Source organism: Kribbella sp. CA-294648, assembly GCF_050943845.1.
Taxonomy (GTDB): Bacteria; Actinomycetota; Actinomycetes; order Propionibacteriales; family Kribbellaceae; genus Kribbella.
In genome coordinates this window covers 1,747,412-1,803,527 of sequence record NZ_CP191981.1, presented here as the reverse complement: position 1 = coordinate 1,803,527, position 56,116 = coordinate 1,747,412, and the positions used below count along the sequence as shown (strand labels likewise).

The 56,116-nt window shown below is 68.0% G+C and carries 53 protein-coding genes and 1 pseudogene (2 of these 54 cut by a window edge); 24 read left to right on the top strand and 30 right to left on the bottom strand.

The window, feature by feature from the left end:
- Positions 1-755 carry the 5' portion of a transglutaminase-like domain-containing protein gene (locus ACQPYM_RS08765; RefSeq protein ID WP_433017635.1) on the bottom strand. The gene continues 46 nt to the left of window position 1, outside the view, so only the first 755 of its 801 coding nucleotides appear in the window; its start codon is at positions 753-755; the stop codon falls past the left edge of the window.
- 31 nt (positions 756-786) lie between these two features.
- Positions 787-1,389 (bottom strand): TetR/AcrR family transcriptional regulator, encoded by a 603-nt coding sequence (locus ACQPYM_RS08760; RefSeq protein WP_433017632.1) that lies wholly within the window; start codon positions 1,387-1,389, stop codon positions 787-789.
- 68 nt (positions 1,390-1,457) lie between these two features.
- Between ACQPYM_RS08760 and ACQPYM_RS08755 the strand changes: the two genes are divergently transcribed.
- Positions 1,458-2,450, top strand: a complete 993-nt coding sequence (locus tag ACQPYM_RS08755; RefSeq protein ID WP_433017629.1) for a saccharopine dehydrogenase — start codon at positions 1,458-1,460, stop codon at positions 2,448-2,450.
- Positions 2,451-2,465: 15 nt separating this feature from the next.
- Here the strand turns inward: ACQPYM_RS08755 and ACQPYM_RS08750 are convergent, their stop codons facing one another.
- Positions 2,466-3,209: an SDR family oxidoreductase gene (locus ACQPYM_RS08750; protein WP_433017626.1), complete on the bottom strand. Its 744-nt coding sequence runs from the start codon at positions 3,207-3,209 to the stop codon at positions 2,466-2,468.
- On the bottom strand, positions 3,206-3,685 hold the full coding sequence (locus tag ACQPYM_RS08745) for a carboxymuconolactone decarboxylase family protein (RefSeq protein ID WP_433017621.1): 480 nt from the start codon (positions 3,683-3,685) through the stop codon (positions 3,206-3,208). The genes ACQPYM_RS08750 and ACQPYM_RS08745 overlap by 4 nt, the downstream gene beginning before the upstream one ends.
- Before the next feature lie 162 nt (positions 3,686-3,847).
- Here ACQPYM_RS08745 and ACQPYM_RS08740 point away from each other — a divergent pair, with 162 nt between their 5' ends.
- Genes ACQPYM_RS08740 through ACQPYM_RS08730 form a run of 3 tightly spaced genes read left to right on the top strand, consistent with a single transcriptional unit; the run spans position 3,848 to position 7,888 of the window.
- Positions 3,848-4,723, top strand: a complete 876-nt coding sequence (locus ACQPYM_RS08740) for an RNA polymerase sigma-70 factor (RefSeq protein WP_433017618.1) — start codon at positions 3,848-3,850, stop codon at positions 4,721-4,723.
- A gap of 37 nt (positions 4,724-4,760) precedes the next feature.
- On the top strand, positions 4,761-6,863 hold the full coding sequence (locus ACQPYM_RS08735) for a hypothetical protein (RefSeq protein WP_433017615.1): 2,103 nt from the start codon (positions 4,761-4,763) through the stop codon (positions 6,861-6,863).
- Positions 6,864-6,916: 53 nt separating this feature from the next.
- Entirely contained in the window at positions 6,917-7,888 is a 972-nt protein-coding gene (locus tag ACQPYM_RS08730) for an alpha/beta fold hydrolase (protein ID WP_433017612.1), read from the top strand.
- On the opposite strand, the gene ACQPYM_RS08725 is transcribed toward ACQPYM_RS08730, so the two are convergent.
- From ACQPYM_RS08725 to ACQPYM_RS08715, 3 genes are all read right to left on the bottom strand, one after another.
- A complete protein-coding gene (locus ACQPYM_RS08725) occupies positions 7,885-9,204 on the bottom strand; it encodes a HAMP domain-containing sensor histidine kinase (RefSeq protein ID WP_433017608.1) in 1,320 nt (439 codons plus the stop codon). The genes ACQPYM_RS08730 and ACQPYM_RS08725 overlap by 4 nt on opposite strands.
- Positions 9,205-9,206: 2 nt before the next feature.
- Positions 9,207-9,896: a response regulator transcription factor gene (locus tag ACQPYM_RS08720; protein ID WP_433017605.1), complete on the bottom strand. Its 690-nt coding sequence runs from the start codon at positions 9,894-9,896 to the stop codon at positions 9,207-9,209.
- A 126-nt stretch (positions 9,897-10,022) separates the two neighbouring features.
- Entirely contained in the window at positions 10,023-10,643 is a 621-nt protein-coding gene (locus ACQPYM_RS08715; protein ID WP_433017602.1) for a hypothetical protein, read from the bottom strand.
- Positions 10,644-10,738: 95 nt separating this feature from the next.
- Here ACQPYM_RS08715 and ACQPYM_RS08710 point away from each other — a divergent pair, with 95 nt between their 5' ends.
- The 3 genes from ACQPYM_RS08710 (at position 10,739) to ACQPYM_RS08700 (ending at position 17,631) form a co-directional block, all read left to right on the top strand.
- Positions 10,739-11,128 (top strand): hypothetical protein, encoded by a 390-nt coding sequence (locus ACQPYM_RS08710; RefSeq protein ID WP_433017599.1) that lies wholly within the window; start codon positions 10,739-10,741, stop codon positions 11,126-11,128.
- A 145-nt stretch (positions 11,129-11,273) separates the two neighbouring features.
- Positions 11,274-12,395 (top strand): M48 family metalloprotease, encoded by a 1,122-nt coding sequence (locus tag ACQPYM_RS08705; RefSeq protein WP_433017596.1) that lies wholly within the window; start codon positions 11,274-11,276, stop codon positions 12,393-12,395.
- A gap of 61 nt (positions 12,396-12,456) precedes the next feature.
- Positions 12,457-17,631 carry an AAA domain-containing protein gene (locus ACQPYM_RS08700; RefSeq protein WP_433017593.1) on the top strand — a complete coding sequence of 1,725 codons (5,175 nt, stop codon included), beginning with the start codon at positions 12,457-12,459 and terminating at the stop codon, positions 17,629-17,631.
- A 36-nt stretch (positions 17,632-17,667) separates the two neighbouring features.
- Here ACQPYM_RS08700 and ACQPYM_RS08695 read toward each other — a convergent pair whose 3' ends face one another.
- Positions 17,668-18,510, bottom strand: a complete 843-nt coding sequence (locus ACQPYM_RS08695; RefSeq protein WP_433017590.1) for a tryptophan 2,3-dioxygenase — start codon at positions 18,508-18,510, stop codon at positions 17,668-17,670.
- A 245-nt stretch (positions 18,511-18,755) separates the two neighbouring features.
- Here ACQPYM_RS08695 and ACQPYM_RS08690 point away from each other — a divergent pair, with 245 nt between their 5' ends.
- The 3 genes from ACQPYM_RS08690 (at position 18,756) to ACQPYM_RS08680 (ending at position 21,042) form a co-directional block, all read left to right on the top strand.
- Complete coding sequence (locus tag ACQPYM_RS08690; protein ID WP_433017587.1) at positions 18,756-19,124, top strand: hypothetical protein; 369 nt, start codon at positions 18,756-18,758, stop codon at positions 19,122-19,124.
- A 59-nt stretch (positions 19,125-19,183) separates the two neighbouring features.
- Entirely contained in the window at positions 19,184-19,438 is a 255-nt protein-coding gene (locus tag ACQPYM_RS08685; RefSeq protein ID WP_433017584.1) for a hypothetical protein, read from the top strand.
- Positions 19,439-19,575: 137 nt separating this feature from the next.
- Complete coding sequence (locus tag ACQPYM_RS08680; RefSeq protein ID WP_433017581.1) at positions 19,576-21,042, top strand: glycoside hydrolase family 76 protein; 1,467 nt, start codon at positions 19,576-19,578, stop codon at positions 21,040-21,042.
- Here the strand turns inward: ACQPYM_RS08680 and ACQPYM_RS08675 are convergent.
- The 3 genes and pseudogenes from ACQPYM_RS08675 to ACQPYM_RS08665 all read right to left on the bottom strand — a co-directional run.
- Positions 21,039-21,800: an acyltransferase domain-containing protein gene (locus ACQPYM_RS08675; protein WP_433017578.1), complete on the bottom strand. Its 762-nt coding sequence runs from the start codon at positions 21,798-21,800 to the stop codon at positions 21,039-21,041. The genes ACQPYM_RS08680 and ACQPYM_RS08675 overlap by 4 nt on opposite strands.
- Positions 21,800-22,810: a Gfo/Idh/MocA family protein gene (locus tag ACQPYM_RS08670; protein ID WP_433017575.1), complete on the bottom strand. Its 1,011-nt coding sequence runs from the start codon at positions 22,808-22,810 to the stop codon at positions 21,800-21,802. Before ACQPYM_RS08670 ends, ACQPYM_RS08675 begins: the two co-directional genes overlap by 1 nt.
- Positions 22,811-22,937: 127 nt before the next feature.
- Positions 22,938-23,837 (bottom strand): annotated as a pseudogene (locus ACQPYM_RS08665) (substrate-binding domain-containing protein); the annotation flags it as partial.
- A gap of 228 nt (positions 23,838-24,065) precedes the next feature.
- Between ACQPYM_RS08665 and ACQPYM_RS08660 the strand changes: the two are divergent.
- Entirely contained in the window at positions 24,066-24,962 is an 897-nt protein-coding gene (locus ACQPYM_RS08660) for a polysaccharide lyase (protein ID WP_433017572.1), read from the top strand.
- 62 nt (positions 24,963-25,024) lie between these two features.
- Here the strand turns inward: ACQPYM_RS08660 and ACQPYM_RS08655 are convergent, their stop codons facing one another.
- Entirely contained in the window at positions 25,025-25,153 is a 129-nt protein-coding gene (locus ACQPYM_RS08655; RefSeq protein WP_433017570.1) for a hypothetical protein, read from the bottom strand.
- A gap of 325 nt (positions 25,154-25,478) precedes the next feature.
- Here ACQPYM_RS08655 and ACQPYM_RS08650 point away from each other — a divergent pair, with 325 nt between their 5' ends.
- Both ACQPYM_RS08650 and ACQPYM_RS08645 read left to right on the top strand, forming a co-directional pair.
- A complete protein-coding gene (locus tag ACQPYM_RS08650) occupies positions 25,479-25,976 on the top strand; it encodes a DUF2505 domain-containing protein (RefSeq protein WP_433017567.1) in 498 nt (165 codons plus the stop codon).
- Between the two features lie 100 nt (positions 25,977-26,076).
- Positions 26,077-26,268, top strand: a complete 192-nt coding sequence (locus ACQPYM_RS08645; protein WP_433017564.1) for a hypothetical protein — start codon at positions 26,077-26,079, stop codon at positions 26,266-26,268.
- Between the two features lie 62 nt (positions 26,269-26,330).
- On the opposite strand, the gene ACQPYM_RS08640 is transcribed toward ACQPYM_RS08645, so the two are convergent.
- Positions 26,331-27,194, bottom strand: coding sequence for an esterase/lipase family protein (locus tag ACQPYM_RS08640; protein WP_433017561.1), 864 nt, complete (start codon positions 27,192-27,194; stop codon positions 26,331-26,333).
- A 138-nt stretch (positions 27,195-27,332) separates the two neighbouring features.
- Here ACQPYM_RS08640 and ACQPYM_RS08635 point away from each other — a divergent pair, with 138 nt between their 5' ends.
- Positions 27,333-28,022: a TetR/AcrR family transcriptional regulator gene (locus tag ACQPYM_RS08635; protein ID WP_433017558.1), complete on the top strand. Its 690-nt coding sequence runs from the start codon at positions 27,333-27,335 to the stop codon at positions 28,020-28,022.
- On the opposite strand, the gene pruA is transcribed toward ACQPYM_RS08635, so the two are convergent.
- From pruA to ACQPYM_RS08615, 4 genes are all read right to left on the bottom strand, one after another.
- Positions 28,023-29,651: an L-glutamate gamma-semialdehyde dehydrogenase gene (gene pruA, locus ACQPYM_RS08630; protein WP_433017555.1), complete on the bottom strand. Its 1,629-nt coding sequence runs from the start codon at positions 29,649-29,651 to the stop codon at positions 28,023-28,025.
- 230 nt (positions 29,652-29,881) lie between these two features.
- A complete protein-coding gene (locus tag ACQPYM_RS08625) occupies positions 29,882-30,814 on the bottom strand; it encodes a Ku protein (protein ID WP_433017553.1) in 933 nt (310 codons plus the stop codon).
- A 37-nt stretch (positions 30,815-30,851) separates the two neighbouring features.
- The gene (locus ACQPYM_RS08620) at positions 30,852-31,400 is read right to left on the bottom strand and encodes a DUF6912 family protein (RefSeq protein WP_433017550.1); all 549 of its coding nucleotides are present in this window, start codon (positions 31,398-31,400) and stop codon (positions 30,852-30,854) included.
- Complete coding sequence (locus tag ACQPYM_RS08615; RefSeq protein ID WP_433017547.1) at positions 31,397-32,923, bottom strand: WS/DGAT/MGAT family O-acyltransferase; 1,527 nt, start codon at positions 32,921-32,923, stop codon at positions 31,397-31,399. The genes ACQPYM_RS08620 and ACQPYM_RS08615 overlap by 4 nt, the downstream gene beginning before the upstream one ends.
- Positions 32,924-33,143: 220 nt before the next feature.
- Here ACQPYM_RS08615 and ACQPYM_RS08610 point away from each other — a divergent pair, with 220 nt between their 5' ends.
- Together ACQPYM_RS08610 and ACQPYM_RS08605 are read left to right on the top strand one after the other, a co-directional pair.
- Entirely contained in the window at positions 33,144-33,656 is a 513-nt protein-coding gene (locus ACQPYM_RS08610; protein ID WP_433017544.1) for a cupredoxin domain-containing protein, read from the top strand.
- Positions 33,657-33,666: 10 nt separating this feature from the next.
- Positions 33,667-34,995 (top strand): hypothetical protein, encoded by a 1,329-nt coding sequence (locus ACQPYM_RS08605; protein WP_433017541.1) that lies wholly within the window; start codon positions 33,667-33,669, stop codon positions 34,993-34,995.
- Here the strand turns inward: ACQPYM_RS08605 and ACQPYM_RS08600 are convergent.
- The 5 genes from ACQPYM_RS08600 to ACQPYM_RS08580 form a co-directional block, all read right to left on the bottom strand.
- Entirely contained in the window at positions 34,956-36,170 is a 1,215-nt protein-coding gene (locus ACQPYM_RS08600) for a glycosyltransferase 87 family protein (protein ID WP_433023207.1), read from the bottom strand. The two genes, ACQPYM_RS08605 and ACQPYM_RS08600, sit on opposite strands and share 40 nt — an antisense overlap.
- Before the next feature lie 2 nt (positions 36,171-36,172).
- Entirely contained in the window at positions 36,173-36,829 is a 657-nt protein-coding gene (locus ACQPYM_RS08595) for an HAD family hydrolase (protein WP_433017538.1), read from the bottom strand.
- A gap of 93 nt (positions 36,830-36,922) precedes the next feature.
- The gene (locus ACQPYM_RS08590; RefSeq protein WP_433017535.1) at positions 36,923-37,711 is read right to left on the bottom strand and encodes a DUF4097 family beta strand repeat-containing protein; all 789 of its coding nucleotides are present in this window, start codon (positions 37,709-37,711) and stop codon (positions 36,923-36,925) included.
- A gap of 97 nt (positions 37,712-37,808) precedes the next feature.
- A complete protein-coding gene (locus tag ACQPYM_RS08585; RefSeq protein ID WP_433017533.1) occupies positions 37,809-39,080 on the bottom strand; it encodes an AAA family ATPase in 1,272 nt (423 codons plus the stop codon).
- Entirely contained in the window at positions 39,080-39,736 is a 657-nt protein-coding gene (locus ACQPYM_RS08580) for an SAF domain-containing protein (protein WP_433017530.1), read from the bottom strand. Before ACQPYM_RS08580 ends, ACQPYM_RS08585 begins: the two co-directional genes overlap by 1 nt.
- Positions 39,737-39,934: 198 nt before the next feature.
- Between ACQPYM_RS08580 and ACQPYM_RS08575 the strand changes: the two genes are divergently transcribed.
- Positions 39,935-40,183, top strand: coding sequence for a helix-turn-helix domain-containing protein (locus ACQPYM_RS08575; RefSeq protein WP_433017527.1), 249 nt, complete (start codon positions 39,935-39,937; stop codon positions 40,181-40,183).
- 175 nt (positions 40,184-40,358) lie between these two features.
- On the opposite strand, the gene ACQPYM_RS08570 is transcribed toward ACQPYM_RS08575, so the two are convergent.
- Positions 40,359-40,904, bottom strand: coding sequence for a hypothetical protein (locus ACQPYM_RS08570; protein ID WP_433017524.1), 546 nt, complete (start codon positions 40,902-40,904; stop codon positions 40,359-40,361).
- 167 nt (positions 40,905-41,071) lie between these two features.
- On the opposite strand from ACQPYM_RS08570, the gene ACQPYM_RS08565 reads away from it, so the two are divergent.
- The 3 genes from ACQPYM_RS08565 (at position 41,072) to ACQPYM_RS08555 (ending at position 44,501) form a co-directional block, all read left to right on the top strand.
- On the top strand, positions 41,072-42,697 hold the full coding sequence (locus ACQPYM_RS08565; protein ID WP_433017521.1) for a hypothetical protein: 1,626 nt from the start codon (positions 41,072-41,074) through the stop codon (positions 42,695-42,697).
- 1 nt (position 42,698) lies between these two features.
- Entirely contained in the window at positions 42,699-43,220 is a 522-nt protein-coding gene (locus ACQPYM_RS08560) for an Rv3235 family protein (RefSeq protein WP_433017518.1), read from the top strand.
- Between the two features lie 579 nt (positions 43,221-43,799).
- Positions 43,800-44,501 carry a VanW family protein gene (locus ACQPYM_RS08555; protein WP_433017515.1) on the top strand — a complete coding sequence of 234 codons (702 nt, stop codon included), beginning with the start codon at positions 43,800-43,802 and terminating at the stop codon, positions 44,499-44,501.
- Between the two features lie 256 nt (positions 44,502-44,757).
- On the opposite strand, the gene ACQPYM_RS08550 is transcribed toward ACQPYM_RS08555, so the two are convergent.
- The gene (locus ACQPYM_RS08550) at positions 44,758-45,444 is read right to left on the bottom strand and encodes a winged helix-turn-helix transcriptional regulator (RefSeq protein ID WP_433017512.1); all 687 of its coding nucleotides are present in this window, start codon (positions 45,442-45,444) and stop codon (positions 44,758-44,760) included.
- 132 nt (positions 45,445-45,576) lie between these two features.
- Between ACQPYM_RS08550 and ACQPYM_RS08545 the strand changes: the two genes are divergently transcribed.
- Positions 45,577-45,984: a hypothetical protein gene (locus ACQPYM_RS08545; protein WP_433017509.1), complete on the top strand. Its 408-nt coding sequence runs from the start codon at positions 45,577-45,579 to the stop codon at positions 45,982-45,984.
- Between the two features lie 15 nt (positions 45,985-45,999).
- On the opposite strand, the gene ACQPYM_RS08540 is transcribed toward ACQPYM_RS08545, so the two are convergent.
- Complete coding sequence (locus tag ACQPYM_RS08540) at positions 46,000-46,872, bottom strand: helix-turn-helix transcriptional regulator (protein ID WP_433017506.1); 873 nt, start codon at positions 46,870-46,872, stop codon at positions 46,000-46,002.
- Positions 46,873-47,067: 195 nt separating this feature from the next.
- Between ACQPYM_RS08540 and ACQPYM_RS08535 the strand changes: the two genes are divergently transcribed.
- From ACQPYM_RS08535 to ACQPYM_RS08525, 3 genes are read left to right on the top strand one after another with little or no spacing between them, the layout of a single operon-like run.
- Positions 47,068-48,321 carry a multidrug effflux MFS transporter gene (locus tag ACQPYM_RS08535; RefSeq protein ID WP_433017503.1) on the top strand — a complete coding sequence of 418 codons (1,254 nt, stop codon included), beginning with the start codon at positions 47,068-47,070 and terminating at the stop codon, positions 48,319-48,321.
- A 38-nt stretch (positions 48,322-48,359) separates the two neighbouring features.
- Positions 48,360-49,049: a helix-turn-helix domain-containing protein gene (locus ACQPYM_RS08530; protein WP_433017500.1), complete on the top strand. Its 690-nt coding sequence runs from the start codon at positions 48,360-48,362 to the stop codon at positions 49,047-49,049.
- Between the two features lie 10 nt (positions 49,050-49,059).
- Positions 49,060-50,172 carry an aminoglycoside phosphotransferase gene (locus tag ACQPYM_RS08525; RefSeq protein ID WP_433017497.1) on the top strand — a complete coding sequence of 371 codons (1,113 nt, stop codon included), beginning with the start codon at positions 49,060-49,062 and terminating at the stop codon, positions 50,170-50,172.
- Here the strand turns inward: ACQPYM_RS08525 and ACQPYM_RS08520 are convergent.
- The 5 genes in view from ACQPYM_RS08520 to ACQPYM_RS08500 are tightly spaced (at most 22 nt apart) and all read right to left on the bottom strand, a layout consistent with a single transcriptional unit that may run on beyond the window.
- On the bottom strand, positions 50,162-52,267 hold the full coding sequence (locus ACQPYM_RS08520; RefSeq protein ID WP_433017494.1) for a hypothetical protein: 2,106 nt from the start codon (positions 52,265-52,267) through the stop codon (positions 50,162-50,164). The two genes, ACQPYM_RS08525 and ACQPYM_RS08520, sit on opposite strands and share 11 nt — an antisense overlap.
- Positions 52,264-53,322: a glycoside hydrolase family 130 protein gene (locus ACQPYM_RS08515; protein WP_433017492.1), complete on the bottom strand. Its 1,059-nt coding sequence runs from the start codon at positions 53,320-53,322 to the stop codon at positions 52,264-52,266. Before ACQPYM_RS08515 ends, ACQPYM_RS08520 begins: the two co-directional genes overlap by 4 nt.
- Positions 53,323-53,344: 22 nt before the next feature.
- A complete protein-coding gene (locus ACQPYM_RS08510; RefSeq protein WP_433017490.1) occupies positions 53,345-54,169 on the bottom strand; it encodes a carbohydrate ABC transporter permease in 825 nt (274 codons plus the stop codon).
- Positions 54,169-55,062: a carbohydrate ABC transporter permease gene (locus ACQPYM_RS08505; RefSeq protein WP_433017487.1), complete on the bottom strand. Its 894-nt coding sequence runs from the start codon at positions 55,060-55,062 to the stop codon at positions 54,169-54,171. The genes ACQPYM_RS08510 and ACQPYM_RS08505 overlap by 1 nt, the downstream gene beginning before the upstream one ends.
- A protein-coding gene (locus tag ACQPYM_RS08500; protein ID WP_433017484.1) for an ABC transporter substrate-binding protein crosses the window boundary here: on the bottom strand, positions 55,059-56,116 show its 3' portion. The gene runs 238 nt beyond the window's last position; 1,058 of the gene's 1,296 nt are visible here — the last part of the coding sequence; its start codon lies off the right edge, out of view — the gene reads right to left on this strand; the stop codon is at positions 55,059-55,061. Before ACQPYM_RS08500 ends, ACQPYM_RS08505 begins: the two co-directional genes overlap by 4 nt.

The window sequence follows — 56,116 nt, the reverse complement described above, 5'->3', positions numbered from 1 at the left end:
AGGGCTTCGGGGTTGTCGGTGGTGGCGATCTCGTCGATCAGGCTGTCGAACTCGGGCACGGCCTTGTTCTCGAAGGACTCTTCCATCCGGCTCCATTCGTCCCAGGGCAGGAACTCGAGTTTGTTGAGTGCGGCCAGGTCGCGGATCGCGTTGGCCCGGATCTCTCCCGCTCCCCAGGCATGGTCGAACCCGAGGACGCCGAAGAGGTCACCGGAGACGGCACCCGTCCGGTACCACTGCCAGGCCTCGCCGCCGGTCAGGAACTCCCCCGGCTGCAGGTCGTCGAGGGTGGCCGGCCAGTCCCGATCCAGGTGCTCCACGTCGACCCGCACCCACCGGTCCGACTCGGCTGATCGGTACTCGACGATCCAGTGGTCGACGTTCTTCCCTGGGACGAAGTAGGTGCCGAAGCCGCAGCGCGCTCGGGCCGGAATTCCCCGCAGGCGCAGTAATGCCGTCGCCAGCGTCGCGAAGTGACGGCAACTCCCGACGACGCGGCGCTCCGCAGTACGGGGGTGTTCGAGTGAGCTGGGGTCCACCGCGATCAGCGCGTCGACGAGCGCGGCGGCCGAGCGGAGGTTGCGCTCGGCGAGCCGCTCCTCGGGGATGCCCGCGGCGGGGGCGTCGTACGGCTGGATCACCAAGCTCTGCACGGCTTTGCAGATGCCCAGCGCATCGAGCGGCAGCCGCTCGGTGAGGCGCACTTGATCCGCGCGGAGGCTCGTCAACGGCCCGGGAGCGCTGTAGTCGATCATGCCCGCGACCCTAGAAGCCGCCACCGACAAGTCAGCGACGGCGCGTTACGTTCCCGACGATGAGGTCGGTCAGGGCGCTGATGGCGTCGGTGGGGGTTGCTCGGTCGAGGTTGAGTTCGGCGGCTATTGCTTCGGCGGCACCGAGGATGCCGATGCAGCGCAGTTGGAGGGCGTCCGGTGGGAGACCGGCGTACGGCGCTAGTGCGGTGACCATCAGCTTTGTGTAGCTGTCGAGCAGTTCGTGCTGGATGGCCTCCGCTTCCGGATTTCCCTTCAGGGCAGCGGAAACGGCGGCGAACTCCGGCATGTCGGTGGCGCAGGCGAAGTACGCCGTGCTCATGACGTGGGCGATCGCGTCGACGGTTGGTTCGGCGGCTTCCAGGGCCTCGGCCAGCGCCGTGCGGTGTCGTTCGTCGAGTCGCCGGTAGACCTCGACCAAGAGGCCGGCGCGGGTGCCGAAGTGGTCGTACACGATCGGCCTGCTGACCTTCGCGGCTTCCGCGAGCGTCACCAGCGTCAGCCCGTCCGTACCCCGAGCACGCACGAGCGCGACAGCGGTGTCGAGTAGTTGCTCCCGCCGGACCTGCTTCGGCAGTCGTTTCGGCGAGGTCGCCGTGGGCCTGTCTTGCGTCACCCCCAGATCATAAGCTACAAAATGTAGACTACAAAATGTAGCTAACGGCGAAACGTGAGGAGTCACAGGTGAAACCTGTACTGATCTTGGGTGGTTCGGGCCAGGCGGGATCCGGGGCCGCGGCACTTCTGCGCCGCTGGCATCCGGCGCTGCCGCTGACGATCGCGGGCCGCAACCTCGACCGCGCACAACGGGTGGCCGACGAGCTCGGCACCGCAACGGCCGTGACCATCGACCTGCAACGCAGCGACCTCGGGCTCCCATCCGGCGACGGGTACGCCGCGGTTGTCGCGACCGTGTGGGACTCCCATCTGCACGGCCTGCGATTCGCGCAGGACCGCGGGCTGCCGTATCTCAGCATCTCCAGCGGCCTGCACGAGATCGCGCCAGAGGTGGTCGCGAGTGCTCAGCGCGCGAGTGCCGCGCCGGTCGTGGTGGCCAGCCACTTCTGTGCCGGGGTACTTGTACCCGCGACGGTGAGCCTCGCGAAGGAGTTCGAACGCATCGACATCGTCCGGATCGGGGCGCTCCTGGACGAGTCGGACGTCGGCGGACCTGCCGGACTGGCCGATCTGGAGAGGTGGGCCGCCGCCTCCCCGGCAGGACTGGTACGCCGCGACGGTGTCTTCGGGTGGGTCAGCGGTCCCGACGCGGACGTCACCGTGACCAGTGCCGACGGCACCGTCGTACCGGGTCAGCGGATCGGCATCCTCGACGTACCGAGTCTCGCCCTGGCGACCGGCGCGCCGAACGTCACCTTCGATTTCGCCGTCGGTGAGTCCGCGGGCCGGCGCCGGGGCGAAGGCCCCTCCCTGGAGGTCCGAATCGACCTCGAAGGAGTGGGCGCGGGTGGTGCGCAGCTCAGCCGGACTCACTACCTCGTGCATCCGGAGGGGCAGCGTCCCTTGACCGCCCTCGGCCTGGCTCTCAGCGTCGAGCGGCTGCTCGGCCTCCGCGGGGAGCCGGTCTCGCCAGGGATCCACACTCCCGAGGCGTTGCTCGACCCCGCCTATGTGGCCGACCGATTGACGGAGGTTGGCGCTGAGCTCGTCAGCAGCTAAGGCCGGGCCGTAGTTCTAGGGCTGGGTGGCGAGCCACTCCTCGAAGGTGGGGCCGGCGAGTTTGGCGTGCGGGCTGGGAAGGAACGCGCCGTCGGCGGCGAGCTCGGCGTCGGGCATGCCCGCGCCGTCGACGGCGACGACCTTGACGCCTCGGCGGGCGCCCAGGAGTGTGGCCGCCTCCGCCAGGGTCTCCCGCCGAGGCCCGGCGATCTCGGGAATCGGTGTCCCCCGCGACGGCTCGCCGAGGGCATGGTCGACCAGCTCCTCGGCCACGGTGCGGCATGCCACCAGCTGGGTGGGCAGGGCTGGGACATACGCGACCTCACCCTCCTGCCAGTCCAGCAGCTGCCCGACGAACTCGTGGAACTGTGCAGCTCGCAGAATGCGGACGGCGAGCGGCCCGGACCAGAGGAATTCCTCGTGCAGCTTCTTGGCGGCGAGGAAACCGGTGGTCGCCTTGTCGACGCCGATGATGGACGCCACGGCGATCTGGCTGACCCCGGCCTGCCTGCCCGCCTCCTGCAGGTTGCGGCCCGAAGTACGGAAGAACTCCGTCGCCGCCTCCTGCTCGGACGCGTGCCAGGAGGCGACGTCGATGATGATGTCCGCACCGGTGAGCGCCTCGGCCAAACCATCACCGGTGATGACGTCCACGCCGGTGGCTCGTGACATCGGCACGACCTGATGGCTTCGTTCGGTGAGTACGTCGACAACGTGACGCCCCAACCGCCCAGTCGCTCCCGCCACCGCGATTCTCATGCTCGATCTCCTTCGGGCTCGCTGTAGTTCTTGCCCGGCGGCCGACCCGGGATCGGCTTGGCGATGAGAGCGGCGGGGGTGAAGAAGCCGATGTGGGCGATCGCCATGATGAGCGACCACATCTCCGTGTCGTCGTAGTACGCGGAGGCTCTGGTGTACAGCTCGTCCGGGACACGCTCTCCGGACGGGTTCGGAGTGAGGACTGCCTCCACCAATGCCAGCGCGGCGCGTTCTGGCTCGGTGAAGTGGCCGGCGTCCTGCCAGGTGGCCACTGCGGTGATGCGGTCCTCCATCTCCCCGAGCTTGCGAAGGTTGGCTGTCTCGCGAATGGTGAAGTACGTGCTGCCCAGGAGCTGCCCGGCGCGCAACTGCAGCAGGCTGATCGTGGTCGCGGGAATCGGGCTGTTCGCGAGAGCCTTGTGCAGACCCATGCCGACTTCCGCCAGCTCGGGGAGGTGCGGCACGGGGTTGGGCATGCGCGATCTCTGGGTGGACATGGTGGACCTTTCTCACTCGTGGGTGGTGCCTCGGTACGAGCAAGAGATCCCGGCGGTCCGGGTGGTGTGACAACGGGGTGGTGTGACGCAGCCCACTAACGGCCGGCGTCACAGGTGGGTGGGCTGTGGGGTCGTAGAGGCATGCAGGGAACCGAGGTGTTTGTTGCTCATCGCAACTTGTTGTTCACGCTCGTCTACGAGATCCTCGGGTCCGCCGCCGACACCGAGGACGTGCTGCAGGAGAGCTGGCTGCTGTGGACGGGCGTCGATCACAGCACGGTGCTGAACCAGCGGGCGTACCTGATCCGGATCGCCACCCGGCAGGCGCTGAAACGACTCCGCACACTCGGTCGGCGCAAGGAGACGTACGTCGGGCCGTGGTTGCCCGAGCCGTTGCTGACTGCTCCTGATGTGGCCGAGGATGTCGAGCTGGCCGAGAGCGTGTCGCTGGCGATGCTGTTGGTGCTGGAGACGCTGGGACCGACCGAGCGAGCAGTGTTCGTACTACGCGAAGTGTTCGAGCTGGAGTACGACGAGATCGCCCAGGCCGTCGGCAAGACCCAGACTGCGGTCCGCCAGATCGCCCACCGGGCACGGACCCACGTCGCCGCGCGCCGACCACGTCGTACCGGATCTCCTGCCGAGCATCGAGCCGCATTGGAGGCTTTCCAGCGAGCTGTCGAAACCGGTGAGCTCCAGAGCCTGGTGGACATCCTCGCGCCGGATGTTGTTGCCCTGAGCGACGGTGGTGGCGTCAAGCACGCTCTGCTGCGGCCCATCGTCGGAGCTGACAACGTCGCTCGCCTGCTGGCCGTCGGGTGGTGGAAGCGCGACGCGGAGAGGACCGTCGAGCTAGTGCAGATCAATGGCGGTCCAGGGCTGCTCGTCCGGGTCGATGGCGAGATCGACGGTGTGGTGGCGGTGCGTGTGGATGACGGTCGCGTCTCCGGCGCCTACCACGTGCGCAATCCCGAGAAACTGTTGCGAATAGAGCAGGAGACCGCCCTGGGTCGTTGACCGCGGAGTGACCCGTGGTGGGCGGATAGTTGGGGTGATGATCGGGTTGCGGGGTTTGGCCGCCGTTGTGGCTGCGGCTGGGTTCTGGTTGACCGGGGTGGAGACGGCTGCGGGAGCTGGGGTCGCAGCACCTGGGTTGGTGGCGGATCCGGGAGCCGTGGTCGAAGCGCCGGTGGTGGTTGTCGGGATCGGTGGGTTGACGTGGGACAACCTGAGCGAGAGTGGTTCGCCGACGTTGTGGCGGATGCTCGACGAGGGTGCTGATGCTGCGGCGATGACCGTGCGGACCGTGCACTCGCCGCCGTGCCCGCTGGATGGCTGGCTGTCGCTGTCGGCGGGGCGGGCCGCCACCGATCCACAGTCCGATCGACGCCGCGACTGTACGACGATGCCGCGGGTGACCGGTGGTGCCATCGACGGTTGGGCCGGGCTGGTCAAGGCGCAGGAAGCCTCGGTGTTCGACCCGGATCTCGGTTTACTCGGTCAAACTCTTGCTGCAGGCAACGTTTGCGCCACCGCGGTCGGACCGGGCGCGGCGCTCGCGCTGGCCGATCGCTCGGGCAGGGTCACGAGGTACCACGCAGAACTGACGAGCGCGCCGTGGGACTGCCCCGTGACAGTGGTCGACGCCGGCGTGGTGGATCGGCGCAACGACCCGGGGAAGGCATTGCGCAAGGCCGACGACACAGTGCAGCAGGTACTCGACCGGGCGCCGAGCAACGCCACGGTGATAGTCCTCGGGATCTCCCAGCCACTGCACTCGACAGTGGCGATGGGAGCGGTACTGGTGTCCGGCCCCCAAGCCGGCGGCCGCTACCTGACAGCACAGTCGACCCGCTGGCAAGGCATCGTCCGGCTCCTCGACATCCCCTCGACAGTGGTCGCAGCAGCCGGACTCGCAGAACCCAATCACTTTACCGGCGCGCCATTGGTTGCTGCAGGCAAACGACCCGCCGCGCAGGACACCGCGGAGAAGCTGGCCGGCATCACCCACCGCGACCGCGACCTGCGGCGCAGCTCCGGGCTGTTCATCAACGGGCTGGCCGCGGCGACGGTGCTGGCGGTCGGAGCACTGGCGCTGCGGCGGCGCGCGCGGCGTAGTACAGGTGGGGTCGAGTTCGGCCTGTTGGTGCTAGCTGCGTTGCCGTTGTGTTCGTACCTGGTCCGGTTGATCCAGTGGTGGCGCTGGCCAGTCCCGTTGGCAGCCCTCTGGCTCGGCATGCTCGGCGGCGCGGTGGTAGTGGCACTCGTACTCCGGCGGCTGCCGCGCGTGCCGGCCTGGGCCACGGTGACAGCCCTATCCGGTGTCACCTTCGGCGTGCTCGCCGTCGACGCCGTCACCGGCACGATCCTCCACCACGGCAGCCCACTCGGGCCGTCACCACTGTCAGGAGGCCGGTACTACGGCTTCGGCAACACCACGTTTGTGGTGTTCGCCGTGCACGCGGTGCTGTTCGCTGCCGGGCTGGCCAGTTGGCTGCGAGCCCACCGCGGACCTATCGTCGCAGCGGGCACAGTTGGGGTGATCGGGCTGGTCACGGTACTGATTGACGCCTGGCCGTCCTGGGGCGCGGATGTCGGAGGCGGACTGGCAATCGTGCCTGCGTTCACACTGCTCGGACTGGTGGTGCTCGACCGCCGCGTGGGCGCCGCCCGGCTGTTGCTGACCGGCGCTGCAGCAGTAGTCGCAGTTGCTGCGATCAGCGTGCTCGACTGGCTACGGCCGGCCGCATCGCGCTCACACGCAGGCAGGTTCGTGGAGGACCTCCTGCACGGCGACGGCTTGGCCGTAGTCACCCGCAAGGCCGACTACGCGATCGGCTCCCTCTCGGCTGGACCACACCTGTGGCTGGTTGGCGCACTGCTGCTGTACCTGATTGCCGTAGTACTGGCGCGGCGTCAGCTGGCCCCAGCCTGGTTCGAGGCTGCCGTCACCCGCTGGCCCTACTTGTGGGGCTGTTACCTGGCAGTCGTGGCTATCGCCGCAATCGGCTCGACCACCAACGACTACGGTCTCCGCGTCGCCCTGCTGACCGTCGGCATCGCCGGCCCACCTCTGGCACTGACAGTCAGCCAACTACAGCACGTGACTTCAAGTCCTGGTCTAACTGTTGGTCTAACTGATGCGCGGGCTGATTAGCATCGCCCGTCGGCGCCACTCAACGGTAGAGGCGCCTGAAAGAGGTGGGGCGAATGGATCTCAATCGGAGGAAACTGCTGGCACTGGGCGCGGGTGCGGCCGCTGCGGCAACCACGGGCGCGGTAGCGGCACCGGCTGCGGCGGCTGAGAGCACAGGAGGCGGCGGCGTACCGTCCAATGCGGCGCTGGCGCGGTCGCTGGGGTTGCGCAGCAGGTACGCGAAGGGCCAGCACTACGTCATCGGCGGCAAGGGCGAGCCGCTGGTTCTGCTGCCGGGCTGGCCGCAGACCTGGTGGTCGTTCCACAAGATCCTGCCTGCGCTGGCGAAGCGGTACACGGTGATCGCGCTGGACCTGCGCGGTATGGGCGGATCGGCCAAGCCTGCCGACGGATACGACAAGAAGACGATGGCGCGCGACGTCCACACCCTGGTGCGGCACCTGGGCTACGACTCGGTCAACATCGCCGGCCACGACATCGGCGCGATGGTTGCGCACAGCTTCGCGGTCAACCACCGGGCGGCGACCCGCAAGGTCGTCCTGATGGACGTCGGGCACCCCGACGCCTCCCTCTACGAGCAGCCGCTGCTGGTCCAGCCGGGACACGGCTTCAGCCTGTGGTGGTTCGCCTTCAACCAGGTCCAGAGCCTGCCGGAGCAGCTGATCACCGGACGCTCGCGCTACCTGGTCGACTACTTCATGGACGCCTTCCCGCCCGACCCGTCGACCATCGGCGAGCTCTCCCGGCGGATCTACGCCCACGCGTACTCCCGTCCGGACGCGATCCGGGCCGGCAACGCGTGGTACCAGGGCTTCCACCAGGACATCGTGGACTTCGCCACCTACGGCAAGATCACGGCACCGTTCCTCGGCCTGACGTCGGAGTACAGCTACGACTTCATGAAGGACGCCTGGGCGGGCCAGGGCACCGACGTCCGGGTCCACAAGGTCCCGAACACAGGTCACTTCCTCGCCGAGGAGAACCCGGAGGCTGTGATTGCCGAGCTGAAAGCCTTCCTGGGTTAGGGAGCTGCCAGGGTCAGGTGGACCGAGGAGCCGGTGGGCTGGTTGGGGTGAATGGTCAGGCGGCCGCCGGCGGCCTCGGCGCAGCGGCGGGCGATGTCGAGACCGAGTCCAGTGGAGCCGCGGTCGCTGCGGCCGCGCTCCCCCGCGCCGAGCGGGATGCCCGGGCCTTCGTCAGAGACAGCGATCAGTACTCCGTTGCTGCTGCCGACAGGCTGTCTGCTGAGGGTGATGCGCGCAGGAGTGCCGTCGGGGGTGTGGGCGACCACGTTCTCGACCAGGGCATCCAGGGCGGCGGCTAGGTCTTCCGCTGATGCTCTGACCGTGGCTGGTGGAGTGGGAAGGTCCAGGACCAGGTCCCGGCCTTGGTCCTCGAACAGGGGCGCCCAGAAGGCTGCCCGCTGCCGGGTGACCTCGACAGCGTCGCACTGCGGCACCCGGCCCTCGCGCTGCGGGCGGCGGGCCGCGCTGATGACTGCTGTCAACGTGCGCTCCAGGCTGTTGACCTGAATGTTGAGCTCCTCGGCACGCTCGCGGTCGGGTAACGCCTCGACTTGCAGGCGGAGCGCGGTGAGCGGCGTACGGAGGCGGTGGGACAGGTCGGCCACTGCCTCCCGCTCGACTGCGATCACCTCGTCGATGCGGTCGGCCAGGCCGTTGAGAGCTGCTCCGACCTTGGCGACCTCTGCCGGTCCTGTGGTCGGGGCTCGCGCATCTACGTCGCCTTTGGCGAGGCGTTCCGCAGTACGGGCTGTTTCTTCCAGCGGGCCCGCTAGGCGGCGGGAGACGAGTTCTGCGCCCAGGAGGCTTCCTAGAAGGACTAGGAGGCTGCCTGCGAGGAGGATGAGGATGCGTGGGACCAGGCCGTCGTACAGGTCGTCGGCGGTCAGGTAGAGGCAGATGGAGGCGGGGCCGGCCGCAGTACCGACACTGAGCTCTGCTGCTTTGCCGCCGCCGACACTGCGGAACGTCGGGTCCGACAGCTTCGGTGGGCCGTGTTTGTCGTCGCCGCCATAGGGCAGCGACTTGGGAGTGGAGACTCCGCCGGGCGGTGGGTCGCCCAGCGTCGTACCGTCGGCCAGCCGGACGGAGATGCGGCCCGCGCTGTTGGCCTGGACGTCGTCGATGTACGCCTGGATGTCGGCTTTGGTGTTGTCCTTGTCGCCGACGTAGTAGGCGATGTTCTCGGCGCGCACGCCGGCGGTTTTCAGAGCCTCGTCGGCGACCGCGTTGCGCATCAGGATCGTCAGCGGGACGGCGAAGGCGAGCACGACCAGTGTGGTCATCCCGACCGAGAGCAGCAGGATCCGGCGGCGCATCGTCAGCCCACTTCGGGGGCTGCGAGCTTCACGCCGACACCACGCACGCTGTGGAGGAAGCGGGGCTCGGCGGCGGTTTCGCCGAGCTTGCGGCGCAGCCAGGAGAGGTGGACGTCGACTGTACGGTCGCCGCCTCCCCATGGCAGGCCCCACACCTCGGCCAGCAGTTCGCGCTTTGTCACGACCGCTCCCGCTCGCCGGGACAGCGCGAGCAGGAGGTCGAACTCCTTGCGGGTCAGGTCGACCGGCTTGCCGTCCACGGTCACCTCGCGGCTGCGCGGGTCGATGGAGAGCGCGCCGAGACTCAGGGTGGACTCGCCCGGCTGCTCCGGGCCGCCTCGGCGCAGTACGGCGCGGATCCTGGCGTCGATCTGCGCGGAACTGAACGGCTTGATCACGTAGTCGTCGGCACCGGCGTCGAGCAGCTTCACCACACTCGCGTCGTCGTCCCGGGCGGTGGCGACGATCACCGGTACGTCGCTCACGGACCGGACCATCGCGAGCACGTCCCGCCCGTCGAGATCGGGCAGTCCGAGATCGAGCAGCATCACATCAGGCTTGTCCCGGGCGACCGACGCCACGCCCTCGGCTCCACTGGCGAGCGCCGTCACGGCATGCCCGGCCGCCGTGAGCGACTTGCCCAACGACGTCCGGATCGCGTCGTCGTCCTCGACCAGCAACACCCTCGCCATGCTGCTGAGCGTAGTGGCCGGACCGCCGCCACTCACAAACCTCCCGCTCGAGCCGCTCGGCAGGCTCAGCGAGGCGCCTTTGGCAGCCGTCGCCAGAGGTTTGTGAGTGGCGGCGGTCCGGGCAGCTCAGCTCTCCACCGCGGGTCGTGGAAGGCGCAGGCCGGTACTGCGGAGTTCCAGGTCGGCCAGGCGGGTGATGACCGCGGAGTCGCCCTCGCGCCAGGCGGTGACCGGGTCGTCGGAGATCTTCGCGAGTTTGTGCATCGGCTGGTTGGCCATCGCCCGGAGCGCGAACAGGTCGAGGTCGGCCGCGTTGTCGATGAACTTGCGCGCGGCCGTCGCCCGCCGGGAGAACCGGATCCGCCGCGGCAACCAGATCAGCAGCGCGAACAGCACCGGCAACCCGATGGTCACGCCGGCCAGCAGATAGGCCAGCTGCTCGGCCGCATGCGCCTGATCCCGCCCCGCCTCAGCCATCCTGGCCGCGGCCTTGGCGGCCCCGTCGACCGGCGCCTGCAACTCGTCCCCGACCGCGGGCACCTTCCCGATCGACCCGGACAGCTTCTGCAGATCACCGGACAGCCCGTCACCGGCCTCAGCCGCCTTCCGCCCCGGATAACCCAGCGCGTTGGTGATCTTGAAAACCGTCAGCCCGAGCGCGGTACAGAACGCGACCCAGCCCAGCAACAGCAGATCCCCCAACACCTGCCCGAACCGCTGCACACCCACATCGGAGTAAAGCTTCACACCGGCATCTCCTCAATCGGCCACACCCAGTCCCGTCCCCTGACACTAGTGCCCAAGCTCTGGCACTCGACGCGAAAGCGCCGGAGGATGATCGGATGCAGCCGACCAGCGTGTCGCCCGGCGAGATCGTCGCGCTCGACTTCCGCCATGGCATCGAGGTCCGCGTCACCGACCACATGTACCGCGCGCTGCGCCTGCTCCGTCCGGTACTGATAGATGTCGCCCGCGGATCCGGCACGATGACCTATGGCGAGGCATCCACCGCCTGCGACGACGCATACCTTCCGCGCGGCATGGGTCGCCTACTCGACGTCCTCAGCGTCGACTGCGAACGGCGCGGTGAACCTTCGCTCGCTGCTCTCGTCGTCAGCAAGGCACACGGTGAGGTCGGAGACTCCTTCGTCGGCGACGCCGAGACAGCCCGGAACGAGTGCTACACGTACTGGAACGGCAGCGACCGCAGCCGGACAGCCGCAGTCGAATGACCATCCGTGACGAGACGCTCGCTGCGATCCCGCCGTCTGTCGTCGCACGGACGTTTTCGTCGGTGGGGGTGGTTAGGGTGGCGCTGTGGTTGGTTTGCTTTCGCCTCTGGGGTATCACCGGGCCGTGCTTGCGCAGGTTCGCCGGGTGGATGAGCGTGCCTGGGAGGCGTTGCGGGGTGGGGAGGCTCAGGACTCTGGGTTGAGTGAGGCGTTGTTGCGGAATACCTATCGGTTGGAGGCCGCGAGTCATCCCGAGCTGCATGCGGCCGGCCGGCGGGCGGTGGAGGCGCTGGGGCTCGAGGTGGAGATCGAGTTCTTCCAGGCGCAGGCGGCGGGGCAGCCCAACGCGTCGTTGCTGCATCAGGGTGATCGGGCGGTCATCCTGTTCGAGGGGCCGCTGCTGGAGCGGTTGGACGCCGATGAGCTCGCAGCCGTCTGCGGGCACGAGTTGGCGCATCGGGTGCTGTGGACGCTCGAGGACGGTGCGTACCTCGCGGTCGACCGGTTGCTCGACGCGGCGGCGGGTGACGCGCGCACGCCACCGCAGTACCTGGAAACCCATCGCCGCTGGGTGATGGCCTGCGAACTGTTCGCCGACCGCGGTGCACTCGTCGCCTGTGGAGACCTCGGTACTACGGTGCGCGCGTTGCTGAAAGTCCAGACGGGGTTGGGTTCCGTGGATCCGGCGGCCTACCTGCGTCAGGCGGCCGAGCTCGATCTGAGTACGGGCAGTCGCGGGACGAGCCATCCTGAAGGCGTCGCCCGAGCCTGGGCGCTACAGAACTGGCTGGCCGAGGAAGACGTCGAGGTGCTGCTGACCGGGCCGCTCGACGTGGATGCGCCGGATCTGCTGGATGCCGCGTTGCTGCGCGAGGTGAGTATGGACTTCGCGGCGCACATCGCGCAGGCGGAGGGGTTGCGGTCCGACACGGTGGCCACGTTCGCGGCCGGGTTCGCGGATCCACCCGGGCCGCTCGGCGTACCAGGTGGGGTGGTGCCGCGGTTCGACGAGCCGCTGGCGATCCGGCCGGTTGATGGCGCGCCGATCCCGCGGCCTCGGCGGTTGACGGCTGCGACGCGGCAATACCTCTGCTACTTGTTGCTCGACCTGGCGACGGCTGATCCCGAGTTGGGCGATGACGGTTTGATCGCGTCGCTGGCGCTGGCCCGCCGCGTTGGGCTTTCGGAGTACGACGATCTGGCGGACGACGAGCTCGGTTGGAGCGATCGGCGCCGGGCCGAGCTGACGCGGGCGGTGACGCCATGAAGGATCTCGTCGCGTTGACGGTGACGCCCGTGGAGGATCTCGGTGCCTCGGCGGTGACGCCGTGAAGGATCTCGTCGCGTTGGCGGTCTCGCAGGGCGGGCTTGGCAATGACGCGTTGCTTGCGGCGGTGTTGCCGTTGTTCCATGAGACGGCCGAGGTGCACGAGCGCGGTCTGGTCGCGCCCCTGCGCGGGCTCGACCGGATCACCGTCGACGAGCAGACCCGCCTCGGCTTCCCGCCCGAGGCCGCGTCCCGTCCGCTGATCCAGGCCGACGAGATCGCTGCCAGGGAAGGGCACCGAGCCTCAGCCGTCGAGGTCGTGTCGCATCAGCAGGTCGAGCTGGATCTCACCGAGAGCGGCGGTCGGCCCAAGGTGCAGGTGACCGAGCCGGTGCCGGAGGCAATCACCGCGCCGGTGCTCGTGCCGGGCTGGCAGAGTTGGGAGCACGTGCTCGGTCATCACGACCCACTGACCGACATCTTCAGTCTCGGCCAGCTGCTGATCGCGCTCGGCTGCGGGCTCGACCTGTCCCGGACCGAGGACGTCGCGCGACTGGTCGATGCCCGCGGCAACTTCTTTGCGCTGACCGGTTCGCTGCATCCGGTGATCGTCTCGGTGGCGGCGCAGATGGCCGAGCCCGATCGCCATCGCCGCGCCCAGGACCTGCGTTCGCTGATCGAGCAACTGGAGAACTACCGCGATCAGCCGCTCGACTTCGACGTCGATGCGATCACTCGGGACACGGCCGACCGGCGCGAGGCGGTCCTGAAAGCCTTAAGGGACAGGCTTTTCGACCTCTCCCGGCGCAACCGGCTGGTCAACTTCCGGCACACGGCCCAGACGATCAACCTTACCGAGGTCTCGGTCCCGCTGATGCTCGACGTGCGCAACATCCGCGCGGAACAGCTCTTCACCTGGAACGCCGATCTCGCCGCCCGACTCGTCGACGGCAAGAGCCACTCACTCGGCAAATGGATCCGGTACGACGAAGCGCCGTACGCCGCGTCCGCGCTGGACAAGCTGATCTCGACGGCCAGACGCGACCGCGCGGAGTACGGGCAGGATCAGTTGCGGCTCGTACCGGCCTTCCTGCGCTGGCACGATCTGAAGAACGACCCGGCCACCCGGCTGACCTCGCCGTTGGTGCTCGTGAAGGTGGAGCTCGCCAAGAAGCGTGGGGTGCGCGACTCGTACACCCTGCGGATCACCGATCCGGTCGCCGAGATCAACCCGACGCTGCGCCATCACCTGCACCAGCTCTACGGAATCAACCTGCCGGACAAGGTGGATCTGACCGAGCCGGACGCGATCGGCGTACTGCACGAGAAGTTGCGAGCCGAGCTGCAGGCATCCGAGCCAGGGCTCCAGCTGCAGCTTCGGGCGAAGCCGCGGATCGATCTCGTTCGGCAGCGCGCGATGGTCAAGCTGCGGAACTACCGGCGACGGCAGCACGGAAACACGGCCAACGAGTTCGGCGGGCGACATTATTCGTACTCCTATCGCCGGCCGGACTACCAGCCGCTCGGCGTGCAGATCTTCCGCCATCAGCTTGCTGTGCAGGAGTTGCCACTGAGTGTGGTGTTCGGCGAGCCGCGGAGGCCGGGCGCGATCGAGACCGACAGCTATGTGCTGGAGACGGGCGACGACGGCAGCCCGTACTCGTGGGACGTCGACCTGTGCGCGGTCGCGCTGGCCAACTTCAACTACCGGACGCTCGGGCTCGTGCGCGACTACGACGAACTGCTCGCGACCGGGCGATCCTGCCCGTCCTTCGACCAGCTCTTCTCCGATCGGCCGCGCCCGCTGGTCAGCGACCCGCCGGAGCTGCCGACGTCCGAACGGCATCTGGTGGTGCCGGCGGACGGATCGCAGGTGGCGGCGGTGGCGCGCGCACAGCGGGGCGAGAGTTTCGTGATCCAGGGACCGCCGGGGACGGGCAAGTCGCAGACGATCACCAACATGATCGCGGACTTCGTGGCGCGCGGTCAGCGGGTGCTGTTCGTCTGCCAGAAACGCGCGGCGCTCGATGTCGTCCATGCCCGGTTGGTCAGTCGCCGGCTGGATGGGTTGTGCACGCTGATCCACGATTCGCAGGCCGACAAGAAGGCGTTCGTGCACGGCCTGCGCGACACCTATGAGTCCTGGCTCGCGGCGTCGGACGATCTCGACGACCTGACGGTACGCCGGGACGCGCTCGTCGCGCGGGTTGATCGCCTGCTCGCGACCGTCGGTGAGTTCGAGCGGAAGCTGGCCGCTGAGTCGCCGAGTCTGCGGACTGTGGTGAACACGTTGGCTGAGTTGCGTGAGCAGGAGTGGGGGTCGTCGCTCGAGCCTGCTCAGCGTCGGTTGATCCCGTCGCCGGGTGACTGGTGGGCGGCGCGGGAGGTCGTTGGCGAGCTGGCGTCTGGGCTGGCCGCGGCGGATCCGGCGAGTGGCGGCGTACTGGCTCGGAGCCCGCTGAGCCTCGTCGCGCCCGCTGTCTGGGCTGCGCCTGGCGCGGATACGGAGATCCCGGCTACTGCTGCTGAGGCTGTTGCTGCTTGGTCGACCGTCGCTGACACGCTTGAGGCGTCTGGTTTGACGGCGCCTGATGGTTGGGGAAGCGTTGAGATTGGAGTCCTGCGGCGGCTGGGTGAGCTCGGGGTAGTCATGTTGCCGCTGGTCGAGCGTGGCAAGGGCGACGTGCTCGACTCGTCGTCCGCAGCTGCTCGGGAGTTGCGAGCGGCCGCGGCGGAGCACGAGTCGCTGCTGGCCGCCGAGCGTGCCGCGTGGGACGAGGCGGCAGGCTGGACCGAGCCGCTCTCCGCTGTTGACGCCCGCTCCGCACTAGCCGTTGCCCAAAGCAAGGAAGGCGGCCTGCTGTCGTTCCTCTCCGGCGACTGGCGCCGGGTGAAGTCCTTGGTCCACAGCCGCTACGACGCCTCCACCCGAGCCGTCCGCCCCTCCGTCACCGAGCTCCTCACCACCCTCGTCACCGCCCACGAGGCGTCAGCCGCCGTCACCGCCCACACCCAACAATCCGAACAAACCTGGTCCACCCCCAACCCCACCACCCTCACCCAAACCCTCAACGCCCTAACCCAAGACCCAACCCTCACCCCCTGGCTCCCCGCCCTGACAACAAGCAGTTCCACACCGGAGTTTGTGGCGAGGCTGGCTCGGGTTGGGGAGTTGGTGGGGAAGGCTGAGGAGGTTACGCGGGGGTTGTTGGTTGCGGAGTACTCCGAGAAGAGTTTGGGCGGGGTGCGGGAGATTGCTGGGGTGCTGGCGGGGGCCGGGTTGGTGCCGGTGGTTCAGCGGGTGGTTTCTGTGATGCGGCGGGTGGGTGAGGCGCCGGCGAGTGTGCAGGCTGCGGTGCGGGCTCTCGAGGCGACTCCTGAGCAACTGGAGTACGCCGTCTGCGCGTTGCACTGGGAGCGGGCTCGGGCGGCGAACCCGGTGCTCACCGAGGTGACTTCCGCGCGGCTCGACTCCATCGTCGGCGAGCTGAGTCTTGTGTACGACGAGCTGACAACGGTCAACGCCGACGTGGTCGTCGCCGGAGTACGGCGGCGGTTCCTGACCGAGCTGGCGCATTCCGAGGCGAGCGTGACCGGGATGTCCACCGAGGATCGGGCCCGGAAGAAGACGTTCAGTACCGGCCGACGCGAGCTGGAGCACGAGTTCGGCAAGGTGATGCGGTACAAGTCGATCCGCGAGCTCGCCTCCGGCGCGACCGGGGAGGTCGTTTCGCTGCTGCGCCCCGTCTGGCTGATGAGCCCGTCGTCAGTGTCGGACACCTTGCCGCTCGACACCTTCTTCGACGTTGTGATCTACGACGAGGCGAGCCAGATCCCCATCGAGGAAGCGATTCCCGCGCTGCACCGCGCCCCGCAGGTCATCGTGGTCGGCGACCAGATGCAGTTGCCGCCGACGCAGTACTTCCGGGTCACCACCTCGACCGGCGACCCGGACGACGAGGCCGAGCAGGTCGGCATCGCGTTGACCGACGACAGTTTCCTCGCCATCAGCGCCTTGCGTCTCGCCTCGACCATGCTGACCTGGCACTACCGCAGTCGTTCCGAGGCTCTGATCTCGTTCAGCAACGCGGCCTTCTACCAAGGCAGGCTCGCCACGATCCCGGATCGCCTGCCCGCCCACCCGGCACCGCCGTGGACCGTCCGGGCCGATGACGAGGTGCCGACTCAGGTCGAGGACGTCGTCGACGGGATGCTGGCCGGCAGCATCACCGCAGTACGGGTCGTCGACGGGGTCTACGTACGGCGTACCAATCCTGCTGAGGCGAGGTGGATCGCGGGGCTGGTCCGCGAGATCCTGGCGCGCGACACCGGGAAGAGTCTCGGCATCGTGGCGTTCTCGGAGGCACAGCAGGGCGAGATCGAGCGGGCGCTGGACGAACTGGCCGAGCGCGATCCGGAGTTCGGTGCGCGGTACGAGGCCGAGCAGGTGCGGACCCGGGACGAGCAGGACGCCGGGCTGTTCGTGAAGAACCTGGAGAACGTGCAGGGCGATGAACGCGACATCGTCATCATGAGCGTCTGCTACGCGGCCGGCCCGGACGGGCGGATGCTGATGAACTTCGGCCCGATCAACACCTCCGGCGGCGAGAAACGGCTGAACGTCATCTTCAGTCGTGCCCGCCAGCACATGGTGATCGTCAGCAGCATCGAGCCGGACGCGATCACCAACACCTACAACGACGGCGCCAACACCCTCCGGCGGTTCCTCACCTATGCCAACGCGGTCTCCCAAGCCAACCCGGAGGCCACCCGCGCGGCCTTGGCGCAGTACCCGACCGGCACCCGCGCGACCCTGCGGGACCCGAGCCGGACGGTTGCGGCGCAGGACCCGGCCCGTACTCCCGCTGGCGGGGCCCGCCGCCCTGCTGCCGGGGTCGGCCCGGCGGTCCAGGTCGACCGGGCTGCTGTGATCGAGCAACTCACCGAGCGGCTGCGGGAGAACGGTGTGGTGGTGGAGACGGCTGTTGGCGAGTCGGTGTTCCGCTGTGACCTCGCTCTGCGCCGGCCTGACGACGAGGGCCATCGGCTCGCAGTACTGGTCGACACACCGGAGCGGGTCGCTGCCGATTCGCTCCTCGAGCGTCTCACTACCCATCCGCGCGCGTTGGCCACGGGTGGCTGGCGGACTCACCACGTGCTGACAGGCGACTGGACCAGCAACCCGGACGCAGTACTGGCCCGTCTGCTGGACACGCTCGCCCGCCCAACCGACTAACTACTGGCCGGGTTCAGAGCGACCTGCTGGCCGGGTTCAGAGAGAGGTGCGGAGGGTCCAGAGGAGCGGGTAGTAGCGGAGGTCGAGGCGGCTGCGGAGGTAGCCGGCGCCGGAGGAGCCGCCGGTGCCTGGCTTCGTGCCGATCATGCGCTCGACCATCACCACGTGGCGTGCGCGCCAGGCGGCGGCCAGTTCGTCGTGCTGGAGCAGGCCCTCGGCCAGTTCCCAGATCTCGGCGTGGTGGCTGCGATCGCCGGCCACCGTCTGCAGCGCCTTGCGAAGGTCGTCTTCGTGCGCGGTCGAGAAGCCGGCCGCCTCGAGGACCGCCAGGAAGGCGTCCCACAGGGTCGGCTCGGACAGACGAAGTTCCAGCCGGGCCTTCTCCGCCTCGGACAGGCCGCGGAACCGCTTGACGAACGACGGATCCTTGGCGCCGGACAGGAACTCGATCTCGCGGAACTGCACCGACTGGAACCCGCTCGCCGGCGACAACCGGTGCCGGAACGTGCCGAAGTCCTGCGGCGTCATCGTCTCGAGGATGTCGACCTGCTGGATCAGCGTCCGCTCGATGGTGTGCACCCGGCGGAGCAGGTGCTGCGCCAGCCAGAGCTCACCGCACAGCATCGCGTCGCGCGACGCCGTCATCTCGTGCAGCATCTGCTTGAACCACAGCTCGTACACCTGGTGGACCGTGATGAACAGCAGTTCGTCGTGGGCCGGCGGATCCGACTCCAGGTGCTGCTGGTCGAGCAGCTTCTCCAGCCGCAGGTAGCTGCCATAGGTGAGGCGGCCACCCTCCTCGCCGAAGTTCACGTCAACGCCCTCCCACCGGCCGGTCACCGCTTCACCGCTGGGCTGGATACCGCTGTTCTCGCTCACGGCCTGAGGATAACCGCGATCACAACCGGTGACACCGGCTGCACAGGTACGTACCTAGCCGAAGCTCCAGGTACGACGGCGGTGCGGCAGCGCTCCCACCCACGCGAGCCGGTCTGGCGTTCAGAGATCGTCGCGCTCGTGCAGACTCAAATCGCCGGCCCGCGGCGGTCGGTTTGTGACTGCGAGGGAGGTCGCTCGTTGGGTGGTCGATGGAAGCTTGCAGCGATCCGAGGAGCTATCAGGCCGTGATCGACCTCCAGACCTTGCTTCAGCGCAGGAATGTCACCCCGGCCGAGGTCGAGGCGGCGCTGCTGGACGACTACTCGGCATTCGTCCGGCTGGCCTACCTGATCCTGCCGCCGTCGCTCGGCCGCCACCGGCGCATCCTCGCCGCGCATGGCGTTGTCCAGCGCGCCTACCCGACCGTCGCCGGCTGCAGCGGCTGCTGGTCGGCGAGACCGACGCGCTCGCCTTCCTCCGCCGCCGAGTCATCCAGAACGCCGTCAAACAAGCCCGTTCCCGTACTCCGCTGCGCCTGCTCCCGCAGGTCTGGGGGTTCCGGCTGTTCCCCCGCTCGGGCGCAGCCGACGACCTGGCGCTCGACGAGGTGCTGAGCGGACTGAGTCCTGAAGCACGAGCGGCTTGGACACTCGTGCGAGCCGAGCAACTGTCGGTGGACGATGCCGAACTACAACTACGTGCCGCGGGCATCCAGCACGCGCAAGCCGCGATCAACGAAGCCGCTCTGCCCGACGAAGGCCCCAGTGAACTGCTGGACGCATCGACGTTCGATCCATGCGCTGTGCGATTGGCTCCCACCGACCTGGTCCGCCGCAGGGCCCGTGGTCGCGCGGTGGCCATCTCGGTCACCAGCGCGCTGGCCGTCGCCATCCTGGTCTCGCTGATCGCCTTGCAAACACCCTCCTGACGCCATCTCGCGCGACTTTGTCACCGGGTGATGTTGCCGAAGCCCGTCCTCTCCGCGATGCACTCCGCGTATTGACGGTTTCACCCAGCGCGTCTATTTTCGTGAAACCGCTCTTCCTACCGCCCCAGGGAGAACTCATGCTCGTTGGAATCGTTTCCGCCGCTGCTCTGACCGCCCTGTCCATCCCGGCCGGCGCACCCCCACCGGCCCCCGCGTCCACTCCGGCGGTGACCGTGTCGACCCAGGCGACCATCTGCAACAAGTACTGCGATGCCCGCGATCCCGCGCTCTCTCCGGGCGACCGCTCCCCGGTCTCGGCGACGATCTTCGGCCGAACGGTCCGGCTGCACTTCGACGACGCGGACGCCATGGGCTGGGCCTCGATCGAGAACGGCAACCCGGGTGACGAGGTCTGGCTGGATCGCTCGATGGACGGCGGCCGGACCTGGTCGACGGGCAGCCGGCTCGGCAACACCGTAGTACCGGCCGGGCAACGTGGTTGGCGGACCCAGATGTTCAACGTGGACGACTGGAACAACCACGGTGTCGGTGCCCTCCGCGCCTGCGGAAAGGCCGGCGACCGGGCAGACATCGCCTGTACTCCGTGGGCGCGGACCACCTGGAATGCGGGCGACCGCCGAACGGCTGCCGCCACAGCGCAGATGCAGTTCTACAACTACTCGACCGGCCTGTTCGACACCACCGGCTGGTGGAACTCGGCCAACGCGCTGAACGCGATCATCGATAACGCCCGCGTGACCGGGATGGGGAGCTACCGCTACGCGATCGGGCGGACGTACGACCTGAATCTCAACGCTCAGCAAGGACAGTTCCGCAACGACTACATCGACGACACCGGGTGGTGGGGACTCACCTGGATCGCGGCGTACGACCTGACCGGCGAGACCCGCTACCTCCAGACCGCGAAAGCCGACGCCGACCACATGGCGGCGTACTGGGACAACACCTGTGGCGGTGGAGTTTGGTGGAGTCAGGCGAAGACGTACAAGAACGCGATCTCCAACTCGCTCTACATCCAGCTCAGCGCAGCGCTGCACAACCGGATCGCGGGCGATACGACGTACCTGCAACGGGCGCAGAACGGGTGGGCGTGGTTCCAGCAGACGGGCATGATCAACAGCTCGAAGCTGGTGAACGACGGCATCGACCTGTCCACCTGCAAGAACAACGGAGATGTTGCCTGGAGCTACAACCAGGGTGTGTTGCTCGGGGCACTCACTGAGCTATCGCGTGCCACCGGCAACAGTTCGTACCTCACCACCGCCCGGCAACTCGGCGACGCCGCCACCACCTCCCCCAGCCTGAGCACCACTGACGGCATCCTGCGGGAGCCGTGCGAGGGAGGTGACTGCGGTGGCGACGGTCCGTCATTCAAGGGAGCCCACGTCCGCGGTCTCGGCAAACTGAACGCGGCCCTGCCCGACCGTCCCTACACGACGTACCTCCGCCGGCAGGCCGACCGCGCGTTCGCCGCCAACCGTACGCCGATGGACCAGTACGGCCTGCGCTGGTACGGGCCCATCGACAAACTCGACGCCGCCCGCCAGCACAGCGCCCTCGACCTCCTCAACGCGACCCCTTAAGGCAGCTCGACCGAGCCGAGGACGTGGTACCAGTGGTTGCCTGCGGCAAGGTGATCGGCGATGGCCCGCTGCAGCGTGGTTTGCCGGGGCAGGTTCGGTCCTGCCCCGGTGCCGAAGATGAACTCCACGATCTCGTCGTCGCCGGGCTCGCCTCGGGAGAGCAAGGTGAAGCGGCGTTGGAAGCGGAGGATGTTCGAGTCCACTGGGAGGTAGTCGGCGAGCTGCGGGTCGAGCAGCCAGGAGCTGCAGGTGGCGCGGTCGTAGTGTTCTTCGGGGAAGTGCTTGGCGAAGAAAGGCTTCGCGGCGGCGAACGACTCGTCACAGGCGGCAGGCGTGAGCGGTCCGTCGCCTGGGATGTGGACTTCCAGGACAGGCTCGGCGCGATCGAACTGCAGCCTGCCCAAGCGGTAGAGACTGCCCCGGATGTGGCGAGTGAACCAGTGATGCCTGGTCACTTCACCTTGGCGAACTCTGGATCCGAACTGAGCCAGGGTCGCCCGCGAGATCTCCTCGGGGATCCCTTGTTTCGCGTGCCATTCGCGGACCTGCGGGAGCACGGCCAGGTATGCGTGCAGAGGGCAGCCATCGGCGGGCCAGTTCACCGTGCTGGTGAGGGTGCCGAGATCGTCGAGTAGGGCCGCGGTCACCTCTTGCAGAGCCTGCCATTGCTCCGGAGTGCGATCCGGGTCCGGCATCGACGCGATGATCGCCGCATGTTCCTCCTCCGGCACGTCCAACCAGCGCAGTTGGTCCCGCATCACCGCTGCAGCAGTTCCGCCACGTGCGGGACCGCTACCTGGTCACCGAGCTCCGACGATTCGTAGATCGCGAGCGCCGTCGCGACCACGGACTGGCCGTAGCCGCCACCGACGGCCGGGTCCCGATCCTCTCGACAGGCCTCGACAAAATCCGCGAGCTGGTCGGCGAACGCAGTACCGATCTCGGCTTCGGCTGCCCGCAGCAGCTGGGTTCCTTCAGAGTCGCGGTAGATCCACAGTCCATCGCGCCGCGACAGTCGCAACGCGCCTTGCTCGCAGACGATCTCGGTCTCGTCGTGGAACGGCAGGCCGGTGCCGGCAAGCGACAGCGAGACCCGCAGTCCGTTCTGCAGTTGCAGCAACGCCAGTGCTTCGGTCTCGACGGCCAGCGCGGGTTTCCGCACCACATGTCCCAGCACGCGGGTGGCGGGAGCTGCACCGAGCCACTGCGCCTTGTCGATGCAGTGGATGCCGACATTCATGACAATGCCACCACCGGCCAGCGCCGGGTCGAAGAACCAGGCCGGCCTCGACTCGGGCGAGTAGTGCGCAGTACGCCGCTCTGTCATCGTCAGCGGCTTGCCGAGTTCCCCTGCGATCAGCAGCCGCCGCGCCTTGGCTACAGCGGGCAGGAAGTGGATGACGTGCCCCACGCCCAGCCGTACGCCGTACTGGGTGCAGGCGTCGATCATCATCAGACAGTCGCTGATGCTCGTGGCCATCGGCTTCTCCACCAGGACATGCAGGCCATGGCGGGCCGCGTCGACGGTGATCGACGCATGCAGCGTGTGCGGCGCCGTCACGACAATCCCGTCCAGCTCGCAAGACTCGAACATCACCAGGTGGTCGTTGAACGCGAGGGCGCCCGTCCTGGCGGCCAGCTCTCCGGCCGCCTCGAACCGCGGATCGCAGACCGCCGTCACCTCGACCTCGGGCTGGGCGGCGGCCGCCTCGGCGTGCAACAACGCCACTCCGCCCGCGCCGACGAGGCCGAGCCGGAACTTGGTCACTGAGCAGTCCTTCCACCACAGGAAGCGCGGATCTCCAGTCGCGGTCGCAACCGGACCTGATGAACAGGGGTCGTCTCCCTTTCGTCAACCGCTTGAGCAGCAACTCGGCCGCGAGCGCACCCACCTCGGCCTTGGGCGGCGAGACGGCGGTCAGCGGCACCTCACCGAGATCGGCCACTTCGTCGTCATAGGCAACGAGTGCGAGGTCACCCGGTACGTCGAGGCCGAGCCGCCTGGCGTGCAGGACCAGCGCCGAGGCATCGCGATCCCCCAGACAGAAGACCGCGCTGACCTCGTTGTCGGCGCAGACCCGGGTGTAAGCGGCCAACTCGTCGGGCGACCACTCCTCGCGTCGCTGGCACACCGCCGCGATCGCGGGCAGGCCGAAGTCGGCGATCGCCTGGTCGAAACCCGCCTGTACCGCGTCCGCAGTACCGGTCCGAAAGCGTCCCAAGTGTCCGATGCGGTGGTGGCCGAGCTCCACCAAGTGCCGGACGGCCGCATAGGCACCGGCGTGGTGGTTCGTGCAGACGAAAGGTGTCGCGTCGTCGGGCGCCGGGTTGGGCGGCCGCCGCTCGATCAGGACATACGGAACGGGTAGGCCGGGAAGGGTTTCGAAGTACTCCGCTGGGTTGTCCATCAGGTGCAGATTGGGGACCAGCAGGAGTCCGGCGACGCCCGCTTGCACCAGTTGCTTCGTCTGCTCGGCCTCAACCGTCAGGTCGTACTCGGAGCTCGACAGGATCACTCGTACGCCGGCCGCGCTGAGCACTCGCTCGACGCCCTCGATCACCTTCGGGTAGAAGTACGAGGTCGAGGGGACGAGCACTCCGACGAATCGGCGCCGCGGGAAGCTGTCGCCGGGCACCGCGAGCACATAGGTGCCGGAGCCTTGGCGTCGCAGTACGAGGTCTTCCTCGATCAGCAGGTCGACTGCGCGGCGAACGGTGTTGATCCCGACCTCGTAGGTCACTGCGAGCTCGTGCTCGGTCGGCAGGCGATCGCCCACTGTCCAGCGGCCGGTCATCAGCTGCTCCCGCAGCCGGGTCGCGAGCGTCCGGAACTTCATCCCCCGGGGCACCTCGTCGAGACCGTGCTCGCTTGTCATGCCGATCATCCTGAGTGGGAATTCATCCCTGGTCAAGGCATGTATTAGGAATGATTTTCAGTCCATTGACGCGGTTTGCCGCAATCGCCATGCTGACCGGCACGGCAATTGCCCAGTAATTCATTCTCTCAAAGGAAGGTTTCCAGGATGAGAAGAATCAAAGCACTGGCTCTGCTCACCGCCCTCACCGCTGTCATCGCCGGCACCACCACCCAGGCCAGCGCCGCCCCGGCTCCCGAACCGAAGCTGAGCACGTTGCGGGTGAACACCTTCGAACGGCCGGCGAAGGGTACGGCGTACACGCTGGCGCAGTGGCGCGCCGACGGCTGGACGGCCGGCTGGGCGGAGGGGATGGACACCCGGAGCTGGATCGACGGCGACAACTTCCGCCACTCCGGCACGAAGTCCCTGCGCATCTTCTATCCCAAGGGGAAGATCGGCCCGGCCGACTCGGGGGCGCAGATTCCACTCGACCTGAATCCCAGCCGGGAGTACTACGTGTCGCAGTGGGTCAGGTTCAGCAGCGGCTTCAGTTGGGGTACGACCCAGTTCGCCGGCAAGGTGGGGGTCGGCCTGGCCGGCGGGAAGGCGTGCTCGGGCGGCGTACCGTGCGATGGCTACAACGGGTTCACTTCGCGGCTGATCTGGCGGAGCAGCGGCCAGGCCGCGATCTATTACTACAGCCTCAACCACGCGGGCGAATACGGCGACTACGTCAATCTGACGGATGCCTCCGGGAGCGGTATCAAATGGCCGCGAGGGAAATGGGTGAATGTCGTCCAGCGGGTCCGGGTGAACACGGTGACGAACGGCACCGCGAATCCCGACGGCCAGATCCAGGTCTGGTTCAACGGCGTCTCGGCCGCCAACATCTCCGGCCTGCGTTTCGTCCGCAACGGCGACCTGGTCGACCGCGCCTACTTCTCCTCCTTCGCCGGCGGCGCCACCACCGACTTCGCGCCCGCCAACGACTCCTGGATCTGGTACGACGACCTCAAAGTCTCCACCCGACGCTCCGACATCTGCGAACTCTCGTCCTGCTGATCCAAGGACCACTCTGCGCACCGGCCAAGAGGCGCTCGGCCGGTGCTCAAAGTGGGAGTGGGTCAGGCGTGCCCGACGAGGATCCACATGTAGTCGTGGTTCTTCACCGGGAAAGTCGCGGTTTTGCTGCTGATCTCCTGGGTCTTCTTGCAGTCCGAGGTGGTGTGCGCCACCGGCGCCGCTGTCCTCACGGACAGGAGGTAGGGCCGTTTCCGGCCCGCGCAGCCGCCAGCTTGAGCGTCAGTCCGCAGCTCTGAGCGGAGCACATCCTGTCGTTCGGGACAGCCTCGGCCTAGGCGGGCGCAGCACAACCACCGGCATCTCCCATGGAGCTGCCCCCGGCAACCTGCGGCAGGAGACAAGCCGCAGGGCGGGCACCCACCGCGACGTAGGAGCGGCAGCAGACGGGTGGGTGGGAGCGGCCGGAGCTGGGAGCGACGTAGGAGCGAGCGGCGTAGGGCGCGCGGGGCGTCGTACGGCTGCTGGTGACTGGGGGGTGGTGCCATGATGTGCGGCATGGAGCTGAAGATGTCGGCGTCTTATGACGCCACCCCTGAGGAAGTCTTCGCGATCGTCACCGACGCCACCTTTCGCGAGCAGGCCTGCGAGAAGACCAAGGCGTTGTCGTACGACGTCAAGGTGAGCGAGTCCGGTGGTGACACCGTGGTGCGGGTGCAGCGGGAGATGCCGGCCGACGACGTGCCGGACATCGCGCGCAAGTTCGTCGGGCAGACGCTGACCGTGGTGCAGACCGAGACGTGGCACGCGGCGAACGCGGACGGCTCGCGGAAGGCTGACGTGAAGGGCGAGATCGCCAACACGCCGGTCACCCTCAAGGGCACCGCCACCATCACCTCGACCGGGGGTGAGACCGTGCAGTCGATCGAGCTGGACGTGAAGGTCTCGGTTCCGCTGATCGGCAAGAAGATCGAGCCGTTCGTGGTCGAGGCGATCCGCAAGGGCCTGCAGAAGGAGCACGACCTCGGCCGCGACTGGCACAACGGCACCAACTGATCCCGGCCCACTCGCCGAAGTCCGCTGCGGCGAGTGTCGCTGACCGCCTCCGCCCACCTCCGATGGCAACCTGGGAAGGACTATCGGAGGTGGGTTTCTGATGCGTACCCGACGCCGCGCACCGATCGACGACTCCCGGTACTGCGTGCTGTGCGATGACGTGGTGGAGTTCGAACGGGTCGAACCGGGCGATCATCCAGCCGACGACCCGTCGGACGAATGGATCTGTGTGTCCTGCGGCACCGCCGTCTTGATCGGCCCCGCGGCCCAGCCACTCCACCGCACCGCCTGACCAACAAGCACGGCGCGGATGCCGGCCACCCCTGCGACCGACATCCGCGCCACCCCCAGGCTCTACAGCGCCGGACCGAATCCGCACACGACCCGCGAAGCATGTGCCGGGTCGAGCGCATTGGAGACCAACTGCGCGACGGTCGGGTCGAAGGCAAGCCCGACATGGCCGACCGGGTCGAACGGACAGGTGTCCTGGACGAACTGGTTCTTCACCCCGGGCTCGCGGATGAACGAGGTCTCGTGCGGTGTCACCAGGGCGTCGAACTTCGAGGCGATCACCGTGTACTTCACGCCCGGCTGGGCGATCGGGCCGGCCGTCAGTTTGGCGACCTCCGACCCACCGACGATGAGCTCGCCACAGGCGGGACAGCCGTACTCCCGCAGTACCTGGTCGACCAGCGGGCGCAGTCCGAGGTAGTCGCCGACGCTCACCAGACCGCCGAACGTCGTACCGTGCGTGGGCGGCGCGAGCGCGACCACCTTGCCGACCTTGGCGGCGTACCCGCGGACCTTCGGGCCGTAGATGCTCTGGAAGCCGCCTTCGGAGTGACCGACGAGGTCGACCTTCGCGGCGCCTGTGCTGGCCCGGACGCGATCCACGAACGCCTCGATCTGCGCCGACGACTGGACGATCGAGATCGTGCCGCCGACGGGAATGGCCGGCGTGGCCTGACCGTAGGTGAGCGTGTAGGCGCAGTAGCCCTTCGCCGCGAGGTACGGACCTAGGTACGAGTAGTTGCCAGGGCCGTTGCCGCCGAGCCCGTGCAGGAGCACCAGTGGGTTCGGATGCGCGGCAGACGGCTTGCAGGTCCAGTTGTCGAAGCCAGAGCTGGGCGCTGCGGCCTGCGCCGAGGCAGTGACGGTGGTGGCGAGCAGTGCGGCAGCCAACAGGCCTGCCGCGGTACGCCGGAGAACGTTTCGCATGACGGCTCCCGAGGGGCAGTGTCGTTCGGTGACGACGGGATGACCGACAGTGGAGCACGTCTTCGAGTTAGGAACAAGAGCTCGTGTTCATAACTCGGCGACTGGTTAGCAACCAGCCACTGGGGGTAGCGTCTGGCCATGGGGCGAGTGATCAGAGGCCTGACGGCCGAACAGCGCAAGGCGGAGCGACGGGAACAGTTGCTCGACGCCGCGCTGGACCTGTTCGCGCTTCACGGCTACCTGGGCACGTCGATCGAGCAGATCTGCAGTACGGCGTACGTGGGCACGAAGAGCTTCTACGAGGTCTTCGACGGTCGTGAGGACTGCTACGTCGCGCTGCTCCGGCGCACGTCGGAGCGGTTGCAGGCGGACATGATGGCGGTCGCGGCACGGGCCGAAGGCAACGAACGCCAAGCGGCGCCGGGCATCATCTCGGCCTTCGCGCACGCCTTGCTGGACGATCCGCGCGTCGCCAAGGTGACCTTCGGCCAGGCGGGCGGCATCTCCGCCACGGTCGAGCGGCAACGGCGTACCAACCGTCGCTGGGCCGCCGCCTTCCTGGAACAGATCTGGGACCGGTACGACGCCGCGCCGGCCGACTCCGAGCCGACGCACCGGGCCCGAAGCGGCACGAACGGGGCTGAGCCGCCGGACGAGCTCGACCGGCAGGGACGGCACGCGATCGCGATCGGGCTGGTCGGCGGGCTGTTCGACCTGATCGCCGACTGGCTGCTCGACGCCGACCCGACCGTCCCCGACCAGGTGGAGAGCCTGATCGAGGACCTGACGTCGTTCTACATCACCGTCCGGCGGGGACTGACCTGCTGATCAGCCCTGGTGCGGGTAGCGGTAGTCGGTCGGCGGGGCGAAGGTCTCCTTCATCGACCGCGGGCTGGCCCAGCGGATCAGGTTCCACATCGAGCCGGCCTTGTCGTTCGTCCCGCTGGCCCGCGAGCCGCCGAACGGCTGCTGGCCGACGACCGCGCCGGTCGGCTTGTCGTTCACGTAGAAGTTGCCGGCCGCGAAGCGCAGGTACTCGGCCGCCTCGGCGATCGCGGTCCGGTCCTGGGCGATCACCGCACCGGTCAGCCCGTACGGCGCCGCGTTCTCCATCTGCCGCAGGACCGTGTCGTAGTCGCCGTCGTCGTAGACGTGCACGCCGAGGATCGGGCCGAAGTACTCGGTGGTGAAGATCTCGTCGGTCGGGTCGTCGGAGACCAGCAGCGTCGGCCGGACGAAGTACCCCTCGGAGTCGTCATAGGTGCCGCCGGCAATGACCTCGATCCCGGCCGCCTGCTGGGCCCGGTCGATCGCGGTCTTGTGCTTGCCGAACGCCTTGTCGTCGATGACGGCGCCGATGAAGTTCGACAGGTCGGTGACGTCGCCCATGGTCAGCGAGTCGGTCTCGGCGGCGATGTCGTCGCGGATCTTGTTCCACACGCTGCGCGCGACGTACGAGCGGCTGGCGGCGGAGCACTTCTGGCCCTGGTACTCGAAGGCGCCGCGGACCATCGCGGTCTTCACCACGGCGGGGTCGGCCGACGGGTGCGCCAGGATGAAGTCCTTGCCACCGGTCTCGCCGACCAGCCGCGGGTAGGTCCGGTACGACGCGATGTTGGCGCCGACCGTGGACCAGAGCGACTGGAAGGTTTTGGTGGAGCCGGTGAAGTGGATGCCGGACAGGTCCGGGTGGGTCAGGGCGGCCTTGCTGACGTCCATGCCGTCGCCGGTGACCAGGTTGATCACACCGGCCGGAAGCCCGGCGGCCTCGAACAGCCGCATCGTCCAGTGCGCCGCGAACTGCTGTGTCGGCGACGGCTTCCACACGACGGTGTTGCCCATCAGCGCGGGCGCGGCCGGCAGGTTGCCGGCGATCGCGGTGAAGTTGAACGGGGTGATCGCGTAGACGAAGCCCTCGAGCGGGCGGTAGTCGACCCGGTTCCAGATCCCCGGCGAGGAGACCGGCTGGTCGTTGATGATGGTCCGCGCGAACGAGACGTTGAACCGCAGGAAGTCGATCAGCTCACAGGCCGCGTCGATCTCGGCCTGCTGGACCGTCTTCGACTGGCCGAGCATGGTGGCGGCGTTCAGGGTGTCGCGCCAAGGGCCGGCCAGCAGGTCGGCGGCCTTGAGGAAGACGGCGGCGCGGTCGTCGAAGGACAGCGCGCGCCAGGCCGGGGCGGCCGCGAGCGCGGCGTCCACGGCGGCCTTGCCGTCGGCCTCGGTGGCGTTGCCGAGGTGACCGAGCACGTGCGCGTGCTTGTGCGGCTGGACCACCGCGATCTGCGCCCCGCCGCCGAGCTTCTGCTCGCCGCCGATCGTGCAGGTCAGGTCGATCGCCCCGGCCGCGTTGAACTCCTTGAGCTTCGCCTCCAGGCTGCCGCGTTCCGGCGAGCCGGGCGCGTAACCCCGGACAGGCTCGTTGACAGGCGTCGGTACTGCGGTGACGGCATCCATGGTGGGGCGCACTCCTCGGTCGGCTCGACTGGTTCCCGGCGGTCCGGCGCGCCCGATCGGGGCGACCGTGACACGTCGCGTTCCTCATGCTGCCATGTCCAACCGCATACCACGAACCTGACAGGTCTTAGCCGGCCAAACTTCCACGGACAGCTAGGGCATGTCTGATTGTCAGACATGCCCTAGGCCCAGGGCACCGTGCGGTGTCCTGGGCGGAGTTCGGAGTGTGATCAGGCCGACTTCTTGGTGGCCTTCTTGGCTGCGGTCTTCTTGGCTGGGGCCTTCTTGGCGGCTGCATTCTTGGCTGGGGCTGCCTTCTTGGCCGCGGCCTTCTTGGCCGGGGTCGCGTCGCCCTGGCCGCCACCGCCGGAACCACCGGCCGCGCGGCGCGCCTTGGCGGCTTCGACGGAGGCGCGGAGTGCGGCGACCAGGTCGACGACCTCGGCGCCCTCGGCCTCTTCCTCCTCCGCCTCGGGCAGCGGTACGCCGGCCGCCTTGGCCTCGACCACCTGCTCCAGTGCGTGCCGGTACTCGTCGTGGTACTGGTCCGGGTCGAACTCGCCCCGCAGGGTGTCGATGTACGACTCGGCCATCGCCTTCTCCTGCTTGCGGATCTCCACGTCCTCGTCCGGCGCGGCGAAGGCGGAGTCGCGGACCTCGTCCGGCCACAGCATCACCTGCAGGACCAGCACGTTGTCGTGCGTCCGGAGCAGCCCGAGGCTCTCCCGCGACCGCAGCGCGACCTTCACCAGCGCGTACAGCTCGGACCCCTCGAGCGCGTCCCGGAGCAGCACGTACGGCTTGGACCCCGGGCCACCGTCGGCGGCCAGGTAGTACGACTTGCCCAGGTAGAGCGGGTCGACCTGGTCGGCCGGCACGAACTCCAGTACGTCGATGACCTTCTTGCTCGACAGTGGCAGGTCGGCGAAGTCCTCCGGCTCGAGGATCACCATCCGGCCGTCGGCCATCTCGTAGCCCTTGCCGATATCGGAGTACGGAACCTCCTCGCCGCACTCGGAGCAGACCCGCTTGTACCGGATCCGGCCGCCGTCGGCGACATGCACCTGACGGAAGGAGATGTCCTTCTCCTCCGTCGCCGAGAACACCTTGATCGGGATCGTCACCATCCCGAACGAGATGGCGCCCTTCCAGATCGCCTGCATCGCCATCAGCTCCCTGTCAGCTCGTCACCCGGCCGGCTCAGCCGGTCAGGTCCCGCGTTCCCCGGTGCGGCCCCTCCGCCGCGAGGAAGTCCGGGATCTCCTGTGTCGCGTACCACAACAGGTCTTCACCTTCGCACGAGTCGAGGGCGAAGACAGCGTCTTCGTGGCCCGGATTCGCGGTGTCTCCCTGGGCCACCTCCCATAGCTCGGCGGCCTTGGCGACCACCTCGACGGCGTCGTCGCCGTCCACATGCGCCGCCGCGACCGTGGACCACGGGATCACCACATTCAGCTCCAGCCGGGCGTCACCCAGCTGAGCGGCACCGTCGGCCGGCGGAACCGCCGACACGTCGCAGGCCACCACGACCCGCTTCCGCGCCGCACTCGGGTCGGCCGCGAGCAGCCCCACTGAGGCCCGCGCGGCCTGCTCCATCGCGGCGTACTCGAGTTCCTCGTCGTCCGCGCTCGCGAACCACTCGCGCAGCGCGGGCGTCACGGCGTACGCGAGTTGCGGCGCCGGACCGAACTCCCCCGCGTGACAGGCGGCGTCGAGCAGCGGAATGGTGGATGGGAGGTAGATCCTCATGAGCCCGCCTTCTTGGGACCTCGGGATGGTGCCGCTGACTTTCCCCGCCCCACCGCTTCGGCCTTGTCCGGCTTTCCGCGCCCCAACCCCGTTTTCCGGCCGCGCGAGGCGCGGCTCCGGCTGCCCTTCGTGGTGTCCAGCAACTCGTCCAGCGCGTCAGTGACGCACTGGGCGAAGACGGCCAGGTCGGGCATCGCCGTGCGGTCGGCGTTCAGCCCGAAGGACACCTTCCCGTCGTACGACGTGACGCCCACCGACAGGCCCTGCCCCGGCATCAACGGCACCACCGGGTACGACGCCAGCATCGGCGCGCCCTGGGCGTAGAGCGGGAACTGTGGACCGGGCACGTTGGTGATCACCACATCGTCGATCGGCCGGACGGTCGCCGTCGCGACGCGTGCCGCCAAAGCGTGCAGCGTGGTCGGCGCGAAGCCGGCGATCCCGACCAGCGACCTGGCGCTGACGGCGCGACCGGTGTCCTTGTGGACCTTGGTCTGATACGAGATCTGATGCAGCCGCATGACCGGCGAGTTCTCCCCCACCGGCAGGTTGACGGTCGACGAGATCACCCGCGAGCCGAGCGAGGTCGGCTCCTCCTCGTCGTCGTCCCGAATGCTGACCGGTACGACGGCCCGGACGCCGCGGGTCGGGCTGACCGACTCACCCCGGGTCATCATCCAGGCCCGGAGCGCACCGGCCACCACGGCCAGGATCACGTCGTTGACCGTGCCACCGTGCATCGCCCGGACGGCCCGGTAGTCCTCCAGATCGGTCTGGACGGTGGTGAACCGGCGCTGCCCGGACGTCTTCACGTGCAGCGAGCTCTCCTGGACATGCCGCTGCGCGACCACCGAGCCGACCACGTCGCCCAGCACCTCACGCACGGACGTCGAGCCGGTGAGGCTGGCCATCTCGGCCCGCGCCAGCTCCAGTACTGCGGTCGGGTGGCGGGTCGCGTCGGCGAAGACGCCCGCGAGCAGCTCCAGCGCGGACGGTGGATGCGCGGGCTGCCAGGTGTCGGTGGGTGTGTCGCGCGGATGCGCGGTGGAGTCCAGGACGACCTGGCCGATGTCCACCGTGCTGTTGCCGTCGACAAGCGCTTGGTGGGACTTCGCGATGATCGCGAACCGGTCCCCCTGCAACCCCTCGACCAGGTACATCTCCCACAACGGCCGGGCCCGGTCGAGCCGGCGCGACATGATCCGCGCGACCAGCTCGAGCAGCTGGGCGTGCGTGCCGGGGCGCGGCAGCGCGGACCGGCGTACGTGGAAAGTGATGTCGAAGTCCTCGTCGTCCACCCAGATCGGGCCGGCGAACCGGCCCGGGATCTGCTGGATGCGCTGCCGGTACCGCGGCACGAAGGCGATCCGGTCGCGGATCAGCGCGACCAGGCTCTCGTAGTCGAACCCGTCGTCGCCGTGCACCGGTGGCTCGAAGATGTCCACCGTGCCGACGTGCATCGGCGTGGCCGGACTCTCGGCCTTCAGGAAGGTCAGGTCCAGCGACGTCAACCGGTCCGGCATCCGGGCCCTCCTGTCCTGATGATGGTTCGTGTTCAGTCACCCTAACCGGGTCCGCCGACAGTCGGCTGCGACACTGGCTGGGAAGGACGAACATGGCTGTCAGCGATCGTGACACGACTGATGGTGCATAGCGGGAACACTGGCGCCCGCACGTTCGTCAGGCAAGAGGGCGCGTCCGGCGCCCGTGTTGGTGAATCAACCCTGAAAGGCCTCTCGTCTCATGCGTTCGACGTTCTCCCGCGGTACCGCGCTCGCGCTCCTGCCCGCTCTCGGCATGCTGGTCCTGGCCGGCTGCGGCGACGACTCCGGCAGCGGCGCGACCCCGAGCACCTCACCGTCGACCGCCCCCTCCTCCGAGCCCACGCCGACTGCCGCGCCGACGCAGACCCCGAGCGGCACGCCCAGTACGCCGGGCAGCACGCCGAACACCAAGTCGCCGTCGAACACCGCCGACCCGTCCGGTGAGCAGGCCGACGTGACCGTCAACGTCACTGTTGCCAACGGCAAGGTCAACCCGAGCGGCGCCAGCATCAAGGTGCAGGCCGGCCAGACCGTGCTGATCACCGGGGTCAGCGACGCCGAGGACCAGCTGCACGTGCACGGGTACGACAAGGAGGTCGACCTGAAGCCGGGCAAGCCCGCCTCGGTGAAGTTCACCGCGAACATGAAGGGCACCTTCGAGGTCGAGACGCACGAGAGCGGCAAGCTGGTCGCCAAGCTCGTCGTCTCCTGACCCGCCGACGATGTTGCCTCTTCTGCTGCCCCTGCACGGGATCGGCGGCCGGCAGGACCTGCCGATCCCGTTCGGGCTCGCCGTCGGCGGCGCCGGGGTGGCGATCGCGCTGTCCTTCGTCGTCCTCGGGCTGGCCTGGCGCAATCCGAAGTACCGGGGTGACGCGTCCGGCAAGCCGTTGCCTGACGCAATCACCCGGACGGTCGACTCGAGCGGTTTCCGGTGGTTCGTCCGGCTCTTCGGGCTGGCCACCTTCCTGTACGCCGGGGTGGCCCTGCTGTTCGGCGTCGACCGGCTGACGAACCCGATCTTCGGCTTCCTCTACATCCTGGTCTGGGTCGGGCTGGTGCCGATCTCGCTGGTCCTGGGCCCGGTCTGGCGAACGCTGAACCCGCTCCGGACCGTGCATCTCCTGCTCAGCAAGGCGCTCCGGCAGCCGCCCTCCCAGGGGTTGTTCACCCTGCCGAAGTGGCTCGGTCTGTGGCCGGCCGCGCTCGGCATCTTCGCCTTCACCTGGCTGGAACTGGTCGCGCCCGACCGCGCCACCCTGCCGGTCCTCCAAGCGTGGCTCGCGCTGTACGTCGTGATCACCCTGTTCGGGGCGGTCCTGTTCGGCGACCGCTGGTTCTCGACAGCGGACCCGTTCGAGGTCTACGCGACGCTGATCGCGCGGATGTCGCCCTGGGGCCGGCGTGACGACGGCAAACTGGTGCTCCGTCGCCCTCTGGAGAACCTGGACGGGCTGAAGGCGCAACCAGGGCTGGTCGGCATGGTCGCGGCGCTGCTCGGCAGTACGGCGTACGACGGCTTCTCGAACTCGACCGCCTGGATCGGCTGGGCGCAGAACAGCGACTACTCGATGACGACGCTGGGCACGCTGGCTCTGCTGGCGTTCATCCTCTTCGTGCTGGTGACGTACGTCGGCGCCACCCTGCTGGCCGGGCGCCTGTCCGACAGCTCCCGTACCGCGCTCCCGGGGTTGTTCGCGCATTCCGTCGTACCGATCGTCTTCGGGTACGTCGTGGCGCACTACCTGACGCTGCTGATCCTGGAAGGCCAGCGGACCCTCATCTACTTGAGCGACCCGCTGTCCAACGGCGCCAACGTCTTCGGCACCGGACTGCTCGGCCTCAACACGTCGATCACCGAACACAGCACCGCGATCGCCGTGATCCAGGTCCTCGCGGTCGTCTGCGGCCACCTGATGGGCGTCATCTCCGCCCACGACCGAGCAGTCGCCCTCTTCCCCCGCCACAAGGCCCTGATCGGCCAGCTCCCCCTACTGGTCGTCATGGTCGGCTACACAGTCGCCGGCTTGCTCCTGCTCTTCTCGGAGTAGCTGGTATAGGTGAGGGTCAGGAAGGCGAGCATGCCCAGGATGAGGTGGGAGTTGCCCGGGATGGACTGCCAGACGGTCCAGCTGAGTTCGCGGTCGTCGCGGAACGGGACCCACCAGATCGAGCGGAGTACGAACAGGCCGTACCAGAGGATGCCGGTGATGACGGCTGCACGGTTCCCCCACTGGCGGTTGACCGCGCGGATCAGGCTGATGCCGAGTGGGATGATCCAGACCCAGTGGTGACTCCAGCTCACCGGTGACGCGTACAGGACGGCGAGCGCCATCACCGAGATCGCGGTGACGCGCTCGTCGGCCAGCCAGTACCTGCGGGCCAGCCAGAGCACCAGCAGGCCGAAGATTGCCGACAGCAAGAACCAGACCGGCTCGACCCAGGACGCCTCGTCGCCGAGCCGGCTGAGGAAGCCCATGAACGACTGGTTCGCCGTGTAGGCCAGGCCGCCGACCCGGTTGGCGTTGCGGATGACAACAGTCCAGTACTCCCAGGACTGGTTCGGTACGACAGCGAATCCGATTGCCATCGTCGCGACCAGGCCGAGCAACGCGTTGCGGAACGCCCTCCACTGCTTGGTGATCAGCAGGAAGGCAAGGAACGGCAGCGGTGTCAGCTTCACCCCGATCGTCACACCGACCCAGAATCCGCGCCAGCGCGCATTGGCCGGCCGCACCAGATCCAGCAAGATCATTGCGGTCAGCAACAAGTTGATCTGGCCGAACTGGATCGTCTGCCAGACCGGCTCGAGCAGCAACGAACCAGCAGTCAACGCAGCCAGTACTGCGATCCGCCGGTCCCGCCAGCGATCCGGGACCAGGGTCCACGCCTCGGCGGGCAACGCGGCGCGCCAGATCAGCGCGATGCAGAGCACCGAGATCGTTGTCCAGAGCACCAATGCGACGCCCCACGGCACGGCGGCCAGCGGGACCATCGCGATCGCCGCGAACGGCGGGTAGGTGAACGGCAGACCCGAGCCCGGCAGCTGTGCGTCGTACAGGGAAGCGCGGTCGAGCAGGACCGAGCCGCCCATCCGGTAGACGCGGAGGTCGATCATGCCGTCGAAGAGCCCGTAGGCCCAGGCGCCGAGCGCGACGAAAACGGCGCACCCGAGGATCGCGAAGGCCAGCCGGCGACGGTCGGTACTGGGTGGGGTGGACGTCATGGTCACGTGAGATCGATCCCGAAGAGTGCTTCCAGTTCGCGCCGGGTCTCGTCGTACGACGTGTGCACGATGCCGGTGATGCCGAGTTCGCGGGCGGCGATCACGTTGACCTCCATGTCGTCGACGAACACGCACTCGGACGGGCGGAGGGCGAGCCGAAGTGCGGCGAGCCGGTAGATCTCGGGCTCGGGTTTGCGCAGCTGGACCTCGCCGGAGATGACGATGTCGTCGAACATGCCGTCCCAGGTCTCCCGCGGGTAGCTGTTGCCCCACGAGTTCGACAGCAGCGCGGTCTTGATGCCGTGGCCGCGGGCGCGGCGGATCAACGCGGACATCTGCGGCTGGTGCTCGAAGTGCGCGAACATCCGCTCGATCAGGCCTTCCGCCTGGACCGGGCCGCCGTCTTTGCGGACCAGCATCGAGGCGAGCTTGCGCTCGAAGTCGGGGACCGCGATCTGGCCGCGCTCGAGCGCGTGGATCGGGTTCACCTCGGCCTCGACCGGGCTGGCGGCCAGCCAGTCGACCATCGCCCGGTAGTACGCCTCGAAGTCGAGGCCGTCCAGTTCGGCCCAGCGGCCCAGCGCGTCCTCCAGGCCGGAGGTGAGCACACCACCCCAGTCCACCAGCAGGCCACGGAGTACAGGCGTGTCGTCAGGCATGCCCGCAAGCCTACTCAGAACATGATCACCGTCCCCGGCCGCCCGCTCACCCGGCGTACCGGCAGTTCGGCGTACCGGCATCCGCCTGGGTGCTCAGCGGTCGTACTCGACGGTGGTGTCGCCCGAGGAGCTCTCCAGCGTGATGATCCGGGTCGCGGCCGGGTCGACCTTGACCTTCGCGACCTCGTCGCCGGACTTGGTATCGGCGTCGACCCGGTAGGTCTCGGCGCCGGTCGGCAGCAGCACGGTCACGTCACCGGAGCTGCTCTTGGCGTCGACCTTCAGCGGGGCCGTCCGGAACTCCAGGTCGACGTTGCCCGAGCTGGTTTTGCCGGTGACGGAGCTGGAGCTCAGGCCGGCCGCCTCGAGGTTGCCGGACGAGGTGTCCATCGACAGGTCACCGGAGACCGCGTTCGCCTCGATCTTGCCGGAACTCGACTTGAGCGTGGTCGTGCCGCCTAGCTCGGTCACCTTGAGATCGCCGCTGCTGGTCTTGATCGTCACGGCCAGGTCCTTGGGCACGGTCACCACGTAGTCGGTGTCGCAGCCGAAGGACAGGAAGCCGCAGCCGGTGTCCTTGATGTGCAGCCGGCCGTTGTCGTAGTCGTCCTTCGGGTCCGAGCCCAGCGCGTTGCGCTCGACCCGCCGGTTCACCGTGATCTCCTTGACGTCCTTGGCCTCCACCGCGACATCGACCGAACTGGTCTCGATCGTCAGCGCCGACCCGACGACCGGGTAGACGTCGTAGCTGGTCTTGGTGCTCTCGGTCAGGCTCGTCAGCGCCCAGTACACGCCACCCAGGATCAGGGCGACCGAGATCGCGATGCCGTAGCGGCGCTCAGGACTCATCGTGCCGGCCGGGCGGCCCTCGACGTCGGACATCGCTCTCCCAGGGTGGTGCCTGGGCGCCACTGTTTGACGCCCTGACCCAACCCTGGCACATCCCGGAGGCGTTGTCGGTCGGGTCAAACCCCGAAAATCAACTGAGGAGATCCCTGAGAACCCCGGCCGCCAACTGCTGCATTCCCTTACGGAGCTTGCTCGACTTCGCGGCTTCCACCAGGCTCCTGCCGTGCGAGAGCGCCGCGTCGCAGGCCGCCTGATCAAAGGGGAGAAGAGCGGCAGGCTGTACTCCGGCGTACCGGGTCAGCGCCTCTGCCACTGCGTCTGCAGGTGAGCTCCCCAGCGACCCTGAGCGGACCCTGTTGACCACTACCCGGGTCGTCGCGGACGGTACTGCGGCCCTGAGCTCGTGCAGGGATCTGATCAGCCGGGTGAGGCCGACAGGGTCAGCTGTCCCGACTACGACCACCTCGTCGGCTTCTTCGAGGGTCGCCAGGGTTGCGCCGTTCCGGCGGGGCGCGAGTGTGTCGAAGGAGATCTCCTCGTCGCTCTCGATGCAGAAGCCCGCGTCGATCACTGTGCAGGGTGCGAGCATCCGGGCGGTGGACCAGACGGCCTCGATCGCAGTAGGACGCAGCTCGGTCCAGCGGTCGGCGCGGCTGAGGCCTGTGAGCACCAGTTGGTTCGGCCCGACCTGCCGGGCGTGTCGGGCCAATGCCGCGACATCCAGTGAGCCACCGCTGGCAGACCGGGCCGCGGCGGCCAGCCCCGAGGTCTCGTCGAGCATGCCGAGCAGCTGAGCCACAGTGCCGCCGTACACGTCAGCGTCGGCCAGCAGCGTGGGCATGTTGCGAGCAGCAAGCTCCGCTGCCAGTCCCACAGCGACCGTACTGCGGCCTGGCGCGCCGGTGGGTCCCCAGACGGCGATGATGCGGCCGGTGCCCTGGCCGTAGGGCTCGCCGTACCCCTCTTGGTTGGCCGCCTCGCTGGTGAACGGCACGAATCCGCCCGCGAAGTGGGAGACAGTTGCCGGTGGCCCCGATTCGACCGCGTCGATGATGGCGCGGCCGAGGTCGTCGGCGCTGACGTCCGCGGGGAGGATCCGCTCGATCCCCATCCGGCTCAGACGGTCCTCGGCGCCGGAGGGCTCGCCGTTGTCCGAGGGGTCGACCAGGGCGACTACTGCGATCCGTCTGGCGTGCAGAGCGGCTACTGCGTCGGAGGTGAGCCGGGGCAGGTCTTCTGCGAGTAGGACGGCTCGGGCTTGCCCACTGGCCGCCGCGGCCATCACGTCGGCGATGTCGACGCAGCGACGGACCACCCGGATGCCGGTGGCCCTTTCGGCCCGGCGTACGACGTCTGCCTCCCACGGCGCGCCCGTCACCGCCAGCAGAACGGGTACCGACATCAGCGGCCCCGCCGGACGAGCACGGTCTCGCCGGTACTGATCAGGGGAAGGGCCGCACCGAGTCTGTTGGCGTCCTTGGTCCCCAGGGCGATCAGTACCTGCCGCCGCGAGGAGCTGGCCGCCACACCCTTCACGGTGTCGATCTGTACTACGCGGACCTCGGTCCAGAGCCGCTGAGCCGGCTGATCCTTGGGGATCACCCAGACGTCGACATGATCGCCCACTGCGGTGTCCGACGGGAGACGGCCGGTGGTGATCGACAGTGGCAGCTCGGTGCGCTCGCTGATGGACCTGGTGGTGGCGGCCTCGCGCGGTACGAACTCCCCCTTGCCGATGGGGCGGGTGAGGATCAGGCCGGTGAGGTCGGCGTCAGCGGCGACGTACTGCTTCGCTGCGTCGTCGCTGGTGAAGCGGACGTTCACGGTGGTCAGGTCCTCGCCGGTGAGCGTCGAGCCGATCGGCAGGTCGCGCTTTACGGCCCAGATCGCGGTGGTGTCGTCGGCGGCGGCCAGCAGCTTGGCGCCGGCCAGCGCGGTGACCGCGACCAGCAGCACGCCGAGCAGCAGCCTGCCGTCCTTCCAGCGTGCCCTTCGGGTCCGCAGAGTCGGCGTGGACGGCGCCGCGAACCCACCGCGCGAGACAGGACTGTCGGCCACTCGGAACTCTCCCAGCTTCGGTTACCACGTGATTGCACTCGATCGCACTTGGCGACCGACATTCTGCCGTGTCCGCGGTTCTGCCGTCGCCCGTCATCCACAGGTGCGGCCCGGTTGGGGACAAACTGGTTCAATCCGAAGCCAACCGTGGCAAACTGAAGCATCACCTGCCCGTCGGCCCGAAGGGAAACAGCACGCATGCCGGCTCCGCGCTTCCTCCAGCTGTCCGACGTCGCCGAGGTCCTCAACATCTCGGCCAACCAGGTGTACGCCCTGGTCCGCCGCGGCGACATCCCCGCCGTGAAAATCGGCGGCCGCGGCCAGTGGCGAGTCGAGTCGTCGGAGCTGGAGAAGTACATCGAACGCCTCTACACCGAAACCAAGGAATTCATCAACACCCACCCCTTCGGCGAAGAAGCCGAAACCACCGAAGACGCCCAGCTCTAACCCCACCCCGCACCACCGCGCGCCACACTGGCCGGCTCCGCCCGGCACGACGGCTCCTCGAGGCTCAGCCCGTACCCCCCGACTCGCCCGGCCCAGCGACTCCGCCCGGCGGCTCGACTCGACAGTTCCGCCCGGCTCGGCGGCTCCGCTCGGCGGCTCCGCTCGGCGCCTCGGCTCAGCGGCGGCGGACGGCGTCCAGGGCTTGGGTAGGGACTAGGCGCGAGTTGTAGACCTCGGTGCGGCGGCGGGGTGCGTCCAACGGGTGTTCGGCTAGTTCGAGGAAGTCGGCGCCGACTCGGTCGATCGTGCCGGTGACCGGATGACCGCCGCAGAACAACGTCACCGGTGAGCGATCCCGGGCGATTCCACGCAGCAGGTGCGCCAGGCCGAGTTTGGCCGCGACAGCTCCCTCCGCCGACTCCGCCCACGGACCGAGCCCGTGGATCGCGGTGAGCGCGGCATCCGGGATCAGCCACTCCTCGAAGCGCTCCGCCTCCAGCAACAAGCAGTCCTTGCCGACGCGGCTGAGCGTCCCCTGGACCGGATCGGCTCGCCTCAGCTCCACCCGGATCACCGTCCCGACCGCGCCGCGCAGCCGATCCAGCACGGTGATCTTGCCGACCTCGGCGCGGATCCGGTCCGCGACCTCGCCGAACAGGTCGCCGTCCTGCAGAGCCTCGAACTGCGACTCCAGATCCTCGAACAGGGCTTCCAGACGCATACCGCGAACCTACCGCTCCGAGCGGTCAGCGCCACTCTGCGTCGACCACTTCGACACTGCGTGACACGGTTGCGTCGTTTTCGACTTGCCAAAGCCGGTCTAGGCAGGTCTATATTGATCAAGCCAAGGCAAACTCACGCAAACTCATAGATCGGAGGTCAAAGCGGATGAACGCGACGATCCGTGGACTGAAGGGATTCCTGGCGCTGTGCGCGCTGGCATGCCTCGGCCTGCTACTGCGCTGGGTCACCGACGGGTCCATCGCCGCGGCCACCCCTCACGACCTCACCGCGATGGCCTCCCTAGCGATCGGCGCGGTGGCATGGGTCGCCTACTGCTGGCTAGTCCTCGCGGTCCTAGCCACCGTGCTCGAGCAAATCCCCGGCGCCATCGGCCAAGCCGCCTCACTCGTAGCCGCCCGCATCACGTCCCACGGTTCCCGAGCCCTACTCCGCTCAGCCCTCGGCGTAGCAGCCGTAACCCCCCTCACCATCGGCCTAGCCCACGCCACCCCCGGCCAACCTCCCCACCACCCCCACACCAGCACCACCAACCCCCAAACCACCCACCAACACCCCTCATCCCCCACCCGCCCCTGGACCACCACCCAGCCCCGCTCAACCATCGGCCTCACCCAGACCCCACTCCCAACCACCCGACACTCACCCCTCACCGAGCCCCGCCCCACCGCCAACCTCGCCCGCACCGCGTCAACCGCCACCCACGCAACTCCCGTCGAGCCCGGCTCCACCGTCGACCCCACAAGCACCGCAACAACCGCCGACCACTCGGCCTTGGTCGAGCCCCGCTCCACCGTTGACCTCGCGAGCGCACCAACCACCACCCACCCGGCTCCCGTCGAGGCCCGCTCGACCGCTGACCTCACCAGCACCGCACCGACGTCCTACCGCTCGACCCCGGTCGAGCCCCGCTCCACGGTTGACCTCGCGAGCGCGCCGCCGGCTCGCCATTCGGCTTCCGGCGATTCCCGTACTGCGGGTGCTCGCGCCGGCGGCTCGCAGCTTTCGATCTCCGCAAAGCCCGGACCGGCCTCCGCAGGATCCGGCGCGGCTGGCCGCCGGACCGACGGAACGCAGGCAGGCGCCCGGCCGTGGAGTGCGGTTGAGCCTCGGTCCACCGTCGACCTCGGTGGGGATTCGTCCAGTGACTGGCGAGCCACCGAGGCCCCGTCCTCTGTCCAACTGACCGAGCAGACCGGTCGCGCACCGTCGACCGCGTCGCGCACCACGCAGACCCGTCAACCACAGGCCAGCGACCAGGCCAAGACCGCGAACCCGACCCAGCGCCCTCACCAGGAAACGCGAACCGGCGCACCCACCGCGAAACAGTCCTCTGCCAGGGACTCCGCCGTACCAGAGCGGTCATCTGCCAAGGACTCCGCCGTACCGGAGCGGTCGGCGGGCAAGCGTGACGCGGTACGTGAACAGGTAGGTCGTGGGCGCGGTGCGGGGTTGGAGGGAGGGCCGGTTGAGCGGGTTGTTGTTCCGGATCGGCCTACCGCGGGGGCTCCTACTCGGTACACGCATCTGCAGTCGGGGCAGGTCGCGCGACCCGGTTCGCGTGCGGTCAAGCCGGGTGACTCGCTCTGGACGATTGCTGCCGCCGAGCTCGGGCCTGCCGCCTCCGACGACGCCATCGCCGCCCGTTGGCCCCAGTGGTACGCCGCCAACCGCCAACTGATCGGCCCCGACCCCAACGTGATCCATCCCGGCCAGGTGCTCAACCCACCGCCGCCCAACCACCCCGTGCCACCAACCAACCAGGAGAAGTGACATGCGCAACCGCAAACTCGCCACCGTCAGCACCCTGCCCGCCGCGGAGCCCACCTCCACCCGGAGCCGCGTCTACGCCGCAACCCCAATGACACAAGGCGCTTTGGCCCTGCACTATCAGGAGGCGCCGGAGCTCCACCCACTACCAGCACCACCCGTACTACGCCTGGTGCCAACCGGCCCGACCCTTCCAGACGCCCAGGCGTGGGCAACCCGTCTCGTACAAGCAGTCGCCGAGGTGCTCGCCGGCGACCGCCCGATCGGCCAGCTGATCCGCTTCACCGACACCCGCGTCTTCACCGACCTCAACCGCCGCGTACGCGTGCTGGGCCTCACAACGACAGCCACCGCGCGCAGTACGAAAGAACGCAGCGCCGTCCGCTCGGTCCACGTCTCCACGCCCGCGACCGAGGTTGCCGAGGTCTGCGCCCACGTCCGGTACGGCGACCGCTCCCGCGCGATGGCCCTTCGCCTGGAGGTGCACCGCAACCGCTGGATCTGCACAGCCCTCGAACTCGGCTGAGCCCTTGGGCGCCAGAACCTGGTGCACCCCGATCGTGTTTCCGCTGTCACCAACCTGTCGTACGACCGGCCATAACGTTGCAAATCGGTCAGCGGACCGATCCAGCCCGTCCAGGGGGAACGAATGCCAAACAGCGCCACCACCCACATCCCGCCCACCAACGAGCAACCTCGCCGCAGCGATTCCTCTGAAGATCGCGCAACACCCGGCGATCGACAACCGATCGACCCCGCAGGGCTGATCGCATCCGCGGACCAGCCACCTCACACCGATGTCTCTGCGGATGAGGCGGCATCTGGTTGCCGCGAATCGACGGGTAGCCCGGGGTCGGTGGAATCTGTTGATTTGTTGGGGATGGGCACGGCGGCTGATCGTCGCAGGTCTGCGGATGGCTATGAGTTGTCGGCGGCTGAGTTGGCGCGGTTGTTGCCGCGGGGTGGTGAGCGGCGGTGGTCTGAGCGGGTGCCGGCGCTTTATCCGCTGGCGGTGCGGTATCACCGGGTGCGGCGACGGATTGAGTGGATGCGGTCCGGGACTGCGTACGCGCGGACGAGGCAAAGCAGGAACCTACCGACCAGGGTGAAGCGGCACAAGTCGCTCCTACTCCGTCAGCTCGGTGAGAGCGAGATGTGGATGCAGCACAACAAGGTGACCAACCTGAAACTTGCCTGCGCGCAGGTCGACGGCGTGCTGATCAGGCCGGGCGAGACGTTCTCGTTCAACAAGCTGGTCGGCAACGCGACGCGTCGCAAGGGGTACGTGAAGGGCATGCGACTGTCCAACGGACAGGCGAGGCCGGGGATCGGCGGCGGCATCTGCCAGCTTGCAAATCTGTTGCACTGGATGGTTCTGCACTCCCCGCTCACCGTGACGCAGCGCTCGACGCACAGCTTCGACCCGTTCCCGGACAACGGCCGCGTGCTGCCGTGGGGAGTCGGTTGCAGCATCGTCTACAACTACGTGGATCTGCAGTTCCGCAACGACACCGACCAGACGTTCCAGCTCCGCGTGGGAGTCGGCGAACGGTACCTGGAAGGCGAGATCCTGGCCGAGCGGCCGACCAGTACGTCGTACCGGGTCTTCGCCCGCGGTGAACGCTTCCTGCGAGCCGGCACCCAACACTTCCGCCGCAACGAAATCTGGCGCACCACCATCGACCGCGGCACCGGCTCACCCGTCGGCGACGAGCTGATCCGGGAGAACGTTGCCCTGGTCAAGTACATCCCCACCGACGTGTACATCGTCGACATCGACCTCAGCCAGCACCCACCAACCACCTGAGCGAGACCGGAGCGGACGAACTCGAGCGGAGGTGTATTCGACCTGCCGCAGACTCGTGGAGGAGGATCCTGCGGATCGCCGCGCGGGCGACCACGAAGCTCAACAACCGCCGTTCGAACAACGCGCCGATCATCCGTCGCGGAGCAAATTATCCGGTGCATCGAGCTGGACGTGTCGACCGGTTCGTCGCGGCGGCGACCAGATTTGTCTTTGCTGCAAGGGGTTCGGGTGAGGCGGTCGGCTTGTTGAGAGGGCTTTAGAGGTCGGGGTTTGGCTGGTTGCCGGGGGCCTGGGGTGGTAGGGGGAAGAGTTGGAGGGCGTGTTCTACGGAGGTGCGGTCGCCGTCGATGGTTAGGGCGGGGGCGGCCTTGGCAAGGGTGAGGGTGCCGGTCAGTAGGGCGGAGAAGGTGTCGGGGTCGGTTTGGAGTACGGCGTCGGCGTCTTGGGTTTCGTCGGGTTGGGCTCTGCGGACTGTCAGTTCGCCGTCCGCGATGCTCCAGTGGAACCAGTTGCCGTTCAGGGACAAGGCGATTCTCGTGCTGAACCCACGGGCGGCCACCGGGTCGAACAAGGCCCGCAGTGACAGGATCACCGAGTCGACGCCGATCGGGGCGTCGGTGTCCGCATTGGGCGAGCGACTGCTCCAGCGGGCGAGCGACAGCACCACCGGCTCCAGCTCTGCGCCCCACTCGGTGAGCTCGTAGACCCACGAAGCGGCGGGGGCAGGCAACCTACGGCGTTGCACGATTCCCGAGGAGGCGAGCTCGCGGAGGCGCTGGCTGACCATGTCGGGACTGGCCGCCGGCAGCGCGGCGCGGAGATCGGTGAACCTTTTCGGCCCGAGTAACAACTCCCGGACAACCAGCAGGGCCCACCGTTCGCCGATCAGGTCGAGCCCGTGAGCGACCGGGCATCCGTCGTTATCGTATTTGCGCTTACCCACCACGCATCCACAGTACCGAGGCCAGTCCGGACATCCAACTTCATGATTGGATTTTCCAACCATCTAGTTGTAGTGTCCAACCTATGCCAGGAGCGGAAGAAAGTCCTGGCACTGACTGAGGGAGAGTGCAGAATGCCGATCTTGATGATCGATGTACCGGTCGGGGCGCGGGCCGAGGCCAAGCAGCAGTTGATGCGGCAGGTCAGTGAGGCGGTCGAGGAGGCGTACCAGTTCCGCGACGTCCGAGTCTGGCTGCGGGAGTACCTTCCGGAGAACGTGGCGCAGGATGGCGTGAGCGGACCGGCAGCGGTGCGGCCGGTGTGCTCCCTGGAGGCGCCGGAACTCACCAGCCTGGAAGCGCGGCGCACCATGGCGGCCAAGATCCAGACAGCTATCGCAGAGGCGTATGCGGAGCTGGCTGATACCGGCGAGACGCTGGTCATGATGAACCACTACCCGCTGGAAATGGCGGGCTTCGCGGGACGGCTCCAGTCCGACGACCCAGACATCGTCGACGCCCTCAAACAACTCAACAGCTAACGCGATCGGAGCAGGTCAGCGGTGAGTGTGGGCGTTAGTGGGGGTGGTCCAGGAGGCTAGGAGGTCGAGGGCTTGGGCTGTGGGGGAACCTGGTTCGGCGGCGTAGAAGGTGAGGGTTAGGCCGGGGTCGGAGATCATGTCGACGCTTTCGTAGGCGAGTTCTAGGTCGCCGACGTCGCGGTGGTGGAAGTGCTTGGTGCCTGCGCCGTGGGCGCGGACGTTGTGGGCGCTCCAGCGGCGGCGGAAGTCTTCACTGCGGGTCGATACCTCGCCGACCAGGTCGTGCAGTTCCTTGTCGTGGGGGTCGCGGCCGGCCTCTGTGCGGAGGATGGCTACACAGGTGTCGGCGGCGACCTCCCAGTCGGAGTAGAAGGCGCGGGCGGCGTCCAGTTCGAGGAACGTGAAGCGGACGAAGTTCGGGTGCGAGCCAGCGACGTCGTACAGGGAGGCGTGCATGGCGCGGCCGAGTTGGTTGCAGGCGAGGAGGTCCATCCGTCCGTTGCGGACAATCGCCGGGCCGGTGAACTTGTCGAGCACCCACTGCAGACTCGGTCGCGGCGTCCAGCGTTTGCTGGGGCGGCGTCGCGGCCGCATGCCGGCGCTGGTGCCGTCGGCCGCGTGGGCGAGGTGGAAGAGGTGGCCGCGTTCGGCGTCGTCGAGTTGCAGGGCCCGGGCGAGCGCGTCGAGTACGGAGGCGGAGACACCGCCGAGCGCGCCGCGTTCGAGTTTGGAGTAGTACTCGACGCTCACTCCGGCGAGCGCGGCGACTTCGCCCCGGCGCAGTCCAGGGACCCGGCGGGACCCGACGTCAGGCAGCCCGGCCTGTTGAGGGGTGATCTTGGCTCGCCGCGAGATCAGGAACTCGCGGACCTCGGCTCGATTGTCCACAGCACTGACGCTACGACGTGTTCCGCCCGTTTGAGGTGCTCTATCAGTACACGTTTCCCAAGAGACTCCCCCAGTACGCCGGATCCGGGTTTGCTGGAAACCACAGACGACCCCGTCCCGGCTAGCCGAGGAGGCTCAATGCAACGGCAAGTTCCGTTGCCACCGTCAACTACCCGGCCGGCGCCAGGCCCGGCGATGACACGGTCGGCGGCGTCACGGAGGGCACCGGGCCTGGCGGCGGCGCGGCGTCAGGCGCGGCTGACGGCTGGGCTGGTCGCGAGCGTGGTGTTCCTGACCGCGATCGCGCCGTTGGCCACCGACATGTACGTCCCGTCGTTCCCCCAGGTCGCCGGTGAGCTGTCCACCACCGCGACGCAGGTCCAACTCACCCTGACCACCTTCTTCGTCGGTATGGCGCTCGGCCAACTCGTCGGCGGACCGGTGTCGGACCAACGCGGCCGACGGGTCCCGCTGCTCGCGGCGGTGCTCGTCATGACCACCGCCTCGATCGTGTGCGCGCTCGCACCCACCATCGGCGTGATGACGGTGGCCCGGTTCGTGCAGGGCTTCGCCGGTGGATGGGCGATGGTGATCGGGCGGGCGATCATCGTCGACCTGGCCACCGGGGCTCAGCTGGTCCGGGTTCTGAACGTGATCGCCGGGGTCGGCGGCATCGCGCCCATCGTCGGCCCGCTGGTCGGCGGGCTCATCCTGCAACTGTCGCACTGGCGGGTCTCGTTCTGGCTCGTTGCCGCCCTGGGCGTCGCGATGGTCGTGGCCGTCCTGCTGGCAGTGCCAGAATCGCTCCCACCCGAACGCCGCCACGCCGGCGGCCTGCGAAGCTTCCTCGTCGCCGGGCGCATCGTCCTCGGCAATCGCGAGTACGTCGGTTATCTCGTGGTTGCCGGCGCCGCGATGAGTGCTTTGTTCGCCTACGTCGCCACCTCCGCGTTCGTCCTGCAAACCATGAACGGGTTGTCACCCATCGCGTACTCGATCGACTTCGCCGCGAACGCGGGTGGCATGACGATCGCCGCACTGATCGCGGCCCGGCTCGCGGGACGCGTCTCCACCCGCAAGCTCATCCTGATCGGTCAGGTCGCGGCGTTGACCGCCGGGATCGCGATGCTGGCCGGCGCTCTGTGGTTCGGTACGCCGCTGGTCGTGGCGCTGGTCTGCTTCTTCGTCATCATGACCGCCCAGGGACTCATCATTCCGAACGGCGGCGCGCTAGCGTCGGCCGCAGTACCGGAGCATCCCGGTACTGGGTCAGCCGTCCAGGGTTTCGTCCAGTGGGTCGCCGCCGGCACGGTTGCTCCCATTGCCGGGCTTGGTGGCGACCACACCGCAGTACCGATGGCTGCTCTCATGATTGCCGGGGCTGGCGCGTCGATGGTCGGTCTGCTCGTGCTGGCGAAGCCTGCCGATCGGGAGCCGGCCCAGGCGTAGCGCTCAGAATTGTCGGTGCTGGGTTGCAAACTGGGTGTGTGGAGTTCACGGCGAGGTACCAGGAGCGGGCGGCCGCGTTGCCCGGTGCTGTGTTGTGGACTCGTACTGCGAGCGGCGAGCCCTATCGGGTGCTCCCCGACGGTTGCATGGACCTGTTGTGGGTCGAAGGCGAGCTGGTGGTGGCGGGGCCGGACCGGCGGGGGTGGATCGGGTCGGCTGAGGCGGGCGTTCGGTATGCGGGGCTGAGGTTTGCGCCTGGGACCGCGCCGGGGTTTCTCGGGGTGCCCGCTCGCGAGGTGGTGGACCTGCGGCTGCCGTTGGCCGACATCTGGTCGCCGAGACGGAGCCGACGGCTGGCGGACCGGATCGGGACTGCTGCTGTACCGGCGTTGGCGTTGGAGGAGGTCGCTGGTCAGTTGTTCGACGCGGCGCCTGATCGGCTGGTGGGTCAGGTACTGCGTGGCGTTCGGCGCGGGGTCGCAGTACCGGCGCTGGCTCGCGGGGTTGGGTTGAGTGAGCGGCAGTTGTACCGGCGGTGCCTGGACGCGTTCGGGTACGGGCCGAAGATGCTCGATCGGGTACTGCGGTTGAATCTCGCGCTGGACCGGGCGAGAGCGGGACTCTCGTTCGCGGAGGTCGCGGCACGGACCGGCTATGCCGACCAGGCGCATTTCACCCGCGACGTGAAGGCGCTGACCGGGGTGCCACCCAAGATCCTGCTGGCCTGACAATCGGAGCATGAGCGCTCCACGCGGTCGGACCACAGCAACCACCCTCCGGCACAACCCCCTCAACGCAGTCACCGCCGCCGTCGAACGCATCACCGACGAATCCGGCCACACATACATCCGTAAAGAACTCCACGCTCCCCCGCAAACACCGGACGAGGTGGGCCGGCCTGGCGCGGTCGGCAAGGCGGCAGTGCCGGAGGCGGTCGGCGAGACGCGGGCGCCTGCTGCTGGGCAGGGGGCGTGGGCGGCTTCGACGGATGTGCGGCATTGGAACTACTGGGGGCGGGAGGTCGAGGTTTACCGGGATCGGGAGTGGCGGGAGCGACTGGCGGGGACCGGGTTGGTGTTGCCGGAGGGGGAGGTTGAGGAGTTCGACGGTGGGGCGGTGCTTTACCTCGAGGACGTGGTTGGGAAGTCGGGGACCGAGTTTTCGTTGGCGGATCATGCGGCGTTGGCTCGGGGTTGTGGTCGGTGGCAGGCTCGGCCGGCGTTGGTGCGGGCGTGGACTTCGGAGGGGTTTCTGCGGGACTACTCGACCACTCGCGTCGTGCCTTGGGAGTTGCTCGGCGACGATGACGCCTGGAGGCAACCACTGGTTGCTGAGAACTGGCCGGCGGGGTTGCGGGACGGTTGGCAGCACCTGGTTGCGCATCGGGACGAGTTGTTGCGGATCGTCGAGCAGGCGCCGCGGGCGGGGTGCCATCTCGATCTGTGGGTCTGCAACCTGATTCGGCGTACCGATGGCGAGATCGCCTTGCTGGACTGGGCTTTTGCTGGTGACGGTGCTGTGGGTGAAGATCTGGGCAACCACATTCCGGATGCTGTGTTCGATCTGTTCTGGCCGGCGGAGCGCCTTCCGGAGCTCGCCGAGACGTGTATCGGCAACTATCTCGACGGGCTCCGGGAAGGTGGCTGGCGGGGCGATCCGGACGTCGTACGGCGGGCGGTGATGGCGTCGACGGTCAAGTACGCGTGGTTGCTGCCTGGTCTGCTCGGGCGTGCCTCGGAACCGTCGCACCAGGCGTATCACCAGGAGGCGGACAGTCAGCATCTGTTTCAGCAGCGTGGGTTGGCGTTGAGCTTCGTGGCTGACTGGTGCGCGGAGGCGCTCAGAGGATGACGGTGAAACCTCCTGGGGCGACGGGGGCGGTGAAGGTCTTGGCTGTGGTGGTGAAGCGAGACTTGAGGGCTCCGGTGCTGTCGTAGGTCGAGACGACGCTGCGGCGGGGTGCGGCGAGGGTGACCGGGTGCCGGCGCGGGTGGGTGTCGACGCTCGCCAGCAGGATGGCGGTCGCGGTGGGGGTGGTCAGACGGAGCTCGGAGATCAAGGGCAGAAGCAGAACAGCATCTACCCGCCGCTCCTGCGGCTGCGCCGCAGGAGCGGCGGGGGTGGTGGGGGCGGACGCGCTGGTGTCGAGGGCGGAGCTGGTGGTGAGGGCGGGCGTGGTGGGGGCCGGCGTTGCAACGGCGGTGAGGTGGGTGGAGGTGGGTGGGAGTACGGCTGGGAGGGAGCGTGGGAGTAGGGCACCGGGGGCGGCGGAGGTGCCTTGGGGTCCGCCGGTGCCGTGGTTGAGGGTGCCTAGGGGGCGGGTGTCGGCTGACCACGTTGTTTTGCCGGCGGTGGGGTCGGGGACGACGTCGATGATGGGGAGGGCGAGGCGTGGCTGAGTAGCCGGCGGCAGGGGCCAGGTGGCCTTGCTGCCGGTGGGGAGAGTTACGTAGGAGTTGTTGCTCCATTGGGATTCGCCGGTCCAGGGGGACGGCGGGGTGACGATGCTGGCTCCGCCGGAGAGTAGGCCCGACTCAGCTTCCAGTAGGCGGAGGCCCGAGAGGGTCCGCTCACCCGAGCCGAGGAAGCGAGCCTGCGCGGCCAGCGTGGGGTGCGCGTCGAGGGCCAGCATGGAGAGCAGGCCGTGGATGGTGGACTCGGCGCCTGAGTTGCGGTTCACCACGCCGTCACCGGAGATGCCGTCATAGGTGCGCCCAGTCGCGGGGTCGTACATCGCCTGCCCGGCCCGGTTCGCGCCGAAGTACCAGGCGGCCACGAAGGCGGCGACCTGTCGCAGCCCAGGGCGTCGCGCCGCAGTCGCAACCCCCAGAAGCGCCTGCAGGCGAGCATCGACCCCGTACGCGATCTGCGTGCGGTCAATCGGCGCAGGCAACCACCCGTTGTCAGGCCCACCGGCAGTCATCAGCAACGGAGTGAAGCCGGCCGCGTCGCCCAGAGCCGACTCAAGCAGACGCGGCGCTCGCAGTACTGCGGAAGCCGCCGCCAGCGCGGATGGCATCTGCGCGCCCCATGCGTGCCACACCGAGATCGACTCACCCCAGGGCAACAGAGCCCGGAACGGCCAGGTCTGCGTATCGCCAGCAGCCATGGCGGCCAAACCCTCAGCAAACCGGGCAAGGGCAGTCCGGGCGCGAGCAGAACCACCAGCCTCCACGTAAGCGGCCAGCCCAAGCACTGCCTCAGACGTAGCGTCAGCACCAGCCGCGATCAGCCAGGCCGGGACTCGCCGACCATCTACCAGGTTCCATGAGCCGTACCGCACCAGCACCTGCCGCTCAAGCGCACTCACAGCCAACTCGAGCCGCTCACGCAGGAAGCGAGCAAACCCAACGTCGAGCGACCGGAAGACCGCATAGCCCTCCCCCAGCGCCCAGACCGTCCTGGCCAGCCAGTACGACGGGCCGGAGTCCGACGGGTCAGGCAGCTCCACCGGCTCAGCACTGGGATTGAGTGTGCCGTCCGGCTGCATCCAGAGCACCACGTTGCCGGCGTTGACCCCAGCGGTCGTCTGCAGGAACGTCAGCCCACGCAGCAGCCCGTACGCCGCCTGTCGGCTGTGCGCGTCGCCATGCATCGAGTAGTGCCGCAGGTAGACGACAGCAGCCCGGGCAATGTCATCAGCGTTGTAGGCGCCTTGCGCGTAGGTGTTGGTGGCCGAGTCATAAGGCCCACCGCCTATGCGGTCGTAGGAGCCGTCCGAGCGACGGTCGGCGTAGGTCCACAACACCCCGAGAGGCTCCGAGCCGTACGTCGAATGCCCAGCCGCAGAAGGCGGGGTGACCACAGCACCGAGATAGTCGAGATGCGCAAGATTGGTCAACTCCTCAGCAACAGAGCCACCAGACGCGGCTGCGGCGAGGGGGCCGCTGGAAGCGGCGGCGACGGCGACCGCACCGCCCAAAAGAGTTCGACGAGTGACGGTCATGACAGCCGGTCCAAGCGCGCTACGCCGATCTTGGCATCCGCCATCCCGTAGAAGACGTAGTGGACACCGTCGACTTCCTCGATGGCGGTGGGGAAGACCACGTTGCCGACCGTGCCGATGCGCTCGTCCTCGGTCTCCGGAACCAGGATCGGCTCCGCGGTCCGGGCGAGAATCCGAGTCACGTCGGCCGGATCCAGAATCATCGCGCCGGCGGCATAACTGACCTTCTGCGTCGTCGGATCGAAGCCCTGTGGTTGTTCACCGGTGACGCCGTGGTGGATGACGAGCCAGCCCTCGGGAACGCGGAGGGGCGCGGGTCCCGCACCGATCTTCAACTCCTCGAACGGGTACTCCGACATCGCCACCAGTCGGTGGTTTCGCAGGTGCACCAGGTTGGCCAGATCCCGCTCGACCTCCGACACCGGCACGAACGAAACCCAAATCCCCGGCCGGTCGTCCTTGATCCCGGCCGGCAGGTGCACGCCCTCCCCCTCCCGGAACCAGCCGAGATCCCACATCGGCCGATGCAGCATCGCGTACGCCGGTAAACCGTCCGGTCCGGGCACCGGCTCGGGGAAGAACACGGTGTCCTTGTTGGGGAACAGGTTCAGATCGGTATCCAGGTCAGCCTGGTACTCGAAGTGCAACGGCCCCAGCCGCGTCCACGACCGCAGATCGTCCGACACCGCGAGCGCCGGCTTCGGCCCCAGCGGGCCATAGGCAACATAAGTCATCACGTGCTTGCCAAGCGACGGGATCCACGTCACCCGCGGATCCTCGACCCCGGCGTTGTTCAGCCCACGCTCCCAGCCCTCATCAGGCGCCAGTACTACGCCCTCCCGGGAAACCCCGGTCGGTACGCCGTCCGTCAGCACCACCCGAGCCAGCCCGACCCGCGACACATTGCCCGGGGCAACCAATCGCGGCAACAGATAGAGCTGGCCGTCGGGCGTGTGCCCGGAGGCCGGGTTGAGCACCCCTTCAGATTCGAGCGAGTTGCCCGGCTCGGGAGTCATCACGACGCCAAGCCGCGTCAAAGTATAAGGAACAGTCACAAGGAGAACCTTTCAAGAAAGACTAGCCCTTGACCCCGGACTCGAGGCTGGACGAGATGAAGCGGCGCTGGAAGACGAGGAACAGTGCGACCGCGGGCGCAGCAAGCACGCAGGCACCGGCCAGTACTGCGCCGAACGGGTTCGCCGCCCGCGCCGAGACCGTGGTGATGTAGTTCGACAGCGACACCGCCAACGGCTGCATGTCCTGCTGCTTGGTGATCAGGAACGGCCAGAGGAACTCGTTCCACGGCCCGATGAAGGTCAGCAGGACGCCGGTCAGCAACGCGGGCTTGACCAACGGGACGGCGACCCGCCACAGGATGTCCAGCTCACGAGCCCCGTCGATCCGGGCCGCATCGAACAACTCCTGGGGCAACTGCAGGAAGTACTGCCGGAAGACGAAGACCGCGGTCGAGTTGATCGCGAACGGCAGGATCATCCCCAGGTACGAGTCGGCCAGCCCGTAGCTGCGCACGATCAAGACATAGAGCGGGATGGTCAGCAACTGGAACGGCACGACCTGCACGAGCAGCATCAGGTTGAACACCGTCGAGCGGCCGCGGAACTGCAACCTCGCCAACGCATACCCGGCCAGTACGCCGAACACCAGCGTGCCGAGAATGACCCCGCCGGTGAAGATCCCGGAGTTGACGAGCGACCTGCCGAGGCTGATCGCCTTGTTGATCTCCTGGTAGTTGTGCAGCGTCAGGTTGCCCGGCGACGGGAACGCGCCACCGACCGAGGAGTCCGGCGACTCCTGCAGACTGCCGACCAGCATGTAGTAGAAGGGGAACAGGAAGACGAAGGCCCCGAGCAACAATCCGATGAACCGCCAAGTCTGCCGCATCAGGACTCCCGGTCCAGCAGTCGACGCTGAAGCACAGCCAGCAGCAGTACGCCGATCACGAGCAGTACTCCGATCGCCGAGCCGACATCAGGATTGCCCTGCTCGATCCCGCGCTGGTACATGATCAGCACCGGCGAGGCCGACGCCCCGTCAGGACCACCACCACCGGTCAGCAGGTAAGGCTCGGTGAACAGGTTCGCCCCGGTCACCGTCGCTAGCAGGACGACCAGCGTTGTGGCCGGCCGGACGCCGGGGACCGTGACATTGAGGAACGACTTCCACCGCCCGGCGCCGTCCATCGAGGCCGCTTCGTACAGGTCCTTCGACACGTTCTGCAGCGCGGCCAGGTAGAGCAGGATGAAGAAGCCGAGCTGCTTCCAGGTGACGTACACCGCGACCGTCGGCATCGCGAGCTTCGAGTTCACCAGCCAGGACGGGTCGGGCGCGAGTGGCCCGAGGACCGAGTTCACCAGACCGCCGGAGTTGAACAGGAACAGCCAGACCCCGACGACAGCGACGCTCGCGGTCACGTACGGCACGTAGTACGAGACTCTGAAGAAGCCGCGCCACCTGATCGCCGCGTTCAGCGCGTAGGCCAGCAGCAGTGACAAGACGACGGTCAGCGGCACGTTGATCAGCAGGAAGATCCCGACGTTCGCGAACGACCGGCGGACCGCCGGGTCCGAGAGCACTGCCGCATAGTTCTCGAACCCGACGAACGGCCGCTCCACGATCGCGCCCGGCGCCGCGAAGAAGTAGTCGTGGAAGGACATGTACACCGCGAACCCGAGCGGGTACGCGAACACCGCGGCCAGAAACACCAGGTACGGCGTAACAAACGCCGACCCGATCGGCTGCTTGCCCAAAACCCGCTCGAGCACGCCGGTCCTCATGACTGCGAGGCGAGCTGTTCGACTTTCTGGACCGCGCCGTCGAGGGCCTCGCCCGGATCCTGCTGACCGAAGATGACCGACTTCGACCAGGCGTCGCGGAAGGTCTGCCAGATGGTGATCGAGTTCGGCACGTTCGGCACCTCGACCGTGCGGGACGCCTGCTCGGCGAACTGCTTGTAGTCGGGGTTCTTCGTGAAGTACTCCGGGTAGGCGGCCGCGATCCCGTCCCGCAACGGCATCTGACCAGTTGCCTCCAGCAACTTGCCGTCCTGCTCCTTGCTGGTGGCGAACTTCAGCACGTCCCAGGCCGTTCCGCGGTTCTTGCAGGCCGAGTACATCGCGACGTTCTTGGCATCGCTGAACGTGTAGGTGTCGGCAGCGGGCTTACCCGCCGAGGTCGGCACCGGTACCGCGCCCCACTCGACCTTGCCCTTGTACGACGCGATCGCCCACGGGCCGACGATGGCCATCGCGGCCTTGCCGTCGACGAACGAGTCACCGTTGTACTTCTCCTGCGACGCGAGCTTCTCGGCGTACACGGTGCGCCAGAACGTGGCGACCTTCTTGCCCTCGTCGGAGGCGAACTGCGCCTTGCCGTCGGCAACGAGTTGCTTGCCGCCCGACTCGGCCGCGAAGAGCGGGTAGAAGTCGAACCAGGACTGGTAGAACTCGTTGCTCGGCGCCGGATAGATCGCGTACTGCGCAGCCTTGGCGGCGACGATCTTGCGCGAGGCGGCGAGGAACTCGTCGTACGTCGCCAGCGCCGGCTTGGCCGGGTCGAGACCAGCCTTGGCGAAGACCTTCTTGTTGTAGAAGATCATCACCGGGTTGGCCTTCCACGGCGCCTGGTAGTACTTGCCGTCGGTCGACTTGTACTGCTCGGCGACCTTGCCCGAGCGCTCCTCGAGGTATGATTTGCCGTCCGGGAAGCTGTCGAGCGCCACCAGGCCACCCTGCTTCTGGAACTGCGAGACGGACGCCGGTGAGGTGTTGAAGATCAGGCAGGGCGCGTTGCCGGCGGTGATCGCGGCACCGATGACTTCTTCGGAGCTCT

Bases quoted from the DNA above. Each gene is read 5' to 3' on its own strand.
- ACQPYM_RS08565 (WP_433017521.1), top strand. From the start codon at position 41,072: ATGAACGCGACGATCCGTGGACTGAAGGGATTCCTGGCGCTGTGCGCG.
- ACQPYM_RS08615 (WP_433017547.1), bottom strand. From the start codon at position 32,923: ATGCCGGACCGGTTGACGTCGCTGGACCTGACCTTCCTGAAGGCCGAG.
- ACQPYM_RS08625 (WP_433017553.1), bottom strand. From the start codon at position 30,814: ATGCAGGCGATCTGGAAGGGCGCCATCTCGTTCGGGATGGTGACGATC.
- ACQPYM_RS08520 (WP_433017494.1), bottom strand. From the start codon at position 52,267: ATGACCGTCACTCGTCGAACTCTTTTGGGCGGTGCGGTCGCCGTCGCC.
- ACQPYM_RS08535 (WP_433017503.1), top strand. From the start codon at position 47,068: ATGACACGGTCGGCGGCGTCACGGAGGGCACCGGGCCTGGCGGCGGCG.
- ACQPYM_RS08595 (WP_433017538.1), bottom strand. From the start codon at position 36,829: ATGCCTGACGACACGCCTGTACTCCGTGGCCTGCTGGTGGACTGGGGT.
- ACQPYM_RS08680 (WP_433017581.1), top strand. From the start codon at position 19,576: ATGCTCGTTGGAATCGTTTCCGCCGCTGCTCTGACCGCCCTGTCCATC.
- ACQPYM_RS08735 (WP_433017615.1), top strand. From the start codon at position 4,761: ATGATCGGGTTGCGGGGTTTGGCCGCCGTTGTGGCTGCGGCTGGGTTC.
- ACQPYM_RS08560 (WP_433017518.1), top strand. From the start codon at position 42,699: ATGCGCAACCGCAAACTCGCCACCGTCAGCACCCTGCCCGCCGCGGAG.
- ACQPYM_RS08620 (WP_433017550.1), bottom strand. From the start codon at position 31,400: ATGAGGATCTACCTCCCATCCACCATTCCGCTGCTCGACGCCGCCTGT.
- ACQPYM_RS08610 (WP_433017544.1), top strand. From the start codon at position 33,144: ATGCGTTCGACGTTCTCCCGCGGTACCGCGCTCGCGCTCCTGCCCGCT.
- ACQPYM_RS08740 (WP_433017618.1), top strand. From the start codon at position 3,848: ATGCAGGGAACCGAGGTGTTTGTTGCTCATCGCAACTTGTTGTTCACG.
- ACQPYM_RS08575 (WP_433017527.1), top strand. From the start codon at position 39,935: ATGCCGGCTCCGCGCTTCCTCCAGCTGTCCGACGTCGCCGAGGTCCTC.
- ACQPYM_RS08590 (WP_433017535.1), bottom strand. From the start codon at position 37,711: ATGTCCGACGTCGAGGGCCGCCCGGCCGGCACGATGAGTCCTGAGCGC.
- ACQPYM_RS08525 (WP_433017497.1), top strand. From the start codon at position 49,060: ATGAGCGCTCCACGCGGTCGGACCACAGCAACCACCCTCCGGCACAAC.
- ACQPYM_RS08730 (WP_433017612.1), top strand. From the start codon at position 6,917: ATGGATCTCAATCGGAGGAAACTGCTGGCACTGGGCGCGGGTGCGGCC.
- ACQPYM_RS08660 (WP_433017572.1), top strand. From the start codon at position 24,066: ATGAGAAGAATCAAAGCACTGGCTCTGCTCACCGCCCTCACCGCTGTC.
- ACQPYM_RS08635 (WP_433017558.1), top strand. From the start codon at position 27,333: ATGGGGCGAGTGATCAGAGGCCTGACGGCCGAACAGCGCAAGGCGGAG.
- ACQPYM_RS08510 (WP_433017490.1), bottom strand. From the start codon at position 54,169: ATGCGGCAGACTTGGCGGTTCATCGGATTGTTGCTCGGGGCCTTCGTC.
- ACQPYM_RS08675 (WP_433017578.1), bottom strand. From the start codon at position 21,800: ATGCGGGACCAACTGCGCTGGTTGGACGTGCCGGAGGAGGAACATGCG.
- ACQPYM_RS08725 (WP_433017608.1), bottom strand. From the start codon at position 9,204: ATGCGCCGCCGGATCCTGCTGCTCTCGGTCGGGATGACCACACTGGTC.
- ACQPYM_RS08650 (WP_433017567.1), top strand. From the start codon at position 25,479: ATGGAGCTGAAGATGTCGGCGTCTTATGACGCCACCCCTGAGGAAGTC.
- pruA (WP_433017555.1), bottom strand. From the start codon at position 29,651: ATGGATGCCGTCACCGCAGTACCGACGCCTGTCAACGAGCCTGTCCGG.
- ACQPYM_RS08605 (WP_433017541.1), top strand. From the start codon at position 33,667: ATGTTGCCTCTTCTGCTGCCCCTGCACGGGATCGGCGGCCGGCAGGAC.
- ACQPYM_RS08585 (WP_433017533.1), bottom strand. From the start codon at position 39,080: ATGTCGGTACCCGTTCTGCTGGCGGTGACGGGCGCGCCGTGGGAGGCA.
- ACQPYM_RS08570 (WP_433017524.1), bottom strand. From the start codon at position 40,904: ATGCGTCTGGAAGCCCTGTTCGAGGATCTGGAGTCGCAGTTCGAGGCT.
- ACQPYM_RS08745 (WP_433017621.1), bottom strand. From the start codon at position 3,685: ATGCCCAACCCCGTGCCGCACCTCCCCGAGCTGGCGGAAGTCGGCATG.
- ACQPYM_RS08645 (WP_433017564.1), top strand. From the start codon at position 26,077: ATGCGTACCCGACGCCGCGCACCGATCGACGACTCCCGGTACTGCGTG.
- ACQPYM_RS08720 (WP_433017605.1), bottom strand. From the start codon at position 9,896: ATGGCGAGGGTGTTGCTGGTCGAGGACGACGACGCGATCCGGACGTCG.
- ACQPYM_RS08545 (WP_433017509.1), top strand. From the start codon at position 45,577: ATGCCGATCTTGATGATCGATGTACCGGTCGGGGCGCGGGCCGAGGCC.
- ACQPYM_RS08750 (WP_433017626.1), bottom strand. From the start codon at position 3,209: ATGAGAATCGCGGTGGCGGGAGCGACTGGGCGGTTGGGGCGTCACGTT.
- ACQPYM_RS08505 (WP_433017487.1), bottom strand. From the start codon at position 55,062: ATGAGGACCGGCGTGCTCGAGCGGGTTTTGGGCAAGCAGCCGATCGGG.
- ACQPYM_RS08640 (WP_433017561.1), bottom strand. From the start codon at position 27,194: ATGCGAAACGTTCTCCGGCGTACCGCGGCAGGCCTGTTGGCTGCCGCA.
- ACQPYM_RS08710 (WP_433017599.1), top strand. From the start codon at position 10,739: ATGCAGCCGACCAGCGTGTCGCCCGGCGAGATCGTCGCGCTCGACTTC.
- ACQPYM_RS08600 (WP_433023207.1), bottom strand. From the start codon at position 36,170: ATGACGTCCACCCCACCCAGTACCGACCGTCGCCGGCTGGCCTTCGCG.